This is a genomic window from Cellulomonas sp. EB106-03-03-XG116, from assembly GCF_058792015.1.
On record NZ_JBYTEP010000007.1, the window covers coordinates 56904 to 114210 of the forward strand.

The following is a 57307-nucleotide window of genomic DNA, read 5'->3' on the forward strand; positions in this document are numbered from 1 at the left end:
ACGGGGGCGTCGTCGCCGGGCCGGGGTGGTCGGGGCTCGTCGCGCGCCTGGGGCAGGTGCTGCCGGCCGGGCGCCCGTTCCCGGCGGGCGCGGCCTCCGGGTGAGCGAGCCGACGACCGCCGGGGCGGTGCTCGTGGCGGCGCTGACCGCGGCGGCCGTGCTCGGCGCGGGTCCGGCCGGGTCGGCCGCGCGGCGGGCGCGTCGCTCCGGGGCCCCCAGGGCGCCCGCGTCGACCTGGCGCGCCCGATCGCCCTGGTCGCGCGCCCGGAGGGGTGCCGACCCGGACCCGGTCGCGCTCCTGGGCGCCGTCGTGACGGGCGTCGCGGCGGAGGTCCGCGCGGGCCGCTCGCCGGCCGACGCGTGGCGGCTCGTCCTGGGCGTCCCCGTGGGCGCCGACGGGGTCCCCGGGGCCGCCGACGTCCTGGCGGCGGTCCTGCCGCGCCGGTCCAGGCGTGGGCGCGGCGACCCGGGGACGGAGGCAGTGCGCCGCCGGGTGTCCGGCGTGCTCGCCGCCGGGCGGCTCGCCGCCGAGCTCGGGGCACCCACCGCCGGCGTCCTCGACGAGTGCGGCCGCGCGCTCGCGGCGGACGCCGACGCCGAGACCGCCGTCCGCGGTGCCCTCGCGGGGCCCCGCCAGACCACGACTCTCCTGACCTGGCTGCCCGTCCTCGGGGTCGCGATCGGCGCCCTGCTCGGCGCCGACCCGCTCGGCACGCTCCTCGGGGGAGGTGCGGGCACGGCGGCCGGGATGGGCGGGGTCGTGCTGACCCTGGCCGGCCGCGGCTGGACGCGGCGCATGGTCGCCGACGCCCGGGCGGCCGGGACGGGATCGCCTGGGAGGGCGGGGGACGGGGCGGCCGCGAGGGCGGGAGCGGGGGCGGCCGCGGTGGCGGGTCCCGGGGAGGACGGGCGTGGTGCCTGAGGCGCTGCTCGTGCTCCTCGTCGGCGCGGCGCTGCACCTGGTGCGGCGCCCACCGGCCCGCCGCGGCGAGCGGCGGGCGTCGCGGCGCGACGACGACACCCCGGCCGCGGACGCGGACGACGTCGACCTGGTGACGGTGGTCGACCTCCTCGCGGTGGCCGTCGGCGCCGGAGCCAGCGTCCCGGGAGCGCTCGCCGCCGTCGGCGCGGCGCTCGGCGGTGGGCAGGGACGGGACCTCGTGCGAGCCGGGGACGCGCTCCTGCTCGGGGAGTCGTGGGTCGCCTCGTGGGCGCACGCGCCCGACGTGGCGGCGGCCCTCGACGGTCTCGAGGCCGCGTGGCGGACCGGGGCGCCGGCAGGCCCCGCGCTGCGGGCGTCCGCGGCCGGGCTCCGGCGCACGCGCGAGCGCGCCGCCCGGGAGGCGGCCGGGCGCCTCGGGGTGCGGCTGGTCATGCCCCTGGGGCTGTGCTTCCTGCCGGCGTTCGTGCTGGTCGGGCTGGTGCCCGTCCTCGCGTCGCTCGGTCGCGGCCTGCTGTGAGCCGGTGTGCGGAGGGCGCTCGTCGGCGACGAGGGCGTCGCACCCGGCCTCGGTGCCGTGGGCGCTGTGCCCGGACGGCGAGCGGGTGCCGAGTCCTCCACAGCCGCGGCGGGGTGCCTGGTCCCCAGGAGGGGCGCCACCGGTCGGCGAGCGGTCCGAGCGCCTCGGCAGGCTCGGTCGTGCCGGTCGACCAGCGACCGGCGCGAGCACGGGAGGTACGAGATGCAGCAGGTGAGCGTGGCGCGGGCGGCCTGGGTGCGCGGGCGCCGTCGCGTGGCGGCAGCGGCGGGGCGGCTGCCGGCGGGGCTGCGGCGCGCGCGGCGCCGGTTCGCGGGCACGACCCGGGACGCCGGGCTGGCGACCGCGGAGTACGCCGTCGTGATGATCGCCGCGGTGGGGTTCGCGGGGCTCCTGGTCGTGATCCTCCGCAGCGCGGAGATCCGGGAGACCCTGACGAACCTGGTCCGCGACGCCCTGGCGGTGTGACCGGTGGCCCGCGGCGGTCGGAACGGGACCGCGGCTCGGTGACCGCCGAGTTCGCGGTCCTGCTCCCGGCCGTCGCCCTGCTGCTGGGGGTGGTGGTGGCGCTCGCGGCGTGCGCCGCCGCCCAGCTCCGGTGCGCGGACGCCGCCCGCGTCGCGGCGCGTGTCGCGGCCATCGGGGAGGACGACGCGGCGGTCGCGTCGGCGGCACGCCGGGTGGCCGGCGGCGGGGCGCGCGCCGCGGTCGCGCGGGACGCGGCGTGGGTGGCCGTGACCGTGGAGACGACCGTCGGGCCGGCGCTCCCGCTCGTCGGCGGCCTCACCGTCCGCGGGGCGGCCACGGCGTGGGTCGAGCCGTGACCGGCCGACGGGCGGCGGCGAACAGCGCGCCCTGGCCCGCCGGCAGGTGGGCCGGCTCCCGCGCTGGCCCGCCGGGCGGTTCGCGCGTCGGCGTCCGCGGCGCCGAGCCGCGGGACCGGGGGTCCGCGTCGGTGCTCGTGATCGGGCTCGTCGGCGTGGTGGTGCTGCTCGCCGGGACGCTCGGGCTCCTCGGTGTGGTGCAGGCCGCCCGGGGACGGGCGCAGACCGCGGCCGACCTGGGTGCGCTCGCGGCTGCGGAGCATCGGCTCCGCGGGCACGCCGACCCCTGCGCGCTCGCGCGGGAGGTGGCCGCGCGGAACGGCGCCGCGGTCGCCGGATGCACGGCCGTGGGGGCGGGCGACGTCCGCGTCCGCGCGACCGTGCGGACGGTGGTCGGCGACGCCACGGCCGAGGCGGTCGCCGGTCCGCGCCGCTCCGTCGGACGTCGTCCCGGTGCGCGCGGTCCCGTCCGGGCCGCTCGGGGTGGGCGGGGTCCTGGCGAGCGTGGTCCGGCTGGGCGTGGTCCGGGTGCGCGGGGCTCGGGCCTGCGTGATCCGCGTGCCCGCCACGCGGGCGGGGGACGTGCTGCTGCGGGCGGCGCCTGCTCAGGCCGGGGCGTGCGCGAGGACCGCGTCGAGCAGCCGCACGGCGGCCGCCTTCTCGAGCGGGTTGTTGCCGTTGCCGCACTTCGGCGACTGCACGCACGCCGGGCAGCCGGTGCGGCACGGGCAGGTCGCGATCGCCTGCCGGGTGGCGCGCAGCCACGTCGCCCCGAGCCCGTAGCCGCGCTCGGCGAACCCCGCGCCGCCGGGGTAGGCGTCGTGCACGAACACGGTCGCCTGCTCGGTGTCCGCGTGCAGCGCCGTCGAGACCCCGCCGAGGTCCCAGCGGTCGCAGGTGGCGAGCAGCGGCAGCAGCCCGATCGACGCGTGCTCCGCCGCGTGCAACGCGCCGGGGGCGGTCTCGACGGTGATGCCCGCGCGCTCCAGCACCTCGACCGGCGCCGTCCACCAGACGGAGGTCGTCGGCAGCGTGCGCGCGGGCAGGTCGAGCAGCTCGGAGCCGAGCACCTCCATGTCCGGAATCCGCTTGCGCTGGAAGCTCAGCACCTGCGTCGTCACGTCCACCGCCCCGAAGCCCCAGGTCACCGGCCCCCAGCGGCGCTCCGCCGTGACCGACCGGATCTCGGTGGAGGTCACCCAGCGGGCCCACGTCCCGTAGTCGACGTCGCGCCGGTCGACCAGGGCGACACCGTCCTCGAGCCGCAGCTCGTCGACGACGTACGTCGCACCCTGGTGGACGTAGACCGCGCCGGCGTGCACGGTCGAGTCGGCGGCGGCCGAGTCCACCGTGCCCAGCAGCCGGCCCGTGGTGGACTCGACGACCCGGACCGGGTCGCCGCCGGTCCCACGCAGGTCCGTGAGCCGCGCCGCCTGCTCGGCGTGCGTCCAGTACCAGCCCGACGGCCGGCGCCGCAGCGCCCCCCGCGCGACCAGGACGTCCAGCAGCTCCCGCGTCCCCGGCCCGAACAGGTCGAGCTCCTCGGCGCGCAGCGGGGTCTCCGCGGCGGCGGCGCACAGGTGGGGGGCGAGCACGTAGGGGTTGCCGGGGTCGAAGACCGTCGCCTCCACCGGGGCGTCGAGCGCCGCCTCGGGGTGGTGCACCAGGTAGGTGTCGAGCGGGTCCTCGCGCGCGACCAGCACGACCAGGCCGTCGGCGCCCGCCCGGCCCGCGCGCCCCGCCTGCTGCCACAGCGACACGCGCGTGCCCGGCCACCCCGCGATCACGACCGCGTCCAGCCCCGAGATGTCGACGCCCAGCTCCAGCGCGTTCGTGGTGGCGAGCGCGCGCAGCCGACCGGTGCGGATCGCGGTCTCCAGCTCCCGGCGCTCCTCCGGCAGGTAGCCGCCGCGGTAGGCGGCGACGGCCATCGCGAGCTCGGGGTCCACCTCCCGCAGGTGTTCCCGGGTCACCGTCGCGACCGACTCCGCGGCACGCCGCGACCGCGTGAACGCGAGCGTCCGGGCGCCCGCGGCGGTGAGGTCGGCGAGCAGGTCGGCCACCTCGGCCGTCGCCGAGCGGCGAGGGCGGTCCGGGTCGTCGGCGACCAGGTCCTCGCCGGTGCCCAGCGGGCCCGAGCCCTCCCGCGCCGGTCCGACCGTGCCGGCGTCCGGGCCCGGCGCCGGTGCGGCGGTGCGCGCGGTGGGGTCGGTGCCGGCCGTCCCGTCGCCGTCGGCAGCCGTGCGCTCGATCTCGGTCCCGGCTCCGGGCCCGCCGCCCGCCTCGCTGCCGGCCGCCACGTCGGCCGACGCCCGGTCCACGTCCACCGGGGGCTCGTCGAGGGGCAGCGCCCACGGGTCGTCCTCGGGCAGCAGCCCGCTCCACGGGCCCTCGGCGGGCGCGACCTCGGGCGGCTGCCAGAGGGCGACCGTCTTGCGTCCGGCGGGGGAGGCGTCGTCCGCGACGGACACGACGTCCTCGGGCGCGACGCCGATCAGCCGCGCCGCGCTCACCGCGGGCTCCGCCGTCGTCGCCGACGCGAGCAGGAACACCGGGTCGGCGCCGTAGACCCCCGCGACGCGCCGCAGCCGCCGCAGGACTGCGGCGACGTGCGCGCCGAACACCCCGCGGAACGCGTGGCACTCGTCCAGGACGACGTACCGCAGCGACCCCAGCAGCCGCGCCCAGCGCCGGTGCTGCGGCAGGAGGGCGAAGTGCAGGAAGTCCGGGTTCGTGAGCACGACGTCGGCGTGCTCCTGCACCCAGCGTCGTTCCTCCTGCGCGGTGTCCCCGTCGCAGGTGGCGACCCGCACGTCCCGCAGACGGGCGGCGTGCAGCACCCGGTCGAGCGCGTGCCGCTGGTCCGCCGCGAGCGCCTTGGTCGGACAGAGGTAGAGCACCGACCCGCGGCGGGCGACCGCCTCGATCCGGCCCGGGTCCAGCGCGCGCGCCGCTGCCTGCGCCCGGACGGCCGACAGCGACGGGAGCCAGAACGCCAGCGACTTGCCGGAGCCCGTGGACGTCGACAGCACGGTGTGCCGCCCGGACCACGCCGCGTCCGCCGCCAGCGCCTGGTGCCGCCACGGGCGCTCGACGCCCAGCGCGCGGTAGCCCGCCACCAGGTCGGCGTCCGCCCAGGCGGGCCAGTCCACCGGGGTGCCCTCGCGGGCAGGCAGGTGCCGGACGTGCGTCAGCCGGTCGGCGCGGCGGCCGGCGGCGAGCAGCACGTCGAGCAGCTCACCGGTCCCCACCACGGGACCATCCTCGCCCCTCGACGGCCCTGCGTCGTACCGGTGCGCCCGCCGCGGCCCGCGCCTCGCGTGGCGTGCGGGGCAGGATGGGCACGTGGCGACGCATATCGACCTGAACTGCGACCTCGGCGAGGGCTACGGCCCGTGGAGCCTGGGGGAGCCCGGCGCGGACGACGCCCTGCTGTCCGTGGTCAGCAGCGCGAACGTCGCCTGCGGGTTCCACGCCGGCGACCCGTCGATCATGGCGGCTCGGTGCGCGACGGCGCTCGCCCGCGGCGTGGCGGTCGGCGCGCACGTCTCGTACCGCGACCTGGTCGGGTTCGGGCGCCGCCGCCTCGACGTGCCGCCGGGCGAGCTCGCCGCCGAGGTGGCCTACCAGGTCGGCGCGCTGCAGGCCGTCGCCCGGACCGTCGGCGCGCGCGTCGGCTACGTCAAGCCGCACGGCGCCCTCTACAACCGCGTCGTGCGCGACGAGGAGCAGGCAGCCGCCGTCGTCGCGGGTGTCGCCGGCGCGGACCCGACCCTCGCGGTCGTGGGGCTCCCCGGTTCGGCGGTGCTCCGGCACGCGCGCGAGGCCGGGCTGCGGACCGTGACGGAGGCGTTCGTCGACCGCGGGTACCTCGCGGACGGCACGCTGGTGCCGCGAGGGAGCGTAGGGGCCCTGGTGACCGACCCGGACGAGGCCGCCGCCCGCGCGGTGCGGATGGCCACCGAGGGCGCCGTGGTCGCCGTGGACGGCGCGCTCGTGCGCCTCGACGCGGCCTCGCTGTGCGTGCACTCGGACACGCCCGGGGCGGTGCCCGTCGCGCGTGCCGTCCGAGCGGCCCTCGAGACCGCCGGGGTCGAGCTGCGCCCCGCCGCGGCGTGAGCGGCACGCCGTCGTGACGACCGTCCCGGCCGGTGCCGGCGCGGGGTCCGCCGCGCAGCCCGGGTCCGCCGCGCAGCCCGGGTCCGCCGCGCAGCCGGGGTCCGCCGCGCAGCCCGGGTCCGCCGCGCGGCCCGGGTCCGTCGCGCGGCCGGAGTCCGCCTCGCGGCGCGCCGGGGACGCACCTGCTGCGGTCGGCCGTGTCGTGCCCTACGGCGTCGACGCCCTGCTCGTCGACCTGCCCGACCTCGCCGCCGTCCGCGCGCTCGACGACGCCCTGCGGTCGAGCCCGCTCGCCGGTGCGGTGGACGTGGTGCCGGCGGCGCGCACGGTGCTCGTGCGGTTCGCGACGCCCGGGGACGCCGTCGCTGCCCGGGACGGCCTCGAGGAATCGGCCGCCCGCGCCGCCGGTGACGACGCCGGCGCCGCCCGTGCAGGCCGTGTCGACCCTGCCGAGCGCGGCCACCGCGCCGATCGCCCCGACCGCGCCGTCGACCTGTCCACCGCCGCCCCCGCCCACCCGCGTCCACCCGCGCCCGTCGTCCTCCCCGTCCGGTACGACGGCGCCGACCTCGCCGAGGTCGCCCGCGTCACGGGTCTGGGCGAGGACGAGGTCGTCCGCCGGCACGCGGCGGCCGAGTACACCGTGGCGTTCGGCGGCTTCATGCCGGGGTTCGCGTACCTGACCGGGCTGGACCCCGCCCTGCACGTCCCCCGGCGGGCGACGCCCCGCGAGCGGGTCCCCGCGGGCGCGGTCGCGATCGCGGGGGAGTTCGCCGCGGTCTACCCGGCGGCGACTCCGGGCGGCTGGATGCTGCTCGGCACCTGCGACGTGCCGCTGTTCGACGTCGACCGCGACCCGCCCGCGCTGCTCCGCCCCGGCACGCGGGTGCGGTTCGCGCCCGCCGACGCCCCTGTCGCGGGCCCCACCGGCGTCCGTTCCGAGGGCGCGGCCGACGTCGGTGTCGACGGCCCGGCCGACCACCCCACGACGGGGGCTCCCGAGGACTCCCCGCCCCCGCCCCCGCCCTCACAGCCCGGCCGAGCCCCCGGGGCACCCCCCGCCGCGTCCGGCGCCGCCGCCGCCCGCGCCACCGTCGACGTCCTCGCCCCCGGCCCGCTCGCCCTCGTCCAGGACCGCGGGCGCCCCGGCCTCGCGGCCGTCGGCGTGGGTCGCTCCGGTGCCGCGGACGCCGGGGCGCTCCGCCTCGCGAACCGCCTCGTCGGCAACGCCCCCGACGCCGCCGGCCTGGAGGTGCTGCTCGGCGGCCTGTCCCTCCGGTTCCCGGCGGGCGGGGTCGTCGCCCTGGCCGGTGCCGAGGTGCCCGCCGACGTCGACGGCGTCCCCGTCGCCCCGCACGCCGCCACCCGCGTCCCGCCCGGGGGCGTGCTCCGCACCGGCACGGCGACGCGCGGCCTCCGGCTGTACGTCGCCGTCCGCGGCGGCGTGGACGTGCCGCGCGTCCTCGGCTCGCGGGCCGCCGACCGCCTCGCCGGCCTCGGCCCCGAGCCGCTGCGCGCCGGCGACGTGCTGCCCGTCGGGTCGCAGGTCGTCGACGCCGCGCAGCCCTGGGCGGACCCGCCGCGTGCGTGGCCGGCCACCGCCGTGCTCCGCGTGACGCCGGGTCCGCGGCCCGACTGGTTCGCCGCGGGGGCGTTCGAGCGGCTGCTCGGCGGGCGCTACGCGGTCACGCCGGCCAGCGACCGCGTGGCGCTGCGCCTCGACGGGCCGCAGATCGAGCGCGTCGACCGCGGGGAGCTGCCCTCCGAGCCCCTGGTGCCCGGCGCGGCCCAGGTGCCGCCGGACGGGCGCCCGGTCGTGTTCGGCGCGGACCACCCGGTCACCGGCGGGTACCCGGTGGTCGCCGTCGTCGAGCCCCGGTCCCGCGATCTGGCGGCGCAGCTCCGGCCCGGCGACGCGGTCACGTTCACCCGGTCGGACGGGCCCGCCGGACACGCGTGAGCACGCAACACGTGGGCCACGGGCGTGCGGTCTGTTTGAATGCTCCCGGAAGGCAGAGGGGAGCTCCGGTGGACGTCAGCGTGGCCAGCAGGACCGTCGAGGGCAGGACCGTCGTCGACGTGACCGGCGAGATCGACGTGTACACCGCGCCCGCGCTGCGCGAGAAGCTCACCGGCCTGGTCGACGCCGGGCACGTGGACCTGGTCGTGAACCTCACCGAGGTGCGGTTCATGGACTCCACGGGGCTCGGGCTGCTCGTCGGCGTGCTCAAGCGCGTCCGGGGGCTCGACGGGCGCCTCCAGCTCGTCATCGACTCCGAGCGGCTGCTCAAGGTCTTCCGCATCACCGCGCTCACCCAGGTGTTCACCATCCGGGCGACGGTGGACGAGGCGCTCGCCGCCGACCGCGAGGGCTGACGGCCGACAGTCCGGCGAGCCCCCTGCGCCCGCCGGACCGCCGTCGCGCGTCAGGGCAGGAACTGCCCCACCAGCTGGGCGACCTCGCCGGCCCGGACGTCGACCCAGAACCGTGCCCTGCCACCGACGGAGCCGTCCACGCGTGAGGCGTCCGCGCACCCGGCCGGGTCCGGACCGGTCAGCCCGCCGAGGTCGCTCGGCTGCTGCACGACCGCCTCGGGGAGGACGCAGTAGCCGGTGACCACCGCGTCGGGAGCGAGCACGAGCGTCCTCGACCGGGGGACGTCGTCGACGATCACGTACCCGCTGGGCGGGCCGTCGTTCTCGAGCAGCTCTGGTTCGTGCTCCTGCGCCCAGGTCCTCGCGGCGTCGCCCCCGTAGAAGATCCCGAGGTCGACGGTGATCGTGCGCGCGACGGGGTCGACCGCGAGGACGCTGCCGAAGAAGTCGCCGTCCTCCAGGCCGTCGCCCGAGCTCGGGGCGTCGGACACCAGGCTCGACTCCCCGTCCCACCTGCTGACGCCCGGATCGGCCAGCGGGGCGGCGTCCGCGGCCGGCTGCTCGGTGGCCTGCACGCCCGGCGTCACCGGTGGGTTCGACGTGCTCGGCGCGCCCGGGTCCGGCGTCTCGCCCGGGTCCGGTTCCGGGGCCGGCTCCGGTGCGGACGTGGTCGGTTCCGGCGCCGCGGGCAAGGGGTCGGGCGCGCGCCAGTCCGCGAGTGTCGCGCCCGTCAGGACGAGCACGCCGGTGACGGCGAGGGCCCCGACCGCACCGACGCCACGCCGCACGACTCGTCGGCGACGGCGGAGCGCGACCACCCGCCCCGGGTCGGCGGGCCGCCCGTGGGCACCGGCGTCGTCCGCGATCTCGTCCAGCGCCCGGCTCAGGTCGAACGTCACAGCGAGCTCCTCTCCGCGTCGCGCACCGCGCGTCCGTGCACCGGTCCCAGCAGTCCTTCCAGGCGGTGCGTCCCGGTGGACAGGTAGCGCTTCACCGCGCCGACGCTCACACCGAGGGCATCGGCGATGTCGGCGAGCGGGAGGTCGTCGAAGTAGCGCAGCACGACGCAGGCGCGCTCTCGCGGCGGCAGGGCCGCGAGAGCGGACCGCACGTCGACCTGCGCGGTGACGCGGTCCGCGCCGTCCGGGACGGGGAGCGTGCTCTCGTGCCCCAGCCGGGGAACCGCGTCCCGCCACCGGCGCAGCCGGCGGTGCCCGTCGACGAACGTGGTGAGGATCGCGCGGCGCACGTAGGCCTCCGCGGTGTCGAGGTCGACGCCCGAACGCGCCCGCACCATCGTCTTGACCAGGGCGTCCTGGACCAGGTCCTCCGCGTCCCGCAGACTGCCCGTGAGCAGGTACGCGTAGCCCACCAGGGCACGTCCCCGCTCGCGGGCGAGTGCCGCGACCGCCTCGTCTCCGTGCTGCACGCTCGTCCTCCCGCTCGTCGCGATCCTCTCGTCAGGTGGACGACCGGCCGGCACCCGAGGTTGTACCGGTCACCCGATCGGCGCAGGCGCAGGGGCCGCCCGGTGAACAGCGGAGGAACTCCCGGTGCCTCGGGGTCGCGGGCGGGGGGTCGCCGCCCGGCGGGCGGCACCATGCGGTCGTGCCGAACGACGTCGACCTCCTCGTCCGCACCTCCCGCGCCGTCGGCGGGGTGCACCGCTCCGTGGGCGAGATCGCCGTGCCCGTCGCGGTGGTGGACCGCGACCTGCCGATGAGCGAGGTGGAGGTCTTGTTCCGGTCGCCGCACCTGCCGTGCCTGGCGGTCGTCGACGAGCGGGACGGCAGCATCGGCATGGTGTCCCGCAGCCGGTTCACCGACGCGCAGACCGGCCGGCTCGGCTACGGGCGGGCGGTGCTGGCGCGCCGCCCGGTCGGCGAGGTCGCGGACTGGTCCCCGCTCGTGGTCGACGAGCGCACCGGCATCGTCGAGTCGGCGACCCGCGCGATGGAGCGGTCCGGGGAGACCCGCTACGACGACGTGCTGGTCCGGTCCGGCACCTGGGCAGCGGTGGCGACGTCGGACCTGGTGCGCGCGCTGGTGGCGGCGCTGTCAGAGCGGTCGCTGCACGACCCGCTGACCCGGCTGCCGCGGCGCGAGCTGGTGCTGCACACCGCGCGGGAGTGGTCGCGGCTGCTGCCCGGCAGCAGCCGCCGGCTCCTGCTGGTGCAGGCCGACGTCGACGGGTTCGCCCGGGTGAACGCGCGGTTCGGCGGTGCGTCAGGCGACGCGCTGCTCCGGGTGCTGGCCGACCGGTTCGCGGGCGGGGTGCCGACGGGCGCGATGGTCGGCCGCACCGGGAGCGACGAGCTCATGGCCGTGGTGCTGCTGCCCGGCGTGCCCGGTGCGGAGGCCGAGGAGCAGGTGGCGCGGGTGGTCGAGGGCGTCGGCCGCGCGCTGCTGCCGCGGGCGCCCGACGAGCCGCCCGTCCGGCTCGCGTGGGTGGTGTCGCCGGCGGGCGCCGCGGACGCCGACGCGCTCGTGCAGGAGGCGCAGCGGCGGATGCTCGCGCGCAAGGCGGACCCGTTGCCTGCTCTGGCGCCGCCGGGCTGACGGCACGCTCCGGGGGAGCATCGTCAGCCCACGACCAGCTCGAACGGCTCACCGGTGACGACGCCCGACGGCAGGCCCTGCGCGCCCTCCGCCGTCCGGACCTCGGCTCCGGCCACCTGGACTGCGGGCACGACGGTGTAGGTGCCTGCCGGAAGCCGCTCGTTCCCGGGGCCGCCCGGGGCGCAGGAGCGCAGGTCCAGCGCGCCCGGGAGGTCGAGCGGCCCGCCCCGACCCAGGTCGACGACCGCGTGGTCGACGTCGGTGAGCGCGGGCGGGCCCCCGACCACGACGCCGTCCCGGAGGACCCAGTACCCGGGGGTGGTCTGGACGACCGCGCGCAGCCGTCCGGGCCCCGCGTAGGTGAACGCGCCCGTCGCGTCGTGCGTCGACCCGGGCGGCACGTCCCCCGACGCCGGCACCTCGAGCGTCAGCAGCCGGCCGGCGGACGGGACCAGCGGGGCGCCGCATGACGGCTCGGGCGCGATCGCCCGGTCGTCGACGGCCTGCGGTGCCGGGAGCGTGCCGGGCTCGCCGTCGACGACCTCGAGGTCCAGCGGTGCGCCGACGACCCGTCGCCAGGCGTCCGGGTGCTGGGCGGCCACGGCGTCGGCGCCCTCGGTCCGCACGCGCTCGGCCACCACGGGGTCGTCGCCGAGCGGCAGCACCAGCGACGTCGGCACCACGGTGTACTGCCCGACGGGCAGCGGCAGTCCGTCGGCGCAGGACCGCAGCGGCAGGAGCCCCTGGTACAGGGCCGAGTGCGCGCTCACGCCCACGTCGTACCCCTCGAGCCCGGCCGGCACCTCGCCGTACAGGTCGCCGGTCCCGACCACGACGTCGTCGCGCAGCACCAGGAGCTCGGGTCCGGAGCCGGGCCAGATGCCGACGCCGATGCCGACGGGCGACCAGTCCGCCGGGATGGCGACCTCGAACCGGGTGGTCAGGCTCAGACCGCCGCCGACGGGCGCCTCGGCGGAAGCGGGAGCGGTCTCGATGGACCACCGGTCGTCGAGCGGCACGTCGGGCGCCGCGGTGGCCAAGGCCCCGCAGGCGCCGAACGCCAGCGACGGGTCCCCGGTCGGCAGGACAGTCGCGACCGGGCCGGACGGTGCCGTCGGGGTCGGCGCCGGGCCCGACGGCGCCGGCGTGCTGGTGGCGGTCGGGTGCGGCGTCGCCGGCTGCGGCGCGGGGCCCTCGCCCAGCGCCGAGCCCGCCACCACGGCCGCACCGACCACGGCGAGCGCGGCGGTGGCGGCGACGGTCGCGAGCCGGCGCCGCCGGCGGCCCGCGACGGCCACGACGCGCCCCGCCGACAGCCCGTCGCCGCCGCGCATCCGCGCGGCCTGGTCGTCCGCCCCGCGCCGGGCCAGGTCGCCGAGCGCGGCGTGCAGGTCGTGCTCGTTCATCGCCGGTCCTCCGTAGCCGTGCGCACCTCGATCGTCTCGGCGGCCGGGCGCACCTCCCCGAGCAGCGCACCCAGGCGCCGCGTCCCGTCGGACAGGTACCGCTTCACCGCGCCCTCGGACAGCTGCAGCCGCGCGGCGATGCCGGCGACCGTCAGGTCCTCGTAGAACCGCAGCACCACGCACGCGCGCTCCCGGGGCGTCAGTGACCGCAGCGCGTCCGCGAGGTCGCCCGTCCCGTCCGCCTCGGCGGCCTCGGGCGCGACGTCGGGCGTGGCGAGCAGGTGTCGGCGGCTCTGCCAGAGCCCCGTCTCTTCTCCNNNNCTCCGTCCCCCCCCCCCCCCCCCCCCCCCCCCCCCCCCCCCCCCCCCCCCCCCCCCACGCCGGTACTGGTCCAGGTAGGTCGTCAGCACGGCCTTCCGGACGTACGCGTCCAGCGACTCGATGTCGGTGCCGGCCCGCCAGCGGGACCACGACTTCGCGAGCGCGTCCTGGACGAGGTCCTGCGCGCTGTCGTGGTCGCCGGTGAGCAGCCGGGCGTACCCGACCAGCGCCGGGCCCCGCGCGGCGACGAACTCCGTCACCTGGTCCTGCCACGCCACGTGGTCCCCCTCGTCGTCCCGCCCGGCACGGCCGGGGTGATCCTGTCGTGAGGTGAGACGAGGACCGGCTGCGCAACGTTGGGGTGCGGGCGGCGTTCACCCGATCGGCCGAGTGGTGGGACCCGAGCCGAGCACCGGGGCGTCAGGGCATCGCGGTGTCGGCGCGACGACCAGCGCCGACGGGCGTCACGGCACGACGAGCGTGAACGGCTCCCCGACGAGCTGGCGCATGGTGACCTCCGACCCGCGCGGCACGATCTCCGCCCCGTCGGGGCCGACGAGCCCGTACGGGCTCGCCAGCACCACCGGGTAGGCCGTGTAGGTGCCGGGCTGGAGCGCGACCCCGTACCCCGTCGTCGCCCCGTCCGCGCACGTCCGCCAGGAGGCGGTGGGGACGGCCGACCTGACCGTGCTGCCGAAGTCGACGTCCTCCAGGCCGTACGTGGCCTCGGTGGCGGCGACCACCGCGCCGTCGCGGACCAGCCGGAGCAGGCTGCTGCGGCCGAGCGAGATCCGGCCGGAGCCGCCGTAGGTGATGGCGACCTCGACGTCCGTCCCGGCGGTCACGGTGGCCCGCGGGCCGGTGACGGCGAGCACGCCGTCGGCCGGGTCCGGCGTGACGACGGCGTCGCAGCCGTCGGGGTACGGGTTCAGGTCGTCCGCGGCGCCGACGCCGTCGAGGCTCGGCGGCCCGGTCGGGGCCTGCGGGAGCATCGCCGCGTCGGCGTCCTGCACCTCGACCCGGACGGGCACTGCGGCGGACACCACGGAGCGCTCCTCGAGCGGCACGGAGGAAGCGATGTCCGCCGCGGTCCAGACGCCGTCCCCCGCCACGCCGCGGAGCGCGTCGCGCCCGGTCGTCCACGTCCCGGCGACCGCGATCACCGCGTAGTCCCCTGCGGGCAGCGGCTCGCCCGCGGAGGCGCCCGGCGCGTCGCACACGGTCGGAGTCACGTGGCTGACGAAGGTCGAGCGCGACGGGTGCTCCGGGTCGTCGTAGACGAAGGCCACGGCGTCGACCGTCGCACCGGCCGGGTACGTGGGGGCCGTCGCGACCACGACGCCGTCCCGCGCGAAGAGCACGGTCGGACCTGTCTGCGGCGTGACCGCACCCACGTCGCCCGAGGTGGCGGCGAGCGTCGTCCGCACCTCGACCGGTGCGCGGCCGAGCACCGAGGGCGTCGCTGCCAGCTCGAGCGCGAGGCCCTCGCCGGTAGGTGCTGCCGTGGGTGCGCCGACCAACGACCCGCAGGTCCCGAACGGCAGCGCAGGGTCGCCCGAGGGCAGCGCCACGGACGACGTGGTCGGGGACGGGCTCGACGTCGGCGTCGGGGACGGCGCCGAGGTCCGGGTGGGCGGCGCTGCCGGGGCGGGCTCGGGGCGGTCCCAGGACGCGACGGCCACCCCTCCCGCGGCGACGCCGAGCACCGCGCACGCGGTCACGGCGGACACGAGCGCGGTGTGCCGGATGCGGTTCCGACGGGCGCGCGCGGTCATCGCACCGACGGGCAGACCGCCCCCGGAGCGCGCACGGGAGTCCTGCTCGGCGGCGACGTCCTGCACGAGGTCGTCGAGGGCGCGGCGCAGCTCGTCGCTCATCGCGGGCCTCCGTTCGTGGTCGAGAGGTCTTCGGTGTCGAGGTCGTAGGCGACGCCGAGCAGTCGGCTCAGACGGCGCGCGCCGTCGGACAGGTACCGCTTCACGGCCCCTTCGGAGAGGTCGAGCCGGCGAGCGATCTCGGGGATCGTGAGGTCGTCGTAGTGGCGGAGCACCGTGCAGGCCCTCTCCCGCGGGGACAGCCGCTCGAGGGCCCCGGCCACCTGGGCGCGGTCGACGGTGGTGCGCTCCGGCGACGGGGTCGGGGCGTCGTCGACCAGCAGGTGGGCGCGGTCGCGCCACGCACGCTCCCGCCGGACGTGGTCGACCCACCCGTTGAGGACGGCACGCCGGACGTACGCCTCGAGCCAGGTGATGTCGGCCCCCGAGCGACGCCGGGACCAGGCGCGGACGATGGCCTCCTGCACGAGGTCCTCCGCCGCGGCGGTGTCGCCGGTCAGCAGGCGGGCGTAGCCGACGAGCGCGGGGCCGCGCTCTCGGGCGAAGGCCGCCAGGTCGTCCTGCCAGGTCACGGTTCCTCCGCTGCTGATGTCCGGGGGCGTGTGGGCCGCGGCCCCGGGATGAGTGTCGTGGGGTGGACGTGACAGACCCGCCGATCGTTGGGGTGCCCCGTCCGCGTCACCCGTTCGGCGCACCCCGGCGTCGGACGGGGCGCCTCCGCACCCCTTCCCAACCGGGCAGATCTGGCTACAGTGGCGTCCTCTCGCGCGGCAACGGAGCGGCGCGTACCGGGGGGCGGCTCGGGCAGGGCCGTGCCCCGCGTCCGAGGAGGATGCATGGTCGAGCTCGGGTCCGGAAGCCTCGTGGTGGTCGCCGTCATCGCGGCCGTGGCGGTCGCCGCCCTCGTCGTGGCGGTGGTGCTGCGCCGGCAGGTGCTGGCGGCCGACGAGGGGTCCGCGTCGATGCGCGCGATCGCCGCGGCGGTGCAGGAGGGCGCCGCGGCGTACCTGTCCCGGCAGCTGCGCACGCTGGTGCTGTTCGCGGTGGTGGTGTTCGCGCTGCTGTTCCTGCTGCCGGGGGACGCCGGCGTCAAGATCGGCCGCTCGGTGTTCTTCCTGGTCGGCGCGGGGTTCTCGGCGTCGATCGGCTACCTCGGCATGTGGCTCGCGACGCGGGCGAACGTGCGGGTGGCCGCGGCGGCGTCGCTGCCGGGCGGCCGTGCGACGGGGGCGCGGATCGCGCTGCGGACGGGCGGGGTCGTCGGGATGTCGGTCGTCGGGCTGGGCCTGCTGGGCGCCGCGGTGGTCGTCCTGCTGTACCGGGGCGAGGCGCCCGCGGTGCTCGAGGGCTTCGGCTTCGGGGCCGCGCTGCTCGCGATGTTCATGCGGGTCGGCGGCGGCATCTTCACCAAGGCGGCCGACGTGGGCGCGGACCTCGTCGGCAAGGTCGAGCAGCACATCCCCGAGGACGACCCGCGCAACGCGGCGACGATCGCGGACAACGTGGGGGACAACGTCGGCGACTGCGCGGGCATGGCGGCCGACCTGTTCGAGTCGTACGCGGTGACGCTGGTGGCGGCGCTGATCCTCGGCCGGGCGGCGTTCGGCGAGGAGGGCCTGGTGTTCCCGCTGATCGTGACGGCGATCGGCGCCGTCGTCGCGGCGCTCGGGGTGGTCGTGACCCGGGTCCGCGGCGACGAGAGCGGGCTGACGGCGATCAACCGGGGCTTCGCGGTGGCCGCGGTGGCGGGGGCGGTGCTCGCGGCGGTCGCGGCGTTCGCCTACCTGCCGTCGTCGTTCGCGGACCTCGCCGGGACGGCCGGGCTGGCGGACCACCCGGGCGACCCGCGGGCCGTCGCGGCGGGGGCGGTCGCGATCGGCGTCGTACTGGCCGGGGTGATCCTCTGGCTGACCGGCTACTTCACCGGCACGACCTCCAAGCCGACGATCCACGTGGCGCGCACCTCGCAGACCGGGGCCGCGACGGTGGTGCTCTCCGGGATCGGCGTCGGGCTGGAGTCGGCGGTCTACACGGCGGGCACCATCGCCGCGGCGATCTGCGGGGTGTTCCTGCTCGCCGGCGGGTCGATCTCCCTGTCCCTGTTCCTGGTGGCGCTCGCGGGCTGCGGGCTCCTGACGACGGTCGGCGTGATCGTCGCGATGGACACCTTCGGGCCGGTGAGCGACAACGCCCAGGGCATCGCCGAGATGTCGGGCGACGTCACCGAGGAGGGCGCGCAGATCCTCACCGACCTCGACGCCGTCGGGAACACCACCAAGGCCGTCACCAAGGGCATCGCGATCGCGACGGCCGTGCTGGCGGCGACGGCGCTGTTCGGGTCGTACGCCGACGCGGTGGCCGGGGCGGTGCGGGGGCTGGAGCTGACGCAGGTGCCGGGCGACATCGTCCTGGCGATGACCGACTACCAGGTGATCAGCCCGGTGACCCTGGTCGGCGTGATCCTCGGCGGGGCCACGGTGTTCCTGTTCTCCGGGCTCGCGATCGACGCCGTGACCCGCGCGGCCGGGGCGATCGTGTTCGAGGTGCGCCGGCAGTTCCGCGAGCACCCCGGGATCATGACCGGCGCGGAGCGCCCGGAGTACGGCAAGGTCGTCGACATCTGCACCCGGGACTCGCTGCGCGAGCTCGCCACCCCCGGGCTGCTCGCGGCGTCCGCGCCGGTGGCCGTCGGGTTCGGGCTGGGCATCGGGCCGCTCGCCGGGTTCCTCGCCGGGGCGATCGGCGCCGGCGTCCTCATGGCGGTGTTCCTCGCGAACTCCGGCGGCACCTGGGACAACGCGAAGAAGCTGGTCGAGGACGGGCGGTACGGGGGCAAGGGCTCGCCGGCGCACGACGCGGTGGTCATCGGCGACACCGTCGGCGACCCGTTCAAGGACACCGCCGGGCCGGCGATCAACCCGCTGATCAAGGTGATGAACCTGGTGGCGCTGCTCATCGCGCCCGCCGTGGTCACGGTGAGCCTCGGCGACGGGGCGAACCACGTGGTGCGCCTGTCGATCGCGATCGTGGCGGGGCTCGTCGCGCTCACCGCGGTCGTGCTGTCCCGGCTGCGGGCGGCGCGGGTGGACGAGGAGGCGCGGCTGGAGCGCGAGGTGCCGCTGCGGGCGTGACGCGCTCTCGTGACGCAAGCCGTTTTCGTATACGTTATTCGGCATGGGCGACGAGACGATCGACGGGACCCCGGTCACCGACGAGCAGATCCAGGCGTGGGCGGACGAGGCCGAGCGCGGCTACGACGTCGCGGCCCTACGACGTCGCGGTCGACCGCGACGCGGCGCGACCCCCGGCACCGTGGTGCCGGTCCGGCTCGACGACGCGCTGCTGGCCGCGTTGACGCGGCGGGCAGAGCACGAGCACCTGAACCGGTCCGAGGCGATCCGGACCGCGCTTCGGGCCTGGGTCGGTGACGAGGTGGCGTGAGGATCCACCCGTCGGCCCGGAAGCACGGTGTGCAGGACCAGGACGCGCTCCACGCCGCCGCCCACGCTGTGTACGTCTCTCCGCTCGACGAGGACAGCCCTGCGCGCGAGCTGCGGCTGGGCTTCGACCGGGTGGGGCGGGTGCTCGAGATCGTGGTGCTGCGGTTCGACAGCGGCAACGAGCTCGTCATCCACGCGATGCCTGCGCGCCGGAGCTACCTTGAGCTGCTGGGCTGAGCGCAGGCCCAGCACGGCCCGCCTCGACGCCCGGCGGACCGTCCGGCAGGGTGGGGACCATGACCTCGCGCCGCGCCGCCGCCCTCCGTCCGTCCCGCCGCGCCGCTCGCGGCGCCCTCGCGGGTGCCGCGCTGCTGGCGCTCGTCGTCCCGCTCGCGGCCTGCTCGGGCGACGACGACAAGGTCCAGGCGTTCTGCTCCGCGGGCGAGGACGCGATGACGGAGATCACCGCCGCCGGGTCGCTCAGCGACGACCCGCAGGCGTTCGCCGACGCCATCTCGGACGCCCGCGACCAGTTCGACGAGGTCGAGGCGCCGGACGACATCGCGGACTCGTGGGGCGTGTTCACCTCGACGTTCGCCGAGCTGGACGACGCGCTGGCCGACATCGACCCGACGGACCAGGAGGCGTTCACCGCAGCCCTGCAGCAGTTCGCCGAGCAGGCCGACTCCGACGACCTCGCCACGGCGAGCGACGACCTGAGCGCGTTCACCACCGAGAACTGCGAGTGACCGTGCGGCTGCACCTCGTCCGGCACGGCCAGACCCCGTCCAACCTGGTCCACGCGCTCGACACCGCCGCCCCGGGCGCGCCGCTGACCCCCGAGGGTGAGCGGCAGGCGCGCGCGGTCGGGCAGGCGCTGGCCGCGGAGCCGCTCGGCGCGGTGTTCGCGTCGACGCTGGACCGCGCGCGGTCGACCGCCGCGGAGGTGGCGCGGCCGCACGGACTCGAGGTGCAGGTCCGGGAGGGCCTGCGCGAGGTGCTCGCCGGGGACCTGGAGATGCGCACGGACGACGAGTCGGTGCACCGGTACCTCTCGACGATGGTGGCCTGGGCGTCGGGGGACCTGGGCGCCGCGATGCCGGGCGGGGAGTCGGGGCAGGAGACGCTCGACCGGTTCGACGCGGTCGTGGACGAGCTGCTCGGCACCGGCGCGGGCACCGTCGCGGTCGTCAGCCACGGCGCGATGATCCGGCTCTGGACGCTGACCCGGGCCGGGAACCTGGACGCGGCCACGTCCGGGCGCTGGCCGCTCGACAACACCGGCGTGGTGACCCTGGAGTCCGGCGGCCCGACCGGCTGGTACGCGACGCGCTGGCAGGACGAGGTCGTGCCGCACGCCGCGCCCGCCGGGGGCGACGGGCCGGGCGGGGAGCCGCTGCCGGTCTGACGCGGGCCTACGCGCCGGGTCGCGTCGGGGAGGATGGTCTGGTGGACGCCGCACCGACCGAGCCCCTGACCGCCGACCCCGCGCTCGTCGCCGCCCTGCGCAGCGACCTCGCCGCCTCGGGGTTCACCGTGCCCGGCGTCGAGGAGCTGCTGGGCCCGGTCGCGAGCGCCGCGCTGCACCGCGAGGAGCCGGTCCCCGCCCTGCTGGCGACCGCCGGTGACGAGCCCCGCGCGGCGCTGGTCCGGGCGTTCGTGCTCGGCGTCCCGGTGCCCGCGGTCGCGCTGGCCCGCGCGCTGCCGTCGCTCGGCGTGGCCGGCGCGGAGCGGCTGGGGCTGGTCGTCGCGGCGGGTGCGGACGCCGAGGACGCGGTGCGGGCCCGGGTCGACCTCCGGCCCTACGAGGCGGAGGACGCCGCCGGACCGGTCGACTGGTGGGTGGCGTCCGACCTCGGCGAGCTGGCGACCGGCGGCGCGCTGCGCACCGACCACGTGCTGGGCGTCGGCGGCGCGTCGACGACCCTCGCGCAGGTCACCGTGCGCGAGCCCAGCGCCCGGACGCTCGACCTCGGCACCGGCTGCGGGATCCAGGCCCTGCACGCGGCCCGGCACAGCGACGTGGTCGTCGGCACGGACATCTCGGCGCGGGCGCTCGGGTTCGCCCGGTTCAACGCGACGCTCGCCGGGCTGGCGCCGGGCGCGCTGGAGCTGCGGCGGGGCTCGATGCTGGAGCCGGTCGCGGGGGAGCGGTTCGACCTGGTGGTGAGCAACCCGCCGTTCGTCATCACCCCGCGCGCGGCCGCGGACGTGCCGACCTACGAGTACCGGGACGGCGGCCGCACCGGCGACGCGATCGTGTCCGACCTGATCACGTCGGTCGGGTCGGTGCTCGCCCCCGGTGGGGTGGCCCAGCTGCTCGGCAACTGGGAGGTGCGGCGCGGCGAGTCCTGGGACGAGCGCGTCGGCGCCTGGCTCGACGCGTCCGGGCTGGACGGGTGGGTCGTGCAGCGCGAGCTGCAGGACCCCGCCCAGTACGCCGAGACCTGGATCCGCGACGGCGGCACCACCCCCGACCGCGACCCCGCCGCCTGGCGCGCCCGGTACGCCGCCTGGCTCGCCGACTTCGCGTCCCGGGACGTCGAGGGCATCGGGTTCGGCATCGTCGTCCTGCGCCGGCCGGCCGCGGACCTGGCGGACGCCCCCCGGCTGCGGCGGCTCGAGGAGGTCACCGGCACCGTCCGGCAGCCCCTCGGCCCGGCCATCGGGGCGTCGCTGGCCGCGCACGACTGGCTGCGCCGGCGGGACGACGCGGCACTCGCGGCCGAGCGGCTGCTCGTGCCCGCGGACGTCACGGAGGAGCGGTACCTGCGGCCGGGCGACGTCGACCCGCAGATCGTGCTGCTGCGCCAGGGCGGCGGGTTCGGGCGGACCGTGCAGGCGGGGACGGCGCTCGCCGGGCTGGTCGGTGCGTGCGACGGGGAGCTCACGGTCGGGCAGATCGTCGGCGCCCTGGGCGCGCTGCTCGGCGTCGACGCGGGCGCGGTGGCGGCCGACGTGCTGCCCGAGGTCCGCGGCCTGGTGGCGGACGGACTGCTCCTCCCGGCCTGATCCCCGGGGCCCGCACCCGCACCGGCCCCACCCCACCGGCCGCACCCCACCATCCACTGTCGAGGTGTTCACCGTCCCGCCCGTGCCCCGGCACCGCCCGCACAGGCTGGGCACAGGGGGGTGCTACGGCCGGTCCAGCCTCGCTCCCTACGGTCCTGACCAGCCGGGACGGCCCCGCGGCACCGCCCGCGAGCGCGGTCCGTCCCCGACGGACCGAGGGAGAGCATGCTGTCGCTGTGGAGGCGCACCCGACCGTGGGTGCGGGTGGTGGCCGTCGTGCTGCTGGCCGGCGTCGCCGGGACCGGGGTGTACTGGTTCGGGTTCCGCGAGACCGAGGCGCAGGCCGCCGCCCCGACGACGACGTCGGTGGCCGCGAGCCTGTCGACCATCCAGCAGTCCGTGTCGGGATCCGGCACGCTGACGCCGACCGTGCAGGAGGACGTGTCGTTCGCGGTGAGCGGCACCGTGACCTCGGTCGACGTCGCGGCCGGCGACACCGTGACCGCGGGCCAGCAGCTCGCGACGGTCGACACGCTGCAGCTGGACGCCGCGCTGCTCCAGGCGAAGGCCGAGCTGGCGAGCGCCCAGGCGTCGCTGTCGAACACCGAGGACGAGGCCGACGGCTCGGACGCCTCGGACGCGCAGGTCGCCGCGCTATCCGCCCAGGTGGACGTCGCGAGGACCGCCGTCGCCGCCGCGGAGGCCGACCTGGCCGGCGCGACGCTGACCGCGCCGGTGTCGGGGCTGCTCACCACCGTGGACCTCGAGGTCGGGGACGTGGTCACCGGCTCGGGCTCGTCGTCGGGGAGCGGGAGCACCGGCAGCACGGGGAGCACCGGCGCCACCGGCATGACGGGCGGCGGCGGCGCGACGGGGTCGTCGTCCACGACCACCTCGGCCAGCACCGCGCAGTTCGTCGTCGTCGGCACGGACGCGTGGCAGACCAGCGTCAGCGTGAGCGAGTCGGACGTAGCCCTGCTCGCCGTCGGGAACCAGGCCGAGCTCACGACCAGCAGCTCGACCGAGACCATCTACGGCACCGTGACCGAGATCGGGCTGCTGTCCAGCAGCTCCGGCGGCGTCGCGTCCTACCCGGTGACCGTCGCGGTCACCGGCACCCCCGAGGGGCTGCACGACGGCGAGTCGGTGGACGTCTCGATCATCTACGAGCGCCGCACCGACGTGCTGACCGTGCCCGCGTCGGCGGTGACCACCGAGGACGGCCGGACCGTGGTCACGCAGGAGGGTGCGGACGGCGGGACGGTGACCACGGCGGTCACCGTCGGCGAGACGTCGGGCAACCTGGTCGAGATCACCGACGGCCTGGCCGAGGGCGACGAGGTGCTGGTCACCGCGTTCAGCCCGCGGGCCTCGGGCTCCGGCTCCGGCGACGGCGCCGGCTCCGGCGACACCCAGCAGGGGCCCGGCGGCGGCGAGATGCCGGACTTCTCGTCCGGCGAGATGCCCGACTTCTCGCAGGGCGGCTTCCCGGGCGGCGGCGGCAATGGCTGAGCTCGTCCTGGACCGCCCGACCGAGGCCGACCCGCAGGGGACCGTCATCGAGCTCGCCGGCGCCCGCAAGACCTACCGGACGGGCAGCATCGAGTTCGAGGCCCTGCGGGGCGTCGACCTGGCGATCGGCGCCGGCGAGTACGTCGCGATCATGGGCCCGTCGGGCTCCGGCAAGTCGACGCTGATGAACATCGTCGGCTGCCTGGACGTCCTGACCGCCGGCGAGTACCGGCTGGCGGGGGAGGACGTCGGCGAGCTGGACGAGGTCGAGCTCGCGGACGTCCGGAACCGGCGGCTCGGGTTCGTGTTCCAGCAGTTCCACCTGCTGCCGTCGCTCAGCGCGTGGCGGAACGTCGAGCTGCCCCTGGTGTACGGCCGGGTGCCGGCGGCCGAGCGCAGGGAGCGCGCGGTCGCCGCCCTGGAGCGGGTCGGCCTGGGCGACAAGCTGGACAACCGGCCGGGCGAGCTGTCCGGCGGCCAGCAGCAGCGCGTCGCCGTCGCCCGCGCCCTGGTGGGCGAGCCCGCGCTGATCCTGGCGGACGAGCCCACCGGCAACCTCGACTCCCGGTCCACCGAGGACGTGCTCGCGCTGTTCGACGAGCTGCACGCCCAGGGCCGCACCATCGTGCTCATCACCCACGAGCTCGAGGTCGCCGAGCACGCCCGGCGCATCGCGACAGTTCGCGACGGCCTCATCCAGTCCGACGAGGTGAACCCGCGATGACCTGGTCCGAGACCCTGCGCACCGGCTGGGCCGCGGTGCGGGGGCACAAGCTGCGCTCGATGCTCACCGTGCTCGGCATCCTCATCGGCATCGCCGCGGTGATCCTCACCGTCGGGCTGGGCCTGGGCACGCAGAAGGACGTGAGCCAGCAGATCAGCGCGCTGGGGTCGAACCTGCTCATCGTCACGCCCGGGTCGTCGACCGACTCCGACGGCGTGCGCGGCGGGTTCGGCACCGGCGCGACGCTGACCCGGTCGGACGCCGACGCGCTGTCCTCCGAGGTGAACGCCCCGGACGTCGGCGCCGTCGCGCCGGAGAAGGAGTCGTCGCAGTCCGTGGAGGCCAACGACACGAACTGGACCACCACGGTCGTCGGCACCACCGAGGACTGGCTCGACGTCCGGTCCCGTGCGGTCACCTCCGGCGAGTTCCTCACGGCGGACGACGACGCGGAGGGCGCGACCGTGGCCGTCATCGGTGCGACCACCGCCACCGAGCTGTTCGGCACCACGAACGTCGTCGGCCAGCAGCTCACGATCGCGGACACCGCGTTCACGATCGTCGGCGTCCTCGACACCGCGGGCTCCAGCACGGACACCGACCTCGACGACCTGGTCGTGATCCCGTTGACCACCGCCTCCGACACGGTGTCGGGCGGCTTCGACCGGAACTCCCTCACCACGATCTACGTCCAGGCATCGTCGGCGGACCAGCTCGGCGCGGCGTACCAGGAGGCGAACCAGCTCCTGCTCAACCTGCACGACATCACCGACGCGGACAGCGCGGACTTCAGCATCGACAGCCAGGACTCCCTGGTCAGCACGGCGACCTCGGTCTACCGGACGCTGACCGTCCTGCTCACCGGCATCGCGGCGCTCTCGCTGCTGGTCGGCGGGATCGGGGTCATGAACATCATGCTGGTCTCCGTCACCGAGCGGACCCGCGAGATCGGCCTGCGCAAGGCGCTCGGCGCCCCGCCGTGGGCCATCCGGCGGCAGTTCCTGGTCGAGGCGGGCGTGCTCGGCCTGGCCGGCGGCCTGCTCGGTGCGGCGCTCGGCGTCGTCGCCGCGAAGGCCCTGCCGGACCTGCTGGACACCTCGATCGTCATCTCGGGCGCCGCCGTCGGCGGCTCGGTCGCGATCGCGATGGCCATCGGCCTCGTGTTCGGCGTCTACCCCGCCACCCGGGCCGCGAGGCTCGCGCCCATCGACGCCCTGCGGTCGGAGTGAGGCCCGTGCGACCCGCGGCCCCCTTCAGTACCACCACCACGAGGAGAGACATGTCCCGCACCCGCACCGGCCTGCTGGCCGCCCCCGCCGCCGCGGCGGTCCTGGCCCTGCTCGCGGCCTGCTCGAGCGGCACCGCCGACGCCGGGGACACCGGCACCGCGGACGCCGGCGACGCCGCGCAGGCGCAGGCGCCGTCCGGCCAGGGCGGCGGGGGGCTGCCCGGCGGCGGCACCTCGGGCGAGATCGCCGCCGTCACCGACGCCCTCCTGCAGGTGCAGGGCGACGACGGGCAGACGGCGGTCGCCTGGGACGACACGACGACGATCACCCAGACCGTCACCGCCGCGCTGTCCGACGTCACCGTCGGGTCGTGCGTGGTGGCGTTCACCTCGGGCGACGAGGGCGCCGCGGCGACGTCCGTCGCGATCACCGCGGCGACCGACGACGGCTGCACGGGCGGCTTCGGCGGTGGCTCGGGCGGCGGGTTCCCGGCGGACGGCGAGCTGCCCAGCGGGAGGCCGACCGACCTGCCCGAGGGCGCCGAGATGCCCGACGGCGCACCGACGGACGTGCCGGTCGGCGGCTCCGGGGGCGGGTCCGAGGGCGGGTTCGGCGGCGCGACCGCCGGGCTGGTCACCGCGGTCGACGGCAGCACGATCACGGTCGAGTCGACGAGGGCGCCCGGGGCCGACGACGCGACGACGACGACCGCCACCGTCACCGTCACCGTCGACGACGCCACCGCCTTCACCAGCACGGTCGCGGCCGACGCCACGGCCATCGCGGTGGGCCGGTGCGTCACGGCGCAGGGCGAGGCCGACAGCAGCGGCCAGGTCGCCGCGACGAGCCTCACGCTGTCCGACGCGACGGACGACGGCTGCTCGACCGGGTTCGGCGGCCGCGGCGGCTTCCCGGGCGCGACCGGCTCGACCGGGAGCGAGGGCGACGATGCGTGACAGCCTGAAGCGGCGCGTGGGTCGCCGGGAGGCCGAGGCGACCCCCGCGACGCCTCTGACGCCCAAGGCCCGGGCCCGGCGGGCGACGCGCCGCCGGCGGCTCGTGCTGGGCGGGGTCGCCGCGGCGGCCGCGCTCAGTCTGTTCGGCGGCGGGGTCGCCATCGCCGTCACCAGCGCGAGGGCCAGCGGCTACCGGACCGCCACCGCGGCGCTCGGCACCGTGGAGCAGACCATCGACGCGACCGGCACCGTCGCCTCGGCCAGCCGGTACGACCGGGCGTTCTCCGTCGCCGGCACCGTCGGCGCGGTCGACGTGGCCGTGGGCGACACCGTCACGGCGGGCCAGGTGCTCGCCACGCTCGACACCGCGTCGCTGGAGGATGCCGTCGAGGAGGCCGAGCAGGCCGTCGCCGACGCGCAGCAGCAGCTGGAGGACGACATCGACTCCCAGACCTCGGGCAGCAGCACGAGCGGCAGCACGACCAGCACCGGCTCGTCCGCCTCGGGCGGGACGGGGTCGTCGACGACCGGGTCCGGGTCGACGGGGTCCGGGTCGACCGGGACGGGCTCGACCGGCTCGGTCCCCGACGCCTCGGCGACCGGCGGCGACGCGCAGGCCGGCGGGTCGACGGGAGCCGGCGCGACCGACGGCGGCGGGTCGGCGGCGGACCCCGCCGTGACGCAGGCGGTCGCCGCCGTGAAGGCCGCCCAGCAGGCGCTGCTCGCGCAGTACCAGGCGGCGCAGGCGGCGCTGGCGGAGGCGTCCACCGCGACCGCGGCCGCGCAGGAGGCGTGCCGGGCGGTGCTCGACGGCGACGGGTCCGGCGACGGCTCGGGTGACGGGGCCGGCGACGGCTCGGGCGGCGGGTCCGGCGACGGCTCGACGGACGAGCCGACCACCGAGCCGGCCACCGAGCCGACCCCCGATCCGACCGAGGAGCCGGCGCAGGACGCGCCGGCCGAGGAGGCTGCGACGGCGGACGCCACCGCGACCGGCGCCGCCGCGACGACGGGCGCGGTGATCACCGGCGCCGCGTCCACCACCAGCACGACCACCGACGACCTCACGTCGTGCCAGGACGCCATCACCACCGTGCTCGCGGCGCAGACGACCGTGGACGAGGCGCAGACCAGCCTCATGACCCTGGTGACCGACCTCGACACCGCGGTGGCCGCGGCGCAGGACGCGCTGACGTCGGCGGGCTCGGGCGGCACGGGCACGGCGCCGTCGACGGGCGGCACGACCGGGACGACCGGCGGCACGGCGAGCGGCACCACCGACGGCTCCGCGGCCGCCGACCAGAGCGCCGCGCTGCCGAGCGGCTCGTCGTCCGGCACGGGCCAGTCGTCCTCGGGCGACACGTCCTCCACCACGGGCTCCGTGCCGTCCGGCTCCTCGGGCTCGGGCGCCTCGGGCTCCGCGGGCACCTCCGCGGTCGCGAGCGCCGCCGACCTGCTCGCCGACCAGGCCGCGATCGACCAGGCCGAGGCGGAGCTCGCCATCGCGCGGAGCAAGCTGGACCTGGTCGACCTCACCAGCCCGATCGCGGGCACCGTCGCGGCGGTCTCGATCACCGCGGGCGACGAGGTCGAGGCCTCGTCGACGTCGGCCGTCATCACCGTCATCGGCGACGACGGGTACACCGTGTCCACGACGGTCCCGCTCAGCCAGGTCGACCTGGTCGAGGTGGGCCAGGAGGCGGCCCTCTCGGTGCGCACCAGCGACGAGGACCTGACCGGCACGGTCACGGCCATCGGCCTCCTCAACGCGTCCACGACCTCGTCCGACCCGACGTACGCCGTGGACATCTCGGTCGACCCAGAGGACGTCGCGCTCTACAACGGCTCCTCGGCCCAGGTGTCCATTGCGGTCGCCGCGTCCGAGCAGACGCTCACGGTGCCGTCGTCGGCGGTGCACCTGGACGGCTCGACCGCCACGGTGCAGGTGCTCAGCGGCGGGACGGTCGAGTCCGTCGAGGTCGAGCGGGGTGCCGTCGGCGCCGAGCGCACCGAGATCGTGTCCGGCCTGTCCGAGGGCGACCAGGTGGTGCTGGCGGACCTGAGCCAGTCGCTGGTCTCGGACGACTCGGAGTCCGGCGGCGGGCTCTCCGGCCTGGGCGGCAGCACCGACGACTCGTCGTCGGGCCAGGGCCAGATGTCCTTTCCCGGCGTTGGCGGCTTCGGCGGCGGCCAGCTCCCGGCCGGCGGCCCGCCCGGGAGCTGATCCCGGGCCCTCGACGGCGCCCGGCCGGTCCCCGCGTCCCCTGCGCGGCACCGGCCGGGCGCCCTGCCTCGTCGTGTGACCCAGATCACCTGCAGGCACGTCGTGCCTCGGCTAGTCTCGTGGCACAAACACCGACCCCTCTGGGTGCCACCGACCTCCGGTCACCGGCACTGATGGGTCGGTTTTCTTGTGCAGGAGCGTCCGATGAAGTACGCCAAGCCCCACCTGAACTACAACGCGCAGGTCGACCTGCTGCGTCGGCGTGGGCTGGAGATCGGTGACGACCGTGCCGCGGTCCGCGCGCTGCGCCGGATCGGTTACTACCGGCTCTCCGCCTACACCTACGTCCTTCGGAAGCCGGCGCCGCAGGGACCGTCGGGACCGCGGCTGCCACCGTCTGACAAGTTCATCGACGGGGCGACCTTCGAGCAGGCGGTGGCGCTCCACGACTTCGACGACCGACTGCGGGGCGTGCTCCTGAGCGGGCTCCAGCGGATCGAGGTCGCCCTGCGCGTGCAGGTCGGTTACCAGCTGGGCAAGACCGACCCGCACGGCCACCTGGACGCGGAGCACCTGGACGCGGCACGGTGCCGAGAGGTCGCCCACGTGAGGGGCGCGGGCCCCCGGAGGACGCTGCACGAGGAGTGGTTGCGTCGCTTCCACGCCTTGCTGGACGACGCGAGGACCGAGGAGTTCGTCCGCCACTTCGTCTGGAAGTACGAGGGCCGGCTCCCGATCTGGGCGGCCACGGAGATCATGACCTTCGGGTGCTTGACGGGCCTGTACAACCTGCTCGGCTCCCGGGACGCGGGGGCGATCGCACGCACTCTCGAGATCAGGAACCGTGATGTCGTGCACGGCTGGCTGCGGTCCCTGAACGTCCTGCGCAACCACTGCGCTCACAACGCGCGCGTGTGGAACCGCGCGACGGTGTACCCACCGCGCATCCCGGCGACGACCCAGACGCACCTTCGGCTCCACCACCTCCGCCACACGGACAACAACCGCGTGTACGTGCTCGCCGCGATCATCGGGCACATGCTCGTCTGCTTGGACCCGACGACGAACTGGCCGCGGCAGCTGGCGACGGTCGTCAAGAAGTTCCCTGTCGTCCCGGGCCTCGATCCCCATTCGTCGATGGGGTTTCCCGAGGGCTGGCAGGGGATGGAGCTCTGGACCTACGAACCGGCTTGACCGAGGGGACCCGGCCGGGCGCCCTTCTGCCACCCTGGACCGGCCGGCGCCCGCCCGCGGCCCGGCGGGGGAGGGGTCCGCATGCCGCTGCGGTCGGTCGTGCTGTTCGCGCTCGCGGCGCTGCTGGAGATCGGCGGCGCGTGGCTGGTCTGGCAGGGGGTGCGCGAGCACCGGGGCTGGGTGTGGATCGGCGCGGGGGTGATCGCGCTCGGGCTGTACGGGTTCGTCGCGACGCTCCAGCCGGACGCGCACTTCGGCCGGATCCTGGCGGCGTACGGCGGCGTGTTCGTCGCCGGTTCGCTGGCCTGGGGGATGGTGGCCGACGGCTTCCGGCCCGACCGCTGGGACGTGCTCGGGGCGCTGCTGTGCCTCGCCGGGGTCGCGGTCATCATGTACGCGCCGCGGCCGGCCTGAGCGGCCGGGCCGACGGCCACCGGGACTAGGCTCGCCGCCAGCCCCACCCGCACCACCACCACCGGAGGACACCCGATGACGCAGACCACGGCACGACCGCACGCGGCGGTCCTCGGCGGCGGCGTCATGGGCGAGGCCCTGGTCACGGCGCTGCTCGCGGCCGGCTGGACCGCCGACGACGTCGACGTCACCGAGCGCAGCGCCGCCCGGGCCATGGAGCTGTCCGGCCGGTACGGGGTGCGCGCCGCCGACCCGAACGCCAAGGCGGTCAAGGGCGCCGGGCTGGTGCTGATCGCGGTCAAGCCGCAGGTCGTGCCGGACGTGCTGGCGGAGATCGCGCCGACGCTGCGGCCCGGCACCCTGGTCGTCTCGGTCGCCGCCGGCATCCCCGTCGCGGTGTACGAGGCGGCGCTGCCGGAGGGCACCCCGGTCGTCCGGGTCATGCCCAACACCCCGGCGCTCGTCGGCAAGGGCGCCAGCGCGATCGCCCCCGGCACGCACGCGACCGACGAGCACCTCGACCTCGCCGAGCGCGCGCTCGCCGCGACGGGGCTGGTCGTGCGGGTGGCCGAGAAGGACCTCGACGCGGTCACCGCGATCTCCGGCTCGGGCCCGGCGTACGCGTTCTACCTGATCGACGCGATGGCGGAGGCGGGCGTCCTGCTGGGTCTGACCCGCGACCTCGCGACCCGGCTCGCGGTCGCGACCGTCGAGGGCTCGGCCGCGCTCGCCGCGCAGACCGGCGACCACCCGGTGGTGCTGCGCGAGCGGGTGTCGTCGCCCGGCGGCACCACGGTCGCGGGCGTGGCGGCGCTGGACGCGCACGGGGTGCGGGCCGGCGTCGTCGCGGCGGCGCGGGCGGCGCACGACCGGTCGCGGGAGCTCGGCGCGGCGGCGGCCCCGTCGCCCCGCGGGGACAGGTAGGCCCGCCGTGACCGGCACGCCCGGCGCCCCCGCCGTCCGGCGCCCGCCCGCGATGAGCGACGTCGCCGCGCTGGCCGGGGTGTCGCACCAGACGGTGTCGCGCGTGCTGAACGACCACCCGAGCGTCCGGCCGGAGACCCGGGACCGCGTGCTCGCGGCGATCGCCGAGCTCGGCTACCGCCGGAACAGCGCGGCGCGGGCCCTGGTCACCCGCCGGTCCGGCGCGCTCGGCGTCGTCACCACGTCGTCCGTGCACCACGGCCCGACCAGCACGCTCATCGGCCTGGAGAGCGCGGCGCGCGAGGTCGGCTACTACGTGAGCGTCGCGGCGATCGACACGTTCGACGCCGGGACCATGCGCGGCGCGCTCGACCACTTCCTGGACCAGGCCGTCGAGGGCATCGCGATCATCGCGCCGCAGGTCGACGTGGCGGAGGCGGTCGCCGCGTTCGACGTGCCGGTGCCCGTCGTCTCGGTGACCTCGGGCGAGCCGGTGCCGGGACCCGCGCACGTCGTGGCGGTCGGGGTCGACCAGCGCGAGGGCGCCCGCGCCGCGACCCGGCACCTGGTCGACCTCGGGCACCGCGAGGTCGTGCACCTGGCCGGGCCCCAGGACTGGTTCGACGCGCAGGAGCGGCTCGCGGGCTGGCGCGAGGCGTGCGCCGCCGCGGGCGTCGCGGCGCCGGAGCCCGTCGAGGTCGACTGGTCCGCCGAGTCCGGCTACCGCGAGGGGCTGCGCCTGGCCGACGCGGGCGCGCCGACCGCGGTGTTCGCCGCCAACGACCAGCTCGCGCTCGGCCTGCTGCGGGCGTTCTGGGAGCGCGGGCTGCGGGTGCCGCAGGACGTGTCGGTCGTCGGCTTCGACGACGAGGCCGGCGCCGCGTACTTCGTCCCGCCGCTGACGACCGTCCGGCAGGACTTCCCGGCCCTCGGCCGCAGCGCGATCCGGGCCCTGGTCGGCGCCCTGGCGGGCGACCCCCCGCCCCGCACCCTCCTCCCGGCGACCCTGGTCCCCCGCGCGAGCACCGCGCCGCCCGCCGCGCGCTGACGCGCCCCGCGCTGACCCGCCCCGCCCGCGCCACGCGTGCGCCGAGTCTCCACTCCGCGTCTCCGCACGCCCCGTGTCGCACAGGCCGAGGACGGAGACTCGGCGGACAGGGGCACGCGAGCAGGGCGGTTGGTGCGACGGCGTGTGAGCGCTAACATCAGCGGGAGGACGCGGCGTACCGCCGCGTGCGGGAACATCGCAGGCGAGCGGGCAGTGCTGCCCGAACGGCGAGGACGGAGCACGCAATGGCGCAGGACCACGACGACGCACGCCGCGACGAGATCGCCGCCGCGATCACGGACGGCCGGACCTCGCTGGGCATCGAGCTCGGCTCGACCCGGATCAAGGCCTGCCTGATCGGCCCGGACCACGCGCCGGTCGCCACCGGCAGCCACGAGTGGGAGAACCAGCTCGTCGACGGGGTGTGGACCTACTCCCTCGACGCGGTGTGGGCCGGCCTCCAGGAGTCGATCGCCACGCTCCTGGCCGACGTCGAGCAGCGGTACGGCGTCCGCCCGACGACGTTCGGCGCGCTGGGCGTCTCGGCGATGATGCACGGCTACCTGCCGTTCGACGCCGATGGCGAGCTGCTGGTGCCGTTCCGGACCTGGCGGAACACCTCGACCGGCCGTGCCGCCGCTGAGCTGACCGACAAGCTGGGCTTCAACATCCCGCTGCGCTGGTCCATCGCGCACCTCTACCAGGCGATCCTCGACCACGAGCCGCACGTCCCGCAGATCGACTTCACCACCACGCTGGCCGGCTACGTGCACTGGAGGCTCACCGGCCGCCAGGTCCTCGGGGTCGGCGACGCGTCCGGCATGTTCCCGATCGACCCGACCACCCGCGACTACGACGCCACGATGCTGGCCCAGGTCGACGAGATCGTCGCGACCCGCCGCCCCGGCCTGCACCTGCGCGACCTGCTGCCCGAGGTGCTCCCCGCGGGCGCCGACGCCGGCCGCCTGACCGAGGAGGGCGCCGCGCTGCTCGACCCGACCGGCACGCTGCGGGCCGGCATCCCGCTGTGCCCGCCCGAGGGCGACGCCGGCACCGGCATGGTGGCGACGAACTCGGTCGCCCCGCGCACCGGCAACGTGAGCGCCGGGACGTCGATCTTCGCGATGGTCGTGCTCGAGAAGCCGCTGGAGCGGGTGCACCACGAGCTCGACGTCGTGACCACCCCGGCCGGCGACCTGGTCGCGATGGTGCACTGCAACAACGGCGCCTCGGAGCTCAACGCCTGGGCCGGCCTGTTCGGGGAGTTCGCCACCGCGCTCGGCGCGCCCGCCGCGGCCGACGACGTGTTCGGCGCGCTGTTCCGCGCCGCGCTCGACGGCGACGCGGACGGCGGCGGCCTGCTCGCCTACAACTACCTGTCCGGCGAGCCGATCACCGACCTCGACGCCGGCCGGCCCCTGGTGGTGCGCACGCCCGACAGCCGGCTGACGCTCGCCAACTTCATGCGGACGCAGCTGTACTCGGCGTTCGGCACGCTGAGCCTCGGCATGCACGTGCTGCGGGGCGAGGGCGTCGCGATCGACGCGATGCTCGCGCACGGCGGCATGTTCCGGACCGCGGGCGTCGCGCAGCGGCTGCTGGCCGCGGCGATCGACGCGCCCGTCGCGGTCGGCGAGACCGCGGCCGAGGGCGGGGCGTGGGGCATCGCGGTGCTCGCGGCCTACCTCGACGCCGCGGCCGACCAGGACCTGCCGACCTACCTGACCGAGCGCGTGTTCGCCGGCGCGGACGTCGACACCGTGGCGCCGGACCCGGCGGACGTCGCCGGCTACGAGCAGTTCCTGGACCGCTACCGCGCCGGCCTGGCCGTCGAACGCGCCGCGACCGAGGCCCTCTGACCACCCACCCTCTGGAGGAGAACCCATGACCCGGACCCTCGCCGACTACCCGGCCGAGGTGCAGGAGGCGGTCGCGCGCACCCGCGAGGTCGTCGCGACGCTGCACGCCGAGCTGCCCCGCTGGGAGCTCATCGTCTGGACCGCGGGCAACGTGTCCCAGCGCGTCCAGGTGGACCCGGCCGGCCCGTCGGCCGCCGACCTGCTCGTGATCAAGCCGTCCGGCGTGACCTACGACGAGCTGACCCCCGAGTCGATGGTCGTCTGCGACCTCGACGGGAACCTGGTGGACGGCACCCGCAGCCCGTCCTCGGACACCGCGGCGCACGCCTACGTCTACACGCACATGCCCGAGATCGGCGGCGTCGTGCACACGCACTCGACGTACGCGACGGCCTGGGCCGCGCGCGCCGAGCCGGTGCCGTGCGTGCTGACGATGATGGCCGACGAGTTCGGCGGGGACATCCCGGTCGGCCCGTTCGCGCTCATCGGCGACGACTCGATCGGCCGCGGCATCGTCGAGACGCTGCGCGAGTCGCGCAGCCCGGCGGTGCTCATGCGCAACCACGGCCCCTTCACGATCGGGAAGGACGCCAAGGCCGCGGTGAAGGCCGCCGTCATGGTCGAGGAGGTCGCGCGCACCGTGCACATCTCCCGCCAGCTCGGGGAGCCCACCCGCATCCCGCAGGACCAGGTCGACTCCCTCTACGCCCGGTACCAGAACGTCTACGGCCAGAGCAGCGCCGCTGCGGCCACGAAGGAGCAGGACGCATGAGCAAGCCGTACGCCGACCGCGAGGTCTGGTTCTTCACCGGCAGCCAGGACCTGTACGGCGAGGACACCCTGCGCCAGGTCGCCGAGCAGTCCCAGGAGGTGGCCCGCACCCTGGACGAGGCCGCCGACGTGCCGGTCCGCATCGTGTGGAAGCCGGTGCTCAAGGACTCCGTGTCGATCCGCCGGGCGATGCTCGACGCGAACTCCGACGACCGCGTCCTGGGCGTCATCACCTGGATGCACACGTTCAGCCCGGCCAAGATGTGGATCGCCGGCCTGGACCAGCTCCGCAAGCCGCTGCTGCACCTGCACACGCAGGCGAACGTCGAGCTGCCCTGGGACAGCATCGACATGGACTTCATGAACCTCAACCAGGCCGCGCACGGCGACCGCGAGTACGCGTACATCGCGTCCCGGCTCGGCGTCGCCCGCACGACCGTCGTCGGCCACGCGTCGAACCCGGCTGTCGCCAAGCGGGTCGGCACCTGGGCGCGCGCCGCCGCGGGCTGGGCCGCCACCCACGAGCTGAAGCTCGTCCGGTTCGGCGACAACATGCGCAACGTCGCGGTCACCGAGGGCGACAAGACCGAGGCCGAGCTGCGGTTCGGCGTCTCGGTGAACACCTGGGGCGTGAACGAGCTCGTCGCCGCCGTGGACGCCGTGGCGGACGCCGACGTCGACGCGCTGGTCGCGGAGTACGAGGACCTCTACGACGTGGTGCCCGAGCTGCGCCGCGACGGCGAGCGCCACGAGTCGCTGCGCTACGCGGCCCGCCAGGAGATCGCGCTCGAGACCTTCCTGACCTCGGTCGGCGCGAAGGCGTTCACGACGAACTTCGAGGACCTCGGCGCCCTGCGCCAGCTCCCGGGCCTCGCCGTCCAGCGCCTGATGTCGAAGGGCTACGGCTTCGGCGCCGAGGGCGACTGGAAGACCGCCGTCCTGGTGCGCGCGGCCAAGGTGATGGGCGAGGGCCTGCCCGGCGGCGCGTCGCTCATGGAGGACTACACCTACGACCTGACCCCGGGCGCCGAGAAGATCCTCGGCGCGCACATGCTCGAGGTCTGCCCCTCCCTGACGACGTCGAAGCCGAAGGTGGAGATCCACCCGCTCGGCATCGGCGGCAAGGAGGACCCGGTCCGCATGGTGTTCGACGCGGACCCGGGCGAGGCCGTGGTGGTGTCGCTGGCCGACATGCGCGACCGGTTCCGGATGACCGCCAACGTCGTCGACGTCGTGCCCCCGACCCAGGAGCTGCCGAACCTGCCGGTCGCCCGCGCGGTCTGGGAGCCCCGTCCGGACTTCGCCACGTCGGCGGAGGCCTGGCTGACCGCCGGCGGCGCGCACCACACGGTCATGTCGACCGCGGCGGGCGTCGAGGCGTTCGAGATCTACGCCGACATCGCCGGCACCGAGCTGCTGGTCATCGACCAGGACACTACCCGCCGCGGCTTCCGCGACCAGGTGCGCTGGAACCAGGTGTACTACCGGATCGCCCAGGGGTTCTGACCCCCGGCCCTTCCGCCCCGACGGCCCGTCCCCGCTGCTGCGGGGGCGGGCCGTCGTCGTGTGAGCGCTCACCTGCCGTTCGCCCGTTCGGCTCCCTGAGTTCGGCGACCAAAGCCAAGGCGCTGCGCCGGCCGGGTGATCCGAGGCCGGGGACGGGCGGCCCTCGAACGGTCGAAATGGGCGCTGACCTGCGGCGACACTGCGTCTGCGCGCCAGGTCGCGGACCGTTATCCATCTGCAACCTGAGCCCGGTTCCTTTGGCTTGACTTCTTGAAGTCAAGGCCGGGAGAGTGTGCACGTGCTCGCCGGTGGCGGGGGAGAACGACCCCGGCACACGGCGCAGGGCAGGACGGGCGACGGTGCGGTTTCCGCGCCCATGACGACGAGGTCAGCAACCCTCTCGAGGAGGAGAAGGACATGAAGAGCATCCGGTTCGTCGCGCTCGGCGGCGTTCTCGCGCTCGGCCTGGCGGCGTGCTCCGGCGGCGGCGCCGGCAGCACCAGCGGCGAGGGCACCGACGCGGACCCCAGCGACCTCACGATCGGCGTCGCCATGCCGACCGAGACGTCGGAGCGCTGGATCGCGGACGGCGACGCCGTCAAGAGCCAGCTCGAGGAGGCCGGTTACACGGTCGACCTGCAGTACGCGGCCGACGACATCCCGACGCAGGCGCAGCAGATCGACCAGATGATCACGAAGGGCGCCGACCTCCTGATCGTCGCCTCGATCGACGGCACCGCGCTGGCCAACCAGCTGCAGGCCGCGGCCGACCAGGGCATCCCGGTCATCGCCTACGACCGCCTGATCCGCGACACCGAGAACGTCGACTTCTACGTCACGTTCGACAACTACAACGTCGGCGTCCAGCAGGCCACCTCGCTGCTCGTCGGCCTGGGCATCCTCGACGCCGAGGGCAACGAGGCCGGCGCGACCGGCCCGTTCAACATCGAGCTGTTCGCCGGCTCGCTGGACGACAACAACGCGCACTTCTTCTTCAAGGGCGCGATGGACACGCTGCAGCCGTACATCGACAACGGCACGCTGGTCGTGAAGTCGGGCCAGACCGAGATCGAGCAGGTCGCCACGCTCCGCTGGCTGCAGGAGACCGCCCAGAAGCGCATGGAGGACCTGCTGACCTCCACGTACTCGGACGGCTCGAAGGTCGACGGCGTGCTCTCGCCCTACGACGGCATCTCCCGCGGCATCATCACCGCGCTGCAGAACGCCGGCTACGGCGACAGCATCGAGGCCGGCCTGCCGATCGTGACCGGCCAGGACGCCGAGATCGCCTCCGTCAAGCTCATCCAGGACGGCGTGCAGTTCTCGACGATCTTCAAGGACACCCGCAAGCTCGCGGAGCAGGCCGTCGTCTCGGCCCAGGCGTTCCTCGAGGGCGACGAGCCCGAGGCGAACAACACCGAGGACTACGACAACGGCGTGAAGGTCGTCCCGTCGTTCCTGCTGGAGTCGGACATCGTCTACGCCGACAACATCCAGTCGCTCCTCATCGACTCGGGCTACTGGACCGAGGAGGAGGTCGCGGCGGGTCAGGCCTCCTGACCCCCCGACCCACCGCGTGACCGACGCGGGCCGGCCGGCACGACTCGTGCCGGCCGGTCCCGCGGCGACGTGTTCCATCGCCCGACACGACTGAGGACGGTCGAGGCCGCATGAGCGACCACATCCTGGAAATGCACTCCATCACCAAGACCTTTCCCGGGGTCAAGGCGCTGCAGGACGTCAACCTGAACGTCAAGCGCGGGGAGATCCACGCGATCTGCGGGGAGAACGGGGCCGGCAAGTCCACCCTCATGAAGGTGCTGTCGGGCGTGTACCCGCACGGCACCTACGACGGGGAGATCCGCTTCGACGGGGAGACGGTCGAGTTCAGCTCGATCAACGACTCCGAGGAGAAGGGGATCGTGATCATCCACCAGGAGCTCGCTCTGGTGCCCTACCTCTCGGTCGCGGAGAACATCTTCCTCGGCAACGAGCGGGCGCGCCACGGCCTCGTCGACTGGAACCAGGCGAACTCCGAGGCGGCCGTGCTGCTGGCCCGGGTCGGCCTCGACGAGAACCCGACCACCCCGATCGGCCAGCTCGGCGTCGGCAAGCAGCAGCTCGTGGAGATCGCCAAGGCGCTCTCCAAGAAGGTGAAGCTGCTCATCCTCGACGAGCCGACCGCGGCGCTCAACGACTCGGACTCCGAGCACCTGCTCAACCTGCTGCGGCACCTGCAGGGCCAGGGCATCACCTCGATCATGATCTCGCACAAGCTCAACGAGATCGCCGAGATCGCGAACTCCACGACGATCATCCGCGACGGCAAGACGATCGAGACCCTCGACATGGTCGAGGACAAGGTCACCCAGGACCGGATCATCAAGGGCATGGTCGGCCGGGACCTCGAGCACCGGTACCCCGAGCACGTCTCGCACGTCGGCGAGGAGGTGTTCCGGGTCGAGGACTGGCACGTCGAGCACCCCACCCAGCCGGGTCGCGTGGTCGTCGACGGCGCGTCCTTCAACGTCCGCGCCGGCGAGATCGTCGGCATCGCGGGCCTGATGGGCGCCGGCCGGACCGAGCTCGCGATGAGCGTCTTCGGCCGCTCCTACGGCCGCAACGTGACCGGCAAGGTCTTCCTGCACGGCAAGGAGATCAAGACCCGCTCGGTGAGCGAGGCGATCGGCCACGGGCTCGCGTACGCGACCGAGGACCGCAAGACCTACGGCCTCAACCTGATCGAGGACATCCGCCGGAACATCTCGGCGGCCGCTCTCGGCAAGCTGTCGAAGGCCGGCTGGGTCAACGGCAACGAGGAGATCAAGGTCGCCGAGGAGTACCGGCGGTCCATGAACATCAAGTCGCCGACCGTCATGGCGCTGACCGGCAAGCTGTCGGGCGGCAACCAGCAGAAGGTCGTGCTGTCCAAGTGGATCTACACGGACCCCGAGGTCCTGATCCTGGACGAGCCGACCCGCGGCATCGACGTCGGCGCCAAGTACGAGATCTACACGATCATCAACAAGCTCGCGGACGCGGGGAAGGCCGTCGTGGTCATCTCCTCCGAGCTGCCCGAGCTCCTGGGCATCTGCGACCGCATCTACACGCTCGCGTTCGGCCGGATCACCGGCGTGCAGGAGCGTGCGGTCGCGACCCCGGAGAGCCTCATGGAGCTCATGACGAAGGAAAAGGAAACGGTTCGATGACGGCTGTGGAAGGCCTGCGGGACATCTTCACCAAGAACCTGCGGACGAGTGGCATCTACATCGCGTTCGTCGCGATCATCGCGCTCTTCGCGGTCCTCACGGACGGCGTGCTGCTCGCACCGGGCAACATCACGAACATCGTCCTGCAGTACTCGTACATCCTGATCCTCGCCATCGGCATGGTGATCGTCATCATCGGCGGCCACATCGACCTGTCGGTGGGCTCCGTGGTGGCGCTGACCGGCGCGGTGTCCGCGATCCTGGTCATCAAGAACGGCCAGCCGTGGTGGGTCGGCATCCTCGCCGCCCTCGTGGTCGGCCTCCTGGTCGGCGCGTGGCAGGGCTTCTGGGTCGCGTACGTCGGGATCCCGGCGTTCATCGTGACGCTGGCCGGCATGCTCCTGTTCCGCGGCCTCACCTACGAGGTGCTGAACAACATCTCCCTGTCGCCGTTCCCGGCCGACTACCAGCGCGTCGCGGGCGGCTTCCTCAACGGCCTGTTCGGCGGCAACGGCTACGACGCGTTCACCCTGGTGATCGCCGCGCTCGCGATCCTCGGCTACGCGTACTCCGCCTGGCGCTCCCGCATGGGCCGCGTTCGCTACCAGCAGTCGGTCGAGGCGCTGCCGCTGTTCATCCTGAAGATCGTCGCGATCGCGGTCGTCGTCATGGCGTTCGCCTGGCAGCTGGCGCACTCGCGCGGCCTGCCGATCGTGCTGATCATCCTCGCGGTGCTGATCCTGGCCTACAACACGGTCACCACCCGCACGGTGTTCGGCCGCCACGTCTACGCGATCGGTGGCAACCTCAACGCCGCCCAGCTGTCCGGCGTGAAGGTCAAGCAGGTCAACTTCTGGATCTTCGTCAACATGGGCTTCCTGGCCGGTGTCGCGGGTGCGATCTACTCGTCCCGCTCCAACGGTGCGCAGCCCGGCGCGGGCAACATGTTCGAGCTCGACGCCATCGCCGCCTGCTTCATCGGCGGCGCGTCGACGACCGGTGGTGTCGGCCGCGTGACCGGCGCCATGGTCGGTGGTCTGATCATGGCCGTCATGTCCAACGGCATGCAGCTGATGGGCGTGCCGCAGTCGACGCAGCAGATCGTCAAGGGCCTCGTGCTCCTGCTGGCCGTCGCGTTCGACATCTACAACAAGCGCCGCGCGGGCGCCGCCCGCTGACCTCGGGCGCAGCGCACGGCCGGTACGGGCCGGGACGCGGGGGAGACCCCGGGTCCCGGCCCGTGCCGCGTCCCGGGGTCAGAGCCAGCGGTTGCGGCGGAACGCGCGGTGCAGCGCCACGCACGCGCCGGCGATGACCGCCAGCACCACGAAGTACCCGTACCGCGTCCCGAGCTCCGGCATGTGCTCGAAGTTCATGCCGTAGATCCCGGCGATCGCCGTGGGGACCAGCGCGATCGCCGCCCACGCCGAGATCTTCCGCATGTCCTCGTTCTGCCGCAGCGCCACCCGGCTCTGGCCGGTCGTGACCCGCGCGGTGTTCGCCTGCAGCACGTCGGTGAGCTGCCGGTCGATCACCTCGATCTGGTCGACGGCCCGCAGCAGGTGGTCGTGCACGTCGCGGAAGTACGGCTCGGCCGCGGCGGGCACGTGCGGCACCTCGCCGGCCGCCAGCCGCTCCAGCGGCCGCTGCAGGGGCAGCATGGCCCGGCGGAACTCCGCGACCTCCTGCTTGAGCTTGTAGATCCGCTCGGAGTGGTCGTCGTCGCCGGGGCCGAACACCTGCAGCTCGATCTCGTCGACGTCCACGTCGATGTGGCCGAGCGCGACCTCGTAGGCGTCCACCACGCGGTCGGCGGTCCGGTACAGGACGCCCGCGGGGCCGAAGTCCTCCTCGGCGGGCACGCCGGCGTCGAGCTCCGCGCGCACCTGGCGCAGCACGCCGCCCTCGCCGTGCCGGACGGACACGACCGCCTGCGGCCGGAGGAACATCGCGATCTCGGTGACCTCGACGACCTCCACGTGGTCGACGTACCGGACCGGCTTGAGCACCGCGAACACGACGTCGTCGTAGACCTCGAGCTTGGGCCGCTGGTGGGCGTGCACGGCGTCCTCGACGGCCAGCGGCGGCAGGGCGAACTCGGCGGCGACCTCGGCGATGTCGGCGTCGGTGGGCTCGCGCAGGCCGACCCAGACATAGCCCTCGGTGGCGTCGGCGGCATGCGCCGCCTTCCGGAGCGGCACCCGCCCGGGCACCCGCTCGCCGCCGGTGTAGAGGCCGCAGTCGCCGATCACGGCGTCGGCCCCGGTGCGCTGCACGTCCGTCACGCCCTCACGATAGGTCCGCGGGGCGCGGCCGTCCCGGCGGCGCCCGGCCTCAGGCGGCGCGGCGCAGCGCGACGACCGTGACGTCGTCCGGCCGGCTCGCGCTCACGGCCGCCAGGCGCAGCACCCGCTGCACGGCCTCGTCCGCGCTGGGGCAGTCCAGCAGCTCGCCCACCAGCAGCGGCACGCAGCGCAGCGACCCGTCGAACAGGTCGAGCACCCCGTCGCTGAACGCCAGCAGCAGGTCCCCGGGGCCCAGGTGCGTCTCGCCCAGGTCCCGGCCGGCCTCGTCCGTGACGCCGAGCGGCAGCCCGAGCGCGTCCAGCCGCTCCCACGACCCGTCGGCCCGCACGACCAGCGTCAGCCCGTGCCCGGCGTCGGCGTAGGTGACGCGGCCGGTCGCGGCCTCGAGCCGCGCGTGGAACGCGGTCGCGAACAGGCCGGCGCCGGACAGGTCGGCGTGCAGCACCGCGCCCGCCTGGAGCATCGCGCGGTCGACGCTCTCGCCCTGCGCGGAGCCGCGGAGCACGGCGCGCACGGCGGCGGCCAGGATCGCGGCGGCGGGGCCCTTGCCCATGACGTCGGCGAGCGTGAGGACCACGCCGTCGGGGGCCGGGTACCAGTCGTAGAAGTCGCCGCCGACCTGGCTGCTCGGCAGGCAGGCGCCGGCCAGCTCGTAGCCGTCGACCCGCGGTGACTCCCGGGGGAGCAGGCCCATCTGCACCTGCTGGGCGCGGTCGAGCTCGGCGTCCACGCTCAGCTCCTTGGCCACCCAGTGCGCGAGGTCGCGCAGCAGCGCCGACTGGTCGGCGGTGAACCGCCGCGGGCGGGTGTCGGCGATGCACAGGGTGCCGAGGGTCCGGCCGTCGGCACCGACGAGCGGGTGCTCGGCGTAGAACCGCAGCCGGGCCTCGGGGCCGCGGTCCTCCAGCACGGCGACGCCGTCGCGGCCGGGCGCAGGCGTCCCGGCGAGCTCGGGGGGCACGACCATCGGCGTCGGGGCCGGTTCGCCGGCGCCGACGAGCGACACGGTGGCGGTGGGCACGTCGAAGAGCTGCCGCGCGAGCCGGACGACCCGGTCGAACCGGGGCTCGGTGGCGCCGGTGACGGTACCCAGCCGCTCCAGCGCGGCGAGCCGCTGGGGGAGGCTGCGCGCGGCCGGCGCGGCGGTGTCGAGCGGGGCGACCACGACGGTCGGGCCGGCGGCGTCGGCGAGGACCGCGGGCGGCGCGGCCAGGTCGGCGGGGTCGGCGCCGCCGCGCGGGGGCTCGCGCGGGGTGGGCACCGAGGGGGTGGTCGTACGGGTCGGCACCGATCACCTCCCGGGCGTGCGCGACGGTCACCTTCTCCCGGATACATCGGCATCCTGCGGCGCGGGATGAGCCCGGCGGTGCGTGCTCCACGACACGTGCACGGACGTGCGGCGCGGCGTCGCGGGCCGGGCGCCGGCGGCTCCCCGTCAGCCCGCGACGCCGCCCAGCGCCGCGTCCCGGGCCAGCAGCAGCGCGCCGCGCGCCGGCGCCCCCACGCCGAGCCGCCCCGCGACCACCTCGACGACCGCGCCCGCCGTCACGGCGGTCCGCTCGGCCAGCACCTCGCGCAGCGGGTCCAGCAGCACGTCGCCGGCCCCGGCGAGCGCCCCGCCGACGACGAGCACGTCCGGGTCGAGCACGGTGCACACCGAGGCCAGCGCGGTGCCGAGGTGCCGGCCCACGTCGGACAGCACCCGGCGGCAGCCCGGGTCGCCCGCCGCGGCCTGCGCGAGCAGCTCCGGCACCGTCAGGCGCCCGTGGCTGGCCGCCAGCAGGTCCAGCACCGCCGACGCCCCCGCGAGCACCTGGAGGCACCCGCGGTTGCCGCACGAGCACACCGGGCCGTCCGGGTCGATGGTGAGGTGGCCGAGCTCGCCCGCGGTGCCGGTGCGGCCGTGCACCACCTCCCCGCCGACGACGACGCCGCCCGAGACGCCCTCGCCCAGCGCGACGTGCACGACCGACCACCGCCCGCGGCCCGCGCCGAGCCGCGCCTCCGCGAGCGCGCCGAGGTTGCCGTCGTTGTCGAACAGCACGGGCACGCCGGGGGACGGCGCGAGCAGCGCGGGCGCGGCGACCATGCCGCCCCAGCCGGCGCGCACCCCGGCGCCCGCGACGCGGCCGGTCCGCACCTCCACGGGCGCCGGGACGCCCACGCCGACCGCCGCCACCGACGCGGGGTGCGTGCCGGTCTCCCGCAGGACGCGGTCGAGCAGCGCCCGCGCCGCGCGGACCGCGTGCTCGGCCCGCTGCTGCCCGGCGCCGGGCACGGGCGGCAGGGGGATCGCCGCCTCGACCGGTGCGCCGTCCCCGGTGTCGAGCACGACCCGGACCTCGTCGAGGTAGCAGTGCACGCCGACCAGCGCGCCGGACGGGGCGAGCTGCACCTGGGTGGCCCGGCGGCCCGACCGGGTCGTCGGCGACACCCGGACGAGGCCCTCCGCGGCCAGGGCCGCCACCGCGGTCGACACCGTCGCGGGCGACAGGCCCGTCGCGCGGCAGAGCTCGACCTGGGTGCGGCCGTCCTCGCGGCGCAGCGCGGCGAGCAGCAGCCCGCGGCTGTCGCGCGGCGCGGGCGCGGCGTCGGACGGCAGGTCGCGGCCGGGCGGGACCGGCTCGGGGCGCGCCGGCCGACCCGCGGACCCGGCGCCGCCGACGCCCCCGGCCCCGGGCGCCCCCGTCACGGTCGGGCCGCGAACCGCTCGAGCAGCTCCGCGTGACCCGAGACGATGAGCAGGTCGTTGGCCGCGATCCGGGTGTCCGGCGTCGCGTACACGAAGTCGATCCCGGGGCTCTTCACCCCGATGACCGTGACGCCGTACCGCTCGCGGATCTTCGACTGCCCGATCGTGAAGCCCTGCGTCTCGCGCGGCGGCTTCATCTTGACGATCGTGAACCCGTCCTCGACCTCGATGTAGTCGAGCATCTTCCCGGACACCAGGTGCGCGACCCGGGAGCCGGCGTCGGCCTCGGGCAGCACGACGTGGTGCGCGCCGATGCGCTGCAGGATGCGGGCGTGCTCGGTGCTGACGGCCTTGGCCCAGATCTGGGGCGTGCCCATGTCGACGAGGTTGCCGGTGATGAGCACCGACGCCTCCAGGTACGACCCGACGCCGACGACGGCGACGGAGAACTCGCGCGCGCCGACCTGCTCGAGCGCCTCGGGGTTGGCGGCGTCCGCCTCGACCAGCGGGATGCGGCCGGTCCACTGCGCGACCAGGTCGGGGTCGCGCTCGACGGCGAGCACGTCCTGGCCGAGCCGGTCCAGGGTCGCGGCGATCGCCGAGCCGAACCGGCCGAGGCCGATGACGAGGATGCCGGCCTCGCGCTTGGGGCCCTTGGCGCGGCCCTCGGGACCGCGGTCGCCGCGGCGGTCGCCGCGCCGGGTGTCGCCGGGCAGCGGTCCCAGGCCGGTCGCGCCGGTGCGGGTCAGGTCATCCAATGATCGGCCTCTCCTCGGGGAACCGGACGACACGGCGACGGCTGCGCAGCGCGAGGGCCGCGGCGAGCGTCATCGTGCCGGTCCGGCCGATGAACATCAGGACGGCGAGCACGTACTTGCCGGCGTCGGGCAGGTCGGCGGTGATCCCGGTGGACAGCCCGCAGGTGGCGAACGCCGAGATCACCTCGAACAGGACCACGTCCAGGGTGAGCCCGGTGATCGCCAGCAGCAGCAGGCAGGCCACCAGGATGATCGTCGCACTCACGAGCGAGACCGCGATCGCGACCTGCAGGGCCTCGCGCGGGATCCGCCGGCCGTAGGCCTCGACGTCCCGGTCGCCGCGCGCCTCCGCGACGATGGCGAGCAGCATCACCGCGAGGGTCGTCACCTTGATGCCGCCCGCGGTCGACGCGGAGCCGCCGCCGACGAACATCAGCGCGTCGTTGAGCAGCCAGGTGCCCTCGTGCATGTCGGCGACGTTGACGGTCGAGAACCCGCCGGACCGCGGCATGACGCCGGCGAACAGGGCGGCGAGCAGCGTCTCGTTCCAGCCGATGCCGCCGAGGGTCTTCGGGTTCGTCCACTCGAACGCCGCGACGACCACCGCTCCGAACGCGACGAGCACGAGGCTGGTGGTGATCGTCAGCTTGGAGTGCAGGTTCCACCGGCGGGGCCGGCGCCAGGTGCGGGCGACGTTGAGGATCACCGGGAAGCCGAGCGACCCGATGAACACGCCGACGATGATCGGCAGCAGCACCCACCAGTCGGCGGCGAACGGCGCCAGGCCCTCGGTGGTCGGGATGAACCCGGCGTTGTTGAACGCCGAGACCGCGTAGAACACCCCGTGCCAGACCGCCTCGCCCCACGAGTCGCCGAGAATCCGGAGGCGCGGGATCAGCACCAGGGCGATCGCGACCTCGAGCACCACCGACGTCACGATGACCGTCCGCACCAGCGAGCCGACCTCGCCGAGCCGGGTGGTCTTGGTCTCCGAGGTGACCAGCAGCTTCTGGGTCAGCCCGATCCGCCGGGACACCGCGAGGCCGAGGATCGACGCCAGGGTCATCACGCCCAGGCCGCCGATCTGGATGCCCACCAGGATCGTCACCTGGCCCGCGGTCGACCAGTACGTCCCGGTGTCCACCGTGACCAGGCCGGTGACGCACACCGCCGACGTCGCGGTGAAGAAGGCGTCGACGAACGGCGCCCGCTCGCCGGACGCGGTCGCCCACGGCATCGACAGCAGCGCCGTGAACACCACGATCACCGACGCGAACACGCCGAGCGCCAGCCGGGCGGGGGACTGGCGGGCCAGCCGGTCGACGAGCTCGCGCCCGGACCACACCACCCCGGGGAGGCCCCGTGCCATCCGCCCTCCCTCTGGGCTGGTGCCATCGGCAGGACGGTTCGCACCTGCGCGCAGAACGGTACCCGGACGTCAGGTCGACGGCAGACCACGGGATCTGTGGGCCGTGCGAGCCGTTTCCCGGACGGGGGGCGTCATCGGTCCTTGAGGGTGTCGAGCAACGTGCCTGTGGGGAGCATCGCTGCGGCGAGCACCCCCAGCGTCCCGCTCGCCCAGGTGACCGCCGCGTGTGCCGTCGCCTGGACGACGACGACGTGCACGTCCACCGCTTGGCCGATGCCGAGCGCGACCGAAGTGGCCCAGCCCCAGGCACACCCGACAGCGGTGAGGACCAGCCACTCGGCGAGCTGGATCAGCAGCAGTGCCCGACGGTGAGCGCCGAACGTCCGGTAGACCGCCCACTGCCCGCGGTGGTGCCAACGGACGACGATGAAGAGAACGGTGAGCATCGCGCCGCCGAAGACCGACGCCCCCGCGAGCGGACGCTGCGCGTACGCCCCGGCGAGCTCCAGCCCGTACGTGCTTCCCGCCAGCCGGGGGCGGACCACGGCCGGGGTCCCGTCGTGAGCCGCGAGCGCCTGTCCGAGGTGGGCCTGCACCGAGCTGAGGTGCGCCGCGTCCGTCGCGACGTAGCATCTCGACGCGGCGCCGGCCAGAAGCTCCGGCACGAGCCACGCCTCCCGGAGATCGGCCGCCAACGCAGGACTGTCGATGACGCGCAGTTCCGCGGTGGCGGTGGCGGTGGCAGGCAGGACCGCACCGTCGAATGCGGAGATGTCGAGCGTCACGACCTCGCCGTCGCGTACCCCCGTCCGCGCAACCATCTCCGACGTGGCGATCACCCCCGCGCCACGCGCCGCGGTGACGTCGAAGAACCGATGCACGCCTGGCGAGACCAGGACGATGGTCGCCCGATGACCCGGTGCCGATCGCGGTGCAGCGGCAGCGCTCGTGCTCAGAGTGGCGAACGATCCGGTCACCCCGTCGACCTCGACGAGGCGGTCGCACAACGCCACGTCGATCCCTCCTCGCTCGGATGCGTCCGAAGGTTCCACGACGAACGTCCGGCCACCTGCTGCCACCCATTCGCGTTCCACTGAGACGAGCCGACCCACCTCGAGCGCATTGGCCGCGCCGCTGACGCCGACGACCCAACTGGTGACGAGCACCAGCAGCACCGAGGTCCAACGGCCGTTCCTCGCGTTCGCCAGACCTTCAGCCGCCGCCAGACGATCCGGCCAGACCACAGGTGCCCGCTCGTCGCGCCTCACCCGGCATCCCCGAGCGGGTGCAACCTTCCCCTGTCGAGTCGGAGCACGCGGTCGCAACGTGCTGCCGCGCGTTCGTCGTGGGTCACGAGGACGACCGTGCGGTCCGCAGAGCCCAGGAGGGCGTCGAGCACGCGGTCTGTGGTGACGCCATCGAGCTGCCCCGTCGGTTCGTCAGCCAGCAGGACCGGGCGGGCGGATGCCAGGGCCCGTGCGATCGCCACCCGTTGCGCTTCGCCGCCGGAGAGGACTCGGGCACGCTCGTGCCCGCGGTCCGCGAGTCTCATCCGCGCGAGAGCGGAGGCGGCACGCAGGTCAGCGGTGGTCCGGTCCGCCCCGTCCAGGTACGCGCCGAGGCGCACGTTGTCCGACACCGTCCGGTCGGGGAGCAAGGACACGGTCTGGAGCACCCACGTCGCGACGTCTCGCGGATGAAACGCCCGGCCATGGCGGTCTACGCAGGAGAACCGTCCCGTCTGGGGGCGTAGGAGATCCCCGAGCACGGACAGCAACGTGGTCTTCCCGGAACCCGATGGCCCGACGATCGCGGTGCTGCTTCCCGCCGGGAGATCCATCGCGAGATCGCTCAGCACCGGCCGTTCAGCACCCGGGTGCGTGAACGTGACGTGCTCGGCGATCACCCGCACGTGAGCACGGCGCCCGCCGCGCGGGGATCGACGAGGACCGGGCTTCCGATGAGCTGCTCATCGACATCCACCAGGCCGAAACCTCCGTCGGTTGCCTCGATGTGGACGGCCTGCCCCCCGGGGCTCGTGAAGAAGCACGCGACGCCGCGGCGATCGACGACGACGGCGGACGCGGGGACGGTCCCCACGACGCGCTCCGTGGCGCGGGCGAGCACGGCCCCCGCAGTGGGCTCGTCGGCCATCGCCATGCGTATCCGGGCGACGTCATCGGTGCCCGTGACCGCCGTCGACCCCGCGCCCAGTCGCACCTCGACGTCCCCGACGGTGAGCGCGCGCTCGACGTCGGCCGCCTCCGCGGCGACCTCGATGCGGTCGTGGCCCTCGGGCGCCAGATAGACCTCCGTCCCGGGCGCGATCACATCGCCGACCCGCACCTCGACATCGCTCGGCGGCCCCACGGTCGCCGGGATCCAGAGGAGCGCCTCTGAGCTCCACGTGTCGCTCCCGGATCGTCCGTGGTCGGAGTTGAACGCCGCGATCGCGCGCCCGGTGGACACTCCGGCTGTGCCGTCGGTGGTCAGGTCGTAACCGCGTGCGGCGAGGAAGTGCTGCAGGGCCAGGACGTCCCGTCCGACCATCCCGACGACGATGTCCCGGTACGGCGGCGTCGGAGCGATGAAGGCGAGGACGGGGAGACCGTCGACCTCGAGGACCAGATCGCCATCGGTCGGCGCGCGACCCTCGACGAGGCCGACGGCTGTGACCGTGCCCGCGGTCTGGCTCCGCACCGGGACCTGATCAGCCGGAACCCACGTCACCGAGGACGACTCGGCGTCCTGGCGCACGGCCCGCTCGACCACCGCGATGACAGGAGCCGGCTGCGCGTCCGCCTCGAGCGGGGAACGTGCCAGGGCGGCGGTCGCGAGACCCGCGGCCACCACGAGCGGACCGACCAGTCCGACGGCGAGCACGACCGCGGGCAGTCGACCACGAGCACTCACCACACGTCCACCCCCGCCTCGGCGAGGCAGCTCACGCCGATCAGCTCGTGAGCCGCGCGGGACGCGAGGTCGGCGAGCTCGCTCGCCGACCTCGCGTCCTCGATCGGGACCCCGTGCTCCTCGAGGCACGCACGGATGGCAGGGGCTCGCTGCTCGGCGTGCTGCTCGATCGCTTCGACCGAGGACGGCTGCAGCTGGTATGCCTTGCTGAGCCAGAAGTACTCGTCGCGGTCGCACAGCTCGATCCGGGCCTCGGCATGATCATCCCCCTTCGAGCTCGCCAGATAGCCGGGGAGCACCAGACCGTGGGAGAGCGTGCTCTCCTCGACCCGCGCGTCGATCCCGCTCTCCACCATGCAGGTGACGGCACGCCGAGCGGCCTCCCGGACGTCCTCGACCGTGACGACGCCCGCATCGACGGCACGGCTCAGGGCGACGACCTGATCCTCACCAGCGGCCGCGTCCTCGGCCTCCGCGAGCGCCGCGGCGAGTGAGTACGCGCGCGGGAGCTCCTCGGGCCCCTCGTCACCGGGTGTCGCGCAACCACCGACACCCAGCGCCAGGGCAGCCACGACGAGCGACGCGAGGCCCTCGAGCGAGCGACGTCGTCGCCCCTCGGTGGTCAGTGCCACACCTTGTACTGGGAGTAGTTCGATCCGGTCACCGTGACGGACACGTTGGCGAAGACCGCCTGCGAGATCTCGCCGCTGCGCCACTTGACCGACACGCCGACCTGGCCCGCGCACGTCCCGTCATCCGCCGTCACCCTGGTCGAGCTGGCGATCGTGGCGACGCTGGCGCACGTCCCGACCTTGAGGATCGCGCACTCGTTCGCGGTGCGCCACGCCGAAGAAGCCGCCACGGCGGGCCCCGTCCCCAACGCGAGCGCGCACGTCGCTGCTGCCACGACCATCGAAACCCTTGCCCTGTTTCGCATCCTTCTCCCCTTGCGTCGTCCAGGTCGGTCGATCAGGAGCGCCGACCGCATCTCGATCGTTTCGCCCTCGGGGTCTGTGCAGAACCTGTGTAGGTGCCTGTGCCGCTCCCGTTCCCGGGGACCAGGTGGTCGTCGGTAGAGATCTGAGTGCTCGTCGGCCGCCTGGGGTGCTCCGTCGTGCGCAAGCACCGGGTGCACCAGTCCCGTCGTGCGCCGCCGCGTGGGTGCGGCCGGTCAGCGGCTACGGTGTGGGCATGACGGCCCGGGTGCGCGTGGTGTGGACGCCCGAGCTCCTCGACTACGACTTCGGCCCCGGCCACCCGATGGCGCCGCTGCGGCTGGACCTCACGGTGCGGCTCGCGCGGGCGCTCGGGCTGCTGGACCTGCCGGGCGTCGAGGTGGTCGGCGCCGAGCCCGCGACCGACGCCCAGCTCGAGACCGTGCACGAGCCGGAGTACGTGGCGACCGTCCGGCGCGCGTCCGCGGGCGGCGCCGGCGACCCGGCCCGCGGCATCGGGACCGAGGACGACCCGGTGTTCCCGCACATGCACGAGGCGGCGGCGCGCATCGTGGCCGGCAGCCGCGAGGCGGCGCTCGCCGTCTGGGAGGGCCGCGCCGACCACGCCGTGAACCTCACCGGCGGGATGCACCACGCGATGCCCGGCGCGGCGTCCGGGTTCTGCGTCTACAACGACGCCGCCGTCGCGATCCGCGCCCTGCTCGCGGCCGGTGCCGAGCGGGTGGCGTACGTCGACGTCGACGCGCACCACGGCGACGGCGTCCAGCGCGCGTTCTGGGACGACCCCCGGGTGCTCACCGTCTCGGTGCACGAGAGCGGCGCGACCCTGTTCCCCGGGACCGGCTTCGCGGACGAGACCGGCGGTCCCGGCGCGCCCGGCGGCGCGGTGAACCTGGCGCTGCCGTCGCACACCGGCGACGCCGGCTGGCTGCGCGCGGTCGACGCCGTGGTGCCGCCGGTGCTCCGGGCGTTCGCCCCGCAGGTGCTGGTCACCCAGCACGGCTGCGACACCCACGTCGAGGACCCGATCGCCGACCTGGACGTCTCCGTCGACGCGCAGCGGCTGGTGTCCGAGTGGCTGCACGACCTGGCGCACGAGGTCTCCGGCGGCCGGTGGCTGGCGCTCGGCGGCGGCGGGTACGCGGTCGTCGACGTGGTGCCGCGCGCGTGGACGCACCTGCTGGGGGTCGCGGCGCACGCCCCGGTCGACCCCGCGACCCGGATGCCGCAGGCGTGGCTGGACCAGGTCGTCGCGCTCTACGGCCGCGAGGCCCCGGGGTCGATGTCCGACGGGGCCGGCCCGGCGTGGCGCCCCTGGGCGGACGGCTTCGACCCGGCGGACGACGTCGACCGCGCCGTCCGGGCCACCCGCTCGGCGGCGTTCCCGCTCCTGGGCCTGGACCCGCTGCACGACTGACCCGGCCGCCCGCCCCGGGAGGCGTCCGCGAGGGTGGTGCGGGAGGGTGGATGCACCCCGGGGAGTGGTCCCACCCGTCTCCCCTTTCACACCAGCCTCACCAGGCTCTAAGGTGTCGTCGCGGCACGGCGTGTGCACCCAGTTCCGCGCACGGGTCGTGCGCGCACGAGCGAGAAGAGCGGCCATGACCAGCGAGCAGCCCCCGCGGGTGCGGTTCCTCACCGTCGCCGAGGTCGCCGAGGTCATGCGCGTCTCGAAGATGACGGTGTACCGGCTGCTCCACTCGGGCGAGATGCCCGCGGTGCGCGTCGGCCGCTCGTTCCGGGTGCCCCAGGACGCGCTCGACCACTACCTCGCGACCGCCCGGCTCGACCTCGAGGCCGAGGGCGAGGCGGGCGAGGGCGGCCCGCGCGCCGGCCGCCTGTCCTCCTGACCCGCGCGGACCGCGCGCACGCCCCTCGGGGCGGTCGCGCACCGGCGCGTCGCGGACGGCCGCGCTGATCGCGTAAGGTAGAGGCGGACTTTCCCGTGCGTGGGCGTTCGTCGTGCCGCGCGTCGATCGACCACGACCCGGCGGGGCGCTGCGAGCGCTCGCCACAGGAAGCGAGGACCCCATGGGCTCCGTCATCAAGAAGCGCCGCAAGCGCATGGCGAAGAAGAAGCACCGCAAGCTGCTGCGCAAGACGCGTCACCAGCGTCGCAACAAGAAGTGACGGCCGCCGCGCGAGCGGCGTCGTGAACGAGGGGCCCGGCACCGAGTGCCGGGCCCCTCGTCGTGCCCGGGCATGCGCGCGCCGATGTGCCCGGGCTCGTGCCCGCCCAGATCGGCGCGCCGTGTTGCCACGTGGCACACCGGGGTGGATCGTCACCCCTTGACGGGGTTTGTCCCGTCCTGATTCACTGCCGAGCGGTTCTTCAACGATGAAAACCCTCCGGTGCCCTGCGCGCCGGCGGAGGCGGGAGGTCGAGGATGATCTCAGGAGCTCGCGGGGGTCCGGGGCGAGCGGCGTACAGCCGCCGGTCCGTGCTCCGGGGAGCCGTGGCGGGGGCCGGTGCCCTCGGGACGGCCTGGGCGCTGAGCGGGTGCGGCGGCGACGCCGCTGCTGCGTCGAACCAGACGCGCATCCAGCTCTGGCACCTGTTCACGGGCGGTGACGGCGGCATCTTCCAGCAGATGATGACCGAGGTGCAGGACGAGAACCCGGCCATCGGGATCGACCCCGTGGTGCTCACCTGGGGCGCGCCGTACTACACGAAGCTCATCATGGCGTCGGTCGGCGGCCGTGCCCCCGACCTGGCGGTCATGCACCTGACCCGGGTGGCCGGCTGGGTGCCGGGCGGGGTGCTCGACCCCTGGGACCTGGACCTGCTCGCCGAGCACGGCGTCACCGAGGACATGTTCCCGCCGGCGCTGTGGGACCGGGCGACGATCGACGGGAAGCTCTGGGCCGTCCCGCTCGACTTCCACGCGTTCCTGCTGTTCTTCGACAAGGGGCTGGCCGACCAGGCCGGGATCCTGGGTCCGGACGGGAAGCTGGCGGGCGTCGACTCGCCCGACGGCTTCATCGAGGCCGGGCGGGCCATGGCGGAGGTCACCGGGTACGCGGGCGTCGGCTACGGCTACACCGGCGACGGCGCGCAGATGTCCCGGATGCTCTGGGGCCTGTACGCGCAGACCGGCAACGAGGTCGTGCTGAACCCGGGGCAGCCCGCCGACCTGGACCGGGACGCGCTGGTCGAGTCGGTCGCCTGGGTGCAGTCCTGGCTCGACGACACCGTGGCCATCGCGAACTCCGACTACCCGTCGGCCGTCGCGAACTTCTCCACCGGCCGCGTCGGGATGTGCTTCAACGGCAACTGGGAGCTGCAGTCGTTCCTGACGGCGGGCGTCGACGTGGACGCCATGCCGATGCCGACCATCTTCGGCACCCCGGCCACCTACGGCGACTCGCACGTGTTCGTGCTGCCGCACCAGCTCAACCTCGACCCGGAGAAGCGCGAGGCGGCCTACGCGACGGTCGCGGCGATGCTCAACAAGTCGCTGCTCTGGTCCGACGGCGGGCACATCCCGGCGAACCGCGAGGTCACCGAGTCCGCCGAGTACCAGGCCAAGGTGCCGCAGTCGCACTACGCGGCGGCGAGCGAGGAGGCCGTCTTCGACCCGCAGGCGTGGTTCACCGGCTCCGGGTCGGACTTCCAGGCGCGCGTCGGCGAGGCGCTGCAGGGCGCCTGGCTCGACAAGTCGTCCCCCGAGGCCGCCGTCGACCGCCTGATCGGCAGCCTCGACGCCGCCCTCAAGACCAAGCCGCCGGCGTGACGGAAGGGATCGCAGACATGAGCACCGTCACCACACCGTCCCAGTCGCAGGCGACCGGCACCGTCTCGCCGCCGCGCACCCCCGACCGCCCCACCCGTCGCGGCCGCAGCCGCCGCGAGGGCAGCGGCTGGCCGTTCGTCATCCCGTTCGTCGTGATCGCCGTGCTGTTCCTGGTGGTCCCGACGCTCTGGGGCCTCGGCCTGAGCTTCACCGAGCAGTCGCTGATGGGCAACGGCGGCTGGGTCGGGCTCGACAACTACGCCGAGGCGTTCGGCGACCCCGTCATGTGGTCCACCCTGGGCAACACCGTCGCGTTCACCCTGATGAGCACGATCCCCCTGGTGGTGATCGCGCTGGCGATGGCGCTGCTGGTCTACACCGGCCTGCCGGGCCAGTGGGTGTGGCGGCTGGCGTTCTTCGCGCCGTACATGCTGCCCGTCGCGGTCGTCGTGCAGATCTGGGTCTGGCTCTACCAGCCCGAGATCGGCTTCTTCAACTACTGGCTCGACCGGCTCGGGCTGGACAAGGTCGGCTGGCTGACCGACCCGAGCGTCGCCATGTGGTCGATGGCCCTGCTCACGCTCTGGTGGACGGTCGGCTTCAACTTCCTGCTGTACCTGTCGGCGCTGCAGGCCATCCCGGACCAGATGTACGAGGCCGCGGCGCTGGACGGCGCGGGCTCGTGGCGCCGGCTGTGGTCGATCACGCTGCCGCAGCTCCGGTCGACGACCGTGCTCATCACCGTGCTGCAGGTCCTGGCGTCGCTCAAGGTGTTCGACCAGATGTTCATCGCCTTCAACGGCGGCAGCGGCCCGGACGGGGTGACCCGGCCGATCCTGCAGTACATCTACGACACCGGCTTCACCGGGTACCGGATGGGCTACGCCTCGGCGATGTCCTACATCTACTTCGCGCTCATCATCGTGGTCGCCGTCGGGTTCCAGGTGCTGACCACCGCTCGCCGGAAGGAGCAGCGCCGTGGCCGTTGACACGCTCACCGCCCCCGCGACGGGCGGGTTCCGCCGCGCCTACGCGGAGCGCCGGGAGGAGAACCGCCGCACCCGCAGCCTGGTGCTCGGCCGCAGCAAGGTCGCCACCGTCCTGTCGGTCGTCCTGCTCGTGGTGCTCGCGCTGTCCTGGCTGCTGCCGATGCTCTGGGCGGTCGACACCTCGTTCAAGACCGAGGCGCAGGCCCAGTCCGTGCCGCTGCAGTGGTTCCCCGACGGCGGGTTCACGCTGGAGAACTACCGCACGGTGTTCGAGCGCGGCGAGGTGCCGCGCTGGATGGCGAACACGCTGCTGGTCGCCGGGTCGGTCACGATCCTCACCGTCGCGGCGTGCGCGCTGGCCGGCTACGGGTTCGCCCGCACCCGGTTCCGCGGCAAGAATCTGCTGTTCGCGGCGACCATCGCGCTGATCGCGGTCCCCGGCCAGATCCTCATCGTGCCGCTGTTCCGGCAGATGGAGGCCCTGGGCTTCGTCGACACCTACCAGGGCGTGATCCTGCCCCAGCTGGTGGCGCCGGTGATGGTCTACATCTTCAGCAAGTTCTTCGCGGAGGTGCCGCAGGAGATCGAGGACGCCGCGCGGGTGGACGGGGCGGGGCACTGGCGGACCTTCTGGTCCATCGTGCTGCCGATCTCCCGGCCCATCGTCTCGGCGGTCGCGATCTTCGTGTTCATCGGCGCGTGGAACAACTTCCTGTGGCCGTTCATCGTCACCAACAACCCCGACCTCATGACGCTGCCGGTCGGTCTGTCGACGGTGAAGAACGCCTACGGCACGATCTACGCCCAGACGATGGCCTCGGCCGTGATCGCCGCCCTGCCGCTGATCCTGCTGTTCATGCTGTTCCAGCGGCAGATCGTCAAGGCGGTCGCCACCACCGGGCTCGGCGGCCGGTGACGACCGGACCCACCCCGGACGCGTGACCCGCCGGCCGCGCCGCGCCCCTACGCTGGGGCGCGGCGCGGCCGGCGTCGGCAGGGACCGGGTCGGGCAGCACGTGGCGGAGGAGGTGGTCCGGTGACCGGGAAGCGGCGCCAGGCGGGCGTGACCATGCAGGACGTCGCGGCGCTGGCCGGGGTGTCCATCAAGACGGTCTCGAACGTCATCAACGGGTACCCGTACATCCGCCCGGGCACCAAGGACCGCGTCGAGGCCGCCATCGAGCAGCTCGGCTACCGGGTGAACCTGTCGGCCCGGAACCTGCGCCAGGGCCGGACCGGGATGATCGGCCTGGCCGTGCCCGAGCTGAGCCTGCCGTACTTCGCCGAGCTCGCGGACTCCGTGATCCAGGCCGCCGAGCGCCGCGGCGTGATCGTGCTGATCGAGCAGACCAACGCCAGCCGGGAGCGGGAGCTCGAGGTGCTGCACGGCCAGCGCCGGCACCTCACCGACGGGCTGATCTTCTCGCCGCTCGCGCTCGGGACCGACGACCGGGCGTCGTTCGCGGTCGACTTCCCGATGGTGCTGCTCGGCGAACGGATCTTCGGCGGCCCCGCCGACCACGTGACGATGAGCAACGTCGAGGCCGCCCGCGCGGCGACCCGGCACCTGATCGAGACCGGCCGCCGGCGGATCGCGCTCATCGGGTCGCACGAGGGCGAGACCGTCGGCAGCGCCGCCCTGCGGCAGCGCGGGTACGAGGAGGCGCTCGCGGAGGCGGGCCTGCCGCTCGACCCGGCGCTGCTCGGCGAGGCGGGGCTGTGGCACCGGTCGACCGGCGCGGAGGCGATGGAGCGGATGCTCGACTCCGGGACCGAGATCGACGCGGTGTTCGGCCTGAACGACGCCCTCGCGATCGGCGCCCTGCACGCCCTGCACGACCGGGGCGTCGCGGTGCCGGAGGAGGTCGCGGTGATCGGGTTCGACGACATCGAGGACGCGGCCTACGCGTCGCCGCCGCTGTCGTCGGTCGCGCCGGGCCGGGAGCAGATCGCGCAGACCGCGGTGGACCTGCTGCTCGCGCGGGTCGCGGGCACCGCGCCGGACGAGCACGTCGAGGTGATCACGGACTTCGAGGTCGTGGCCCGGGAGTCGACGGTGGGCAGCGCGGTGCGGTCGGCGGCGCCGGCGCGCACGGTCGTGGCCTGACGTCGTCCCGGCCCGCCGCGCCGGCCGGGACGGCGCCGGAATCCCGCCCGGTAGTTGATTGTTCAACGGAAGCCGCGCACGATGGGTGCCGACGACGACCCGGGAGGACCCCGTCATGACCGCCCTGCAGCTCGGCCTGGACACCTTCGGCGACCTGCCGACCGACGACGCCACCGGGCGCCTGCTCAGCCACCCCGAGGCGATCCGCCGCGTGGTCGACGAGGCCGTGCTGGCCGACCAGGTCGGCCTGGACGTCATCGCGCTCGGCGAGCACCACCGGCCCGACTTCGCGCTGTCGTCGCCCGAGACCGTGCTCGCGGGCATCGCCACCCGCACGGACCGGATCCGGCTCGCGTCCGGCGTCACGGTGCTGAGCTCCGACGACCCGGTGCGCGTGTTCCAGCGGTTCGCCACGCTCGACGCGCTGTCCGGCGGCCGCGCCCAGGTGATGCTCGGCCGCGGGTCGTTCACCGAGTCGTTCCCGCTGTTCGGGTTCGACCTGCAGGACTACGAGGTGCTGTTCGAGGAGAAGATCGAGCTGTT

General features: G+C 75.0%; 55 protein-coding genes and 1 pseudogene (2 of these 56 only partly in view). 39 read left to right on the plus strand and 17 right to left on the minus strand.

Annotation, left to right across the window (positions count from 1 at the left end; translation table 11 throughout):
- The 6 genes and pseudogenes from AC3WUG_RS04990 to AC3WUG_RS05015 form a co-directional block, all read left to right on the plus strand.
- A protein-coding gene (locus AC3WUG_RS04990) for a TadA family conjugal transfer-associated ATPase (protein WP_492326641.1) crosses the window boundary here: on the plus strand, window positions 1-104 show its 3' end. It extends 1132 nt beyond the left edge of the window; 104 of the gene's 1236 nt are visible here — the last part of the coding sequence; the start codon falls outside the window, past its left edge; the stop codon is at window positions 102-104.
- A complete protein-coding gene (locus tag AC3WUG_RS04995) occupies window positions 101-922 on the plus strand; it encodes a type II secretion system F family protein (RefSeq protein ID WP_492326642.1) in 822 nt (273 codons plus the stop codon). Before AC3WUG_RS04990 ends, AC3WUG_RS04995 begins: the two co-directional genes overlap by 4 nt.
- On the plus strand, window positions 915-1460 hold the full coding sequence (locus AC3WUG_RS05000) for a type II secretion system F family protein (protein ID WP_492326643.1): 546 nt from the start codon (window positions 915-917) through the stop codon (window positions 1458-1460). Before AC3WUG_RS04995 ends, AC3WUG_RS05000 begins: the two co-directional genes overlap by 8 nt.
- 222 nt (window positions 1461-1682) lie before the next feature.
- Complete coding sequence (locus AC3WUG_RS05005; protein ID WP_492326644.1) at window positions 1683-1946, plus strand: DUF4244 domain-containing protein; 264 nt, start codon at window positions 1683-1685, stop codon at window positions 1944-1946.
- Window positions 1947-1984: 38 nt separating this feature from the next.
- Window positions 1985-2302 carry a TadE family type IV pilus minor pilin gene (locus tag AC3WUG_RS05010; protein ID WP_492326645.1) on the plus strand — a complete coding sequence of 106 codons (318 nt, stop codon included), beginning with the start codon at window positions 1985-1987 and terminating at the stop codon, window positions 2300-2302.
- Window positions 2299-2718: pseudogene (locus AC3WUG_RS05015) on the plus strand (Rv3654c family TadE-like protein); the annotation flags it as partial. The gene AC3WUG_RS05010 and the pseudogene AC3WUG_RS05015, both read left to right, overlap by 4 nt.
- A 189-nt stretch (window positions 2719-2907) precedes the next feature.
- Here the strand turns inward: AC3WUG_RS05015 and AC3WUG_RS05020 are convergent.
- Window positions 2908-5556, minus strand: a complete 2649-nt coding sequence (locus AC3WUG_RS05020; protein WP_492326646.1) for a DEAD/DEAH box helicase — start codon at window positions 5554-5556, stop codon at window positions 2908-2910.
- A gap of 91 nt (window positions 5557-5647) precedes the next feature.
- On the opposite strand from AC3WUG_RS05020, the gene AC3WUG_RS05025 reads away from it, so the two are divergent.
- The 3 genes from AC3WUG_RS05025 (at window position 5648) to AC3WUG_RS05035 (ending at window position 8797) form a co-directional block, all read left to right on the plus strand.
- Window positions 5648-6421 (plus strand): LamB/YcsF family protein, encoded by a 774-nt coding sequence (locus AC3WUG_RS05025; RefSeq protein ID WP_492326647.1) that lies wholly within the window; start codon window positions 5648-5650, stop codon window positions 6419-6421.
- A gap of 13 nt (window positions 6422-6434) precedes the next feature.
- Complete coding sequence (locus tag AC3WUG_RS05030; protein WP_492326648.1) at window positions 6435-8381, plus strand: 5-oxoprolinase subunit B/C family protein; 1947 nt, start codon at window positions 6435-6437, stop codon at window positions 8379-8381.
- An 80-nt stretch (window positions 8382-8461) separates the two neighbouring features.
- A complete protein-coding gene (locus tag AC3WUG_RS05035; RefSeq protein WP_492326649.1) occupies window positions 8462-8797 on the plus strand; it encodes an STAS domain-containing protein in 336 nt (111 codons plus the stop codon).
- A gap of 50 nt (window positions 8798-8847) precedes the next feature.
- On the opposite strand, the gene AC3WUG_RS05040 is transcribed toward AC3WUG_RS05035, so the two are convergent.
- Both AC3WUG_RS05040 and AC3WUG_RS05045 read right to left on the minus strand, forming a co-directional pair.
- The gene (locus AC3WUG_RS05040) at window positions 8848-9696 is read right to left on the minus strand and encodes a hypothetical protein (protein WP_492326650.1); all 849 of its coding nucleotides are present in this window, start codon (window positions 9694-9696) and stop codon (window positions 8848-8850) included.
- The gene (locus AC3WUG_RS05045; protein WP_492326651.1) at window positions 9693-10226 is read right to left on the minus strand and encodes a SigE family RNA polymerase sigma factor; all 534 of its coding nucleotides are present in this window, start codon (window positions 10224-10226) and stop codon (window positions 9693-9695) included. Before AC3WUG_RS05045 ends, AC3WUG_RS05040 begins: the two co-directional genes overlap by 4 nt.
- 179 nt (window positions 10227-10405) lie before the next feature.
- Here AC3WUG_RS05045 and AC3WUG_RS05050 point away from each other — a divergent pair, with 179 nt between their 5' ends.
- Complete coding sequence (locus tag AC3WUG_RS05050) at window positions 10406-11356, plus strand: diguanylate cyclase domain-containing protein (RefSeq protein WP_492326652.1); 951 nt, start codon at window positions 10406-10408, stop codon at window positions 11354-11356.
- A 23-nt stretch (window positions 11357-11379) separates the two neighbouring features.
- Here the strand turns inward: AC3WUG_RS05050 and AC3WUG_RS05055 are convergent, their stop codons facing one another.
- The 4 genes from AC3WUG_RS05055 to AC3WUG_RS05070 all read right to left on the minus strand — a co-directional run bounded on the left by AC3WUG_RS05055 (window position 11380) and on the right by AC3WUG_RS05070 (window position 15490).
- Window positions 11380-12762, minus strand: a complete 1383-nt coding sequence (locus tag AC3WUG_RS05055) for a hypothetical protein (RefSeq protein WP_492326653.1) — start codon at window positions 12760-12762, stop codon at window positions 11380-11382.
- Window positions 12759-13361, minus strand: coding sequence for a sigma-70 family RNA polymerase sigma factor (locus AC3WUG_RS05060; protein WP_492326654.1), 603 nt, complete (start codon window positions 13359-13361; stop codon window positions 12759-12761). Before AC3WUG_RS05060 ends, AC3WUG_RS05055 begins: the two co-directional genes overlap by 4 nt.
- Before the next feature lie 186 nt (window positions 13362-13547).
- A complete protein-coding gene (locus tag AC3WUG_RS05065; RefSeq protein WP_492326655.1) occupies window positions 13548-14960 on the minus strand; it encodes a hypothetical protein in 1413 nt (470 codons plus the stop codon).
- Window positions 14957-15490 (minus strand): SigE family RNA polymerase sigma factor, encoded by a 534-nt coding sequence (locus AC3WUG_RS05070; RefSeq protein WP_492326656.1) that lies wholly within the window; start codon window positions 15488-15490, stop codon window positions 14957-14959. The genes AC3WUG_RS05065 and AC3WUG_RS05070 overlap by 4 nt, the downstream gene beginning before the upstream one ends.
- A 264-nt stretch (window positions 15491-15754) precedes the next feature.
- On the opposite strand from AC3WUG_RS05070, the gene AC3WUG_RS05075 reads away from it, so the two are divergent.
- The 21 genes from AC3WUG_RS05075 to mmsB all read left to right on the plus strand — a co-directional run bounded on the left by AC3WUG_RS05075 (window position 15755) and on the right by mmsB (window position 40118).
- Window positions 15755-18049, plus strand: coding sequence for a sodium-translocating pyrophosphatase (locus AC3WUG_RS05075; RefSeq protein ID WP_492326657.1), 2295 nt, complete (start codon window positions 15755-15757; stop codon window positions 18047-18049).
- A 43-nt stretch (window positions 18050-18092) separates the two neighbouring features.
- Complete coding sequence (locus AC3WUG_RS05080) at window positions 18093-18359, plus strand: ribbon-helix-helix domain-containing protein (RefSeq protein ID WP_492326658.1); 267 nt, start codon at window positions 18093-18095, stop codon at window positions 18357-18359.
- Window positions 18356-18595: a toxin gene (locus tag AC3WUG_RS05085; protein ID WP_492326659.1), complete on the plus strand. Its 240-nt coding sequence runs from the start codon at window positions 18356-18358 to the stop codon at window positions 18593-18595. The genes AC3WUG_RS05080 and AC3WUG_RS05085 overlap by 4 nt, the downstream gene beginning before the upstream one ends.
- Window positions 18596-18654: 59 nt before the next feature.
- Window positions 18655-19107 (plus strand): hypothetical protein, encoded by a 453-nt coding sequence (locus tag AC3WUG_RS05090; protein WP_492326660.1) that lies wholly within the window; start codon window positions 18655-18657, stop codon window positions 19105-19107.
- Entirely contained in the window at window positions 19104-19766 is a 663-nt protein-coding gene (locus AC3WUG_RS05095) for a histidine phosphatase family protein (protein WP_492326661.1), read from the plus strand. The genes AC3WUG_RS05090 and AC3WUG_RS05095 overlap by 4 nt, the downstream gene beginning before the upstream one ends.
- 41 nt (window positions 19767-19807) lie before the next feature.
- Window positions 19808-21370, plus strand: coding sequence for a DUF7059 domain-containing protein (locus AC3WUG_RS05100; RefSeq protein WP_492326662.1), 1563 nt, complete (start codon window positions 19808-19810; stop codon window positions 21368-21370).
- A 225-nt stretch (window positions 21371-21595) separates the two neighbouring features.
- The gene (locus AC3WUG_RS05105) at window positions 21596-22882 is read left to right on the plus strand and encodes an efflux RND transporter periplasmic adaptor subunit (RefSeq protein WP_492326663.1); all 1287 of its coding nucleotides are present in this window, start codon (window positions 21596-21598) and stop codon (window positions 22880-22882) included.
- Window positions 22875-23606: an ABC transporter ATP-binding protein gene (locus AC3WUG_RS05110; RefSeq protein ID WP_492326664.1), complete on the plus strand. Its 732-nt coding sequence runs from the start codon at window positions 22875-22877 to the stop codon at window positions 23604-23606. Before AC3WUG_RS05105 ends, AC3WUG_RS05110 begins: the two co-directional genes overlap by 8 nt.
- Window positions 23603-24835, plus strand: a complete 1233-nt coding sequence (locus AC3WUG_RS05115; protein ID WP_492326665.1) for an ABC transporter permease — start codon at window positions 23603-23605, stop codon at window positions 24833-24835. The genes AC3WUG_RS05110 and AC3WUG_RS05115 overlap by 4 nt, the downstream gene beginning before the upstream one ends.
- A gap of 50 nt (window positions 24836-24885) precedes the next feature.
- Window positions 24886-25791 carry a hypothetical protein gene (locus AC3WUG_RS05120; protein WP_492326666.1) on the plus strand — a complete coding sequence of 302 codons (906 nt, stop codon included), beginning with the start codon at window positions 24886-24888 and terminating at the stop codon, window positions 25789-25791.
- Window positions 25784-28015 carry an efflux RND transporter periplasmic adaptor subunit gene (locus AC3WUG_RS05125; protein WP_492326667.1) on the plus strand — a complete coding sequence of 744 codons (2232 nt, stop codon included), beginning with the start codon at window positions 25784-25786 and terminating at the stop codon, window positions 28013-28015. The genes AC3WUG_RS05120 and AC3WUG_RS05125 overlap by 8 nt, the downstream gene beginning before the upstream one ends.
- A 204-nt stretch (window positions 28016-28219) precedes the next feature.
- Window positions 28220-29209 (plus strand): Abi family protein, encoded by a 990-nt coding sequence (locus AC3WUG_RS05130; protein ID WP_492326668.1) that lies wholly within the window; start codon window positions 28220-28222, stop codon window positions 29207-29209.
- Window positions 29210-29290: 81 nt separating this feature from the next.
- Complete coding sequence (locus tag AC3WUG_RS05135; protein ID WP_492326669.1) at window positions 29291-29623, plus strand: YnfA family protein; 333 nt, start codon at window positions 29291-29293, stop codon at window positions 29621-29623.
- 75 nt (window positions 29624-29698) lie between these two features.
- Window positions 29699-30547: a pyrroline-5-carboxylate reductase gene (gene proC, locus AC3WUG_RS05140; protein WP_492326670.1), complete on the plus strand. Its 849-nt coding sequence runs from the start codon at window positions 29699-29701 to the stop codon at window positions 30545-30547.
- Between the two features lie 7 nt (window positions 30548-30554).
- Window positions 30555-31595 (plus strand): LacI family DNA-binding transcriptional regulator, encoded by a 1041-nt coding sequence (locus tag AC3WUG_RS05145; RefSeq protein WP_492326671.1) that lies wholly within the window; start codon window positions 30555-30557, stop codon window positions 31593-31595.
- 245 nt (window positions 31596-31840) lie between these two features.
- On the plus strand, window positions 31841-33454 hold the full coding sequence (locus AC3WUG_RS05150) for a xylulokinase (protein ID WP_492326672.1): 1614 nt from the start codon (window positions 31841-31843) through the stop codon (window positions 33452-33454).
- Between the two features lie 25 nt (window positions 33455-33479).
- On the plus strand, window positions 33480-34226 hold the full coding sequence (locus AC3WUG_RS05155; protein WP_492326673.1) for an L-ribulose-5-phosphate 4-epimerase: 747 nt from the start codon (window positions 33480-33482) through the stop codon (window positions 34224-34226).
- On the plus strand, window positions 34223-35731 hold the full coding sequence (gene araA / locus AC3WUG_RS05160; RefSeq protein WP_492326674.1) for an L-arabinose isomerase: 1509 nt from the start codon (window positions 34223-34225) through the stop codon (window positions 35729-35731). The genes AC3WUG_RS05155 and araA overlap by 4 nt, the downstream gene beginning before the upstream one ends.
- 417 nt (window positions 35732-36148) lie before the next feature.
- Window positions 36149-37291 (plus strand): multiple monosaccharide ABC transporter substrate-binding protein, encoded by a 1143-nt coding sequence (gene chvE, locus AC3WUG_RS05165; protein WP_492326675.1) that lies wholly within the window; start codon window positions 36149-36151, stop codon window positions 37289-37291.
- Window positions 37292-37401: 110 nt separating this feature from the next.
- On the plus strand, window positions 37402-38940 hold the full coding sequence (mmsA, locus tag AC3WUG_RS05170) for a multiple monosaccharide ABC transporter ATP-binding protein (RefSeq protein WP_492326676.1): 1539 nt from the start codon (window positions 37402-37404) through the stop codon (window positions 38938-38940).
- Window positions 38937-40118, plus strand: coding sequence for a multiple monosaccharide ABC transporter permease (gene mmsB, locus AC3WUG_RS05175; RefSeq protein ID WP_492326677.1), 1182 nt, complete (start codon window positions 38937-38939; stop codon window positions 40116-40118). The genes mmsA and mmsB overlap by 4 nt, the downstream gene beginning before the upstream one ends.
- 78 nt (window positions 40119-40196) lie before the next feature.
- Here mmsB and AC3WUG_RS05180 read toward each other — a convergent pair whose 3' ends face one another.
- The 10 genes from AC3WUG_RS05180 to AC3WUG_RS05225 all read right to left on the minus strand — a co-directional run bounded on the left by AC3WUG_RS05180 (window position 40197) and on the right by AC3WUG_RS05225 (window position 49885).
- Entirely contained in the window at window positions 40197-41225 is a 1029-nt protein-coding gene (locus AC3WUG_RS05180) for a magnesium and cobalt transport protein CorA (RefSeq protein ID WP_492326678.1), read from the minus strand.
- 49 nt (window positions 41226-41274) lie between these two features.
- On the minus strand, window positions 41275-42534 hold the full coding sequence (locus AC3WUG_RS05185; protein ID WP_492326679.1) for a PP2C family protein-serine/threonine phosphatase: 1260 nt from the start codon (window positions 42532-42534) through the stop codon (window positions 41275-41277).
- Window positions 42535-42681: 147 nt separating this feature from the next.
- Window positions 42682-43938, minus strand: a complete 1257-nt coding sequence (locus tag AC3WUG_RS05190; RefSeq protein ID WP_492326680.1) for an ROK family transcriptional regulator — start codon at window positions 43936-43938, stop codon at window positions 42682-42684.
- Entirely contained in the window at window positions 43935-44570 is a 636-nt protein-coding gene (locus AC3WUG_RS05195) for a potassium channel family protein (RefSeq protein WP_324846709.1), read from the minus strand. Before AC3WUG_RS05195 ends, AC3WUG_RS05190 begins: the two co-directional genes overlap by 4 nt.
- Before the next feature lie 118 nt (window positions 44571-44688).
- A complete protein-coding gene (locus tag AC3WUG_RS05200) occupies window positions 44689-46065 on the minus strand; it encodes a TrkH family potassium uptake protein (protein WP_492326681.1) in 1377 nt (458 codons plus the stop codon).
- 131 nt (window positions 46066-46196) lie between these two features.
- Window positions 46197-47333, minus strand: a complete 1137-nt coding sequence (locus AC3WUG_RS05205) for a hypothetical protein (RefSeq protein ID WP_492326682.1) — start codon at window positions 47331-47333, stop codon at window positions 46197-46199.
- On the minus strand, window positions 47330-47971 hold the full coding sequence (locus AC3WUG_RS05210; RefSeq protein WP_492326683.1) for an ABC transporter ATP-binding protein: 642 nt from the start codon (window positions 47969-47971) through the stop codon (window positions 47330-47332). Before AC3WUG_RS05210 ends, AC3WUG_RS05205 begins: the two co-directional genes overlap by 4 nt.
- Entirely contained in the window at window positions 47968-48915 is a 948-nt protein-coding gene (locus AC3WUG_RS05215; protein WP_492326684.1) for a peptidoglycan-binding domain-containing protein, read from the minus strand. Before AC3WUG_RS05215 ends, AC3WUG_RS05210 begins: the two co-directional genes overlap by 4 nt.
- A gap of 59 nt (window positions 48916-48974) precedes the next feature.
- Window positions 48975-49610 carry a hypothetical protein gene (locus AC3WUG_RS05220; protein WP_492326685.1) on the minus strand — a complete coding sequence of 212 codons (636 nt, stop codon included), beginning with the start codon at window positions 49608-49610 and terminating at the stop codon, window positions 48975-48977.
- Window positions 49601-49885 carry a hypothetical protein gene (locus AC3WUG_RS05225; RefSeq protein ID WP_492326686.1) on the minus strand — a complete coding sequence of 95 codons (285 nt, stop codon included), beginning with the start codon at window positions 49883-49885 and terminating at the stop codon, window positions 49601-49603. The genes AC3WUG_RS05220 and AC3WUG_RS05225 overlap by 10 nt, the downstream gene beginning before the upstream one ends.
- Before the next feature lie 284 nt (window positions 49886-50169).
- Between AC3WUG_RS05225 and AC3WUG_RS05230 the strand changes: the two genes are divergently transcribed.
- The 8 genes from AC3WUG_RS05230 to AC3WUG_RS05265 form a co-directional block, all read left to right on the plus strand.
- Complete coding sequence (locus tag AC3WUG_RS05230) at window positions 50170-51351, plus strand: acetoin utilization protein AcuC (protein ID WP_492326687.1); 1182 nt, start codon at window positions 50170-50172, stop codon at window positions 51349-51351.
- A 184-nt stretch (window positions 51352-51535) separates the two neighbouring features.
- Complete coding sequence (locus tag AC3WUG_RS05235; RefSeq protein ID WP_492326688.1) at window positions 51536-51784, plus strand: helix-turn-helix domain-containing protein; 249 nt, start codon at window positions 51536-51538, stop codon at window positions 51782-51784.
- Window positions 51785-51965: 181 nt separating this feature from the next.
- A complete protein-coding gene (locus tag AC3WUG_RS05240) occupies window positions 51966-52064 on the plus strand; it encodes a 30S ribosomal protein bS22 (RefSeq protein WP_003792170.1) in 99 nt (32 codons plus the stop codon).
- Window positions 52065-52375: 311 nt separating this feature from the next.
- Window positions 52376-53668, plus strand: a complete 1293-nt coding sequence (locus AC3WUG_RS05245) for an extracellular solute-binding protein (protein ID WP_492326689.1) — start codon at window positions 52376-52378, stop codon at window positions 53666-53668.
- A gap of 17 nt (window positions 53669-53685) precedes the next feature.
- A complete protein-coding gene (locus AC3WUG_RS05250; protein WP_147795356.1) occupies window positions 53686-54657 on the plus strand; it encodes a carbohydrate ABC transporter permease in 972 nt (323 codons plus the stop codon).
- Window positions 54647-55573 carry a carbohydrate ABC transporter permease gene (locus tag AC3WUG_RS05255; RefSeq protein ID WP_147795357.1) on the plus strand — a complete coding sequence of 309 codons (927 nt, stop codon included), beginning with the start codon at window positions 54647-54649 and terminating at the stop codon, window positions 55571-55573. The genes AC3WUG_RS05250 and AC3WUG_RS05255 overlap by 11 nt, the downstream gene beginning before the upstream one ends.
- Before the next feature lie 153 nt (window positions 55574-55726).
- Complete coding sequence (locus AC3WUG_RS05260; protein WP_492326702.1) at window positions 55727-56764, plus strand: LacI family DNA-binding transcriptional regulator; 1038 nt, start codon at window positions 55727-55729, stop codon at window positions 56762-56764.
- Between the two features lie 115 nt (window positions 56765-56879).
- Window positions 56880-57307 carry the start of an LLM class flavin-dependent oxidoreductase gene (locus AC3WUG_RS05265; protein WP_492326690.1) on the plus strand. It continues 613 nt past the right edge of the window, so the window shows 428 of its 1041 coding nt (coding positions 1-428); its start codon is at window positions 56880-56882; its stop codon lies beyond the right edge, outside the window.

Bases quoted from the DNA above. Each gene is read 5' to 3' on its own strand.
- AC3WUG_RS05005 (WP_492326644.1), top strand. From the start codon at position 1,683: ATGCAGCAGGTGAGCGTGGCGCGGGCGGCCTGGGTGCGCGGGCGCCGT.
- AC3WUG_RS05055 (WP_492326653.1), bottom strand. From the start codon at position 12,762: ATGAACGAGCACGACCTGCACGCCGCGCTCGGCGACCTGGCCCGGCGC.
- AC3WUG_RS05065 (WP_492326655.1), bottom strand. From the start codon at position 14,960: ATGAGCGACGAGCTGCGCCGCGCCCTCGACGACCTCGTGCAGGACGTC.
- AC3WUG_RS05075 (WP_492326657.1), top strand. From the start codon at position 15,755: ATGGTCGAGCTCGGGTCCGGAAGCCTCGTGGTGGTCGCCGTCATCGCG.
- AC3WUG_RS05080 (WP_492326658.1), top strand. From the start codon at position 18,093: ATGGGCGACGAGACGATCGACGGGACCCCGGTCACCGACGAGCAGATC.
- AC3WUG_RS05090 (WP_492326660.1), top strand. From the start codon at position 18,655: ATGACCTCGCGCCGCGCCGCCGCCCTCCGTCCGTCCCGCCGCGCCGCT.
- AC3WUG_RS05105 (WP_492326663.1), top strand. From the start codon at position 21,596: ATGCTGTCGCTGTGGAGGCGCACCCGACCGTGGGTGCGGGTGGTGGCC.
- AC3WUG_RS05110 (WP_492326664.1), top strand. From the start codon at position 22,875: ATGGCTGAGCTCGTCCTGGACCGCCCGACCGAGGCCGACCCGCAGGGG.
- AC3WUG_RS05115 (WP_492326665.1), top strand. From the start codon at position 23,603: ATGACCTGGTCCGAGACCCTGCGCACCGGCTGGGCCGCGGTGCGGGGG.
- AC3WUG_RS05120 (WP_492326666.1), top strand. From the start codon at position 24,886: ATGTCCCGCACCCGCACCGGCCTGCTGGCCGCCCCCGCCGCCGCGGCG.
- AC3WUG_RS05125 (WP_492326667.1), top strand. From the start codon at position 25,784: ATGCGTGACAGCCTGAAGCGGCGCGTGGGTCGCCGGGAGGCCGAGGCG.
- AC3WUG_RS05130 (WP_492326668.1), top strand. From the start codon at position 28,220: ATGAAGTACGCCAAGCCCCACCTGAACTACAACGCGCAGGTCGACCTG.
- AC3WUG_RS05135 (WP_492326669.1), top strand. From the start codon at position 29,291: ATGCCGCTGCGGTCGGTCGTGCTGTTCGCGCTCGCGGCGCTGCTGGAG.
- proC (WP_492326670.1), top strand. From the start codon at position 29,699: ATGACGCAGACCACGGCACGACCGCACGCGGCGGTCCTCGGCGGCGGC.
- AC3WUG_RS05150 (WP_492326672.1), top strand. From the start codon at position 31,841: ATGGCGCAGGACCACGACGACGCACGCCGCGACGAGATCGCCGCCGCG.
- AC3WUG_RS05155 (WP_492326673.1), top strand. From the start codon at position 33,480: ATGACCCGGACCCTCGCCGACTACCCGGCCGAGGTGCAGGAGGCGGTC.
- araA (WP_492326674.1), top strand. From the start codon at position 34,223: ATGAGCAAGCCGTACGCCGACCGCGAGGTCTGGTTCTTCACCGGCAGC.
- chvE (WP_492326675.1), top strand. From the start codon at position 36,149: ATGAAGAGCATCCGGTTCGTCGCGCTCGGCGGCGTTCTCGCGCTCGGC.
- mmsA (WP_492326676.1), top strand. From the start codon at position 37,402: ATGAGCGACCACATCCTGGAAATGCACTCCATCACCAAGACCTTTCCC.
- mmsB (WP_492326677.1), top strand. From the start codon at position 38,937: ATGACGGCTGTGGAAGGCCTGCGGGACATCTTCACCAAGAACCTGCGG.
- AC3WUG_RS05200 (WP_492326681.1), bottom strand. From the start codon at position 46,065: ATGGCACGGGGCCTCCCCGGGGTGGTGTGGTCCGGGCGCGAGCTCGTC.
- AC3WUG_RS05230 (WP_492326687.1), top strand. From the start codon at position 50,170: ATGACGGCCCGGGTGCGCGTGGTGTGGACGCCCGAGCTCCTCGACTAC.
- AC3WUG_RS05235 (WP_492326688.1), top strand. From the start codon at position 51,536: ATGACCAGCGAGCAGCCCCCGCGGGTGCGGTTCCTCACCGTCGCCGAG.
- AC3WUG_RS05240 (WP_003792170.1), top strand. From the start codon at position 51,966: ATGGGCTCCGTCATCAAGAAGCGCCGCAAGCGCATGGCGAAGAAGAAG.
- AC3WUG_RS05250 (WP_147795356.1), top strand. From the start codon at position 53,686: ATGAGCACCGTCACCACACCGTCCCAGTCGCAGGCGACCGGCACCGTC.
- AC3WUG_RS05260 (WP_492326702.1), top strand. From the start codon at position 55,727: ATGCAGGACGTCGCGGCGCTGGCCGGGGTGTCCATCAAGACGGTCTCG.